The following is a 57,671-nucleotide window of genomic DNA, read 5'->3' as shown; positions in this document are numbered from 1 at the left end:
TTTTTGTCTTCTTCTGATAATATAAGTTTCATAAAAAGAGGAGCTTATGCATGGGAACCGCTTTTGAACAATATGAGTACAGAACGTTCTCAAGTTACGATTGACGGAATGCATGTTTTTGGAGCTTGTACGGATAAAATGGATCCGATTACCTCTTATGTAGAAAGCAATAATCTCGCGTCAATAGATATTAAATCTGGACAGGAGGGAAGCCTTCATGGAGCGACCGTTGCCGGAAGCATCGATTTAAAACGAAAAAGTACGTCTTTTAGTCCCGAACCAAAATGGAAGGGTGTTTATCAGACTGGTTTTGAGTTTAATAATAAACAGTTTTTCAATCTCGGAAATGTCTCTTATTCAACCCATAAATTTGTTGCCGATGGAAGTATTTCGTACCGAACTGCCGATAATTATTTTGATGGAAACAACGATGAGGTCAAACATTCGCAATATAATAAGTTCAATACTTCGTTGGGATTGGCTTACAAAACCACTGATTTGTCTTCTGTAAGAGTTGATGCGATTTTTGATGTGGCGAAAGATGTTGGTTTTCCGGCATTGCCGATGGATTTATGGCTTTCTCGTGCTTTGATTACATCGGCTTCTTATAAACAATTGTTTGAAGACGGATTGTTTAGAGTGGTGGATACCAAGATTTATTACAATGCCATTGAGCATTATATGGATGATACGACTCGTCCCGAAAACTTAGTTCATATGGATATGCCAGGATGGAGCACGACTTACGGATTGGTTTCTAAAGCTAATTTGAAAACAAATAGTTATTCTTCTGAAATTTCATTGAATGCTTACGATAATGTATCTATTGCAGAAATGCGAATGTATCCGCAAGATAGAAGTAACAGAACGATGTTTGCTTACAGCTGGCCTTGGGTTACGACTCGCTTTGCAGGGCTTGCGATGAACAATTCATGGGATGTTTCAGAGAAAAGTCAAATCAATTTGGGGGGTTCTTTAGGTGTCAATTACAACTATTCTAAATATGTCGAATTCAACTGGATTTTCCATCCAGGTGCTTCTCAGGAAAAAACGAGATTTCTACCAAGTCTTCATGCCAGTTACCAACTGAATATCGACCAGTTTAATTTTTCGGTTGGAACGGGTTACGGCCATAGAGCGCCTTCTGTTTCTGAAGGTTATGGATATTACATTTACAATAGTTTTGACCGTTACGATTATATCGGAAATCCAGATTTAAAAAATGAAATTTCGTATGAAGGAAATGCATCTGCGGGTTTTAAAAACGAAAGATTAAGCATTCAAGGAAAAATAAATTACTTCTACATCCAAAATTATATCATCGGAAGAATTTTAAGCATGGGAAGCCCTATGAATTACCAATCTGTTGGTGTTAAAGGCTATACTTCATTAGACTATGCTAGACTTTTGAATATGTCTATGAATGTCAGCTACGATATTTTGGAACATTTACATTGGAAAGGAATGCTTACCTACGCGCGAGGAACCGATAATAAAGACGGAAATCTGCCTTTTATTCGTCCGTTAAGTTATCTGACTTCGCTTCATTTTATGCATAAAAATTTCGGAATCCAGACTTCTGTAAATGGTGATTTCGAACAAATCAATTACAGTCCAGAATATGGAGAAGATTTAACTCCAGCTTATACCATTTGGAATCTTTCGGCTGATTATACTTTTAAAATCAATAAAGTACAAAGCACCGTTCAGGTTGGCGCAGAAAATTTATTAAATGAATATTACAGCACCTATGCCGATTGGGGAAATATTCCAAGAATGGGCCGTAATATTTTTACTTCATTAAAAGTAAGTTTTTAAGAAAATGAAAAGAGTTTTTAGTATCGCAATGACTATTCTGTTTCTGTTGGTTTCTTTCCAGCAGGGATTGATCATTGTACACTATAAACTCAATCAAAAGAATATCGAGCAAGAGTTTTGCGTCAATAAAGCAAAGCCAGAAATGCAGTGTCATGGCAAATGTCATTTAAATAAAGAATTACAGCAATCAGAAAAAAACAGTGATCTTGAATTAACCGGATTAGGAAAGAAGATTGATATGATTTTGATTTCGGAGATTGAATTTACCTGCAGTATTATAAAGGAAATAAATTCCAGAAAAGTATTGATATATAAAGAAATAGGTCAAACAGAACCTTGTCTCGAAATTTTTGTACCGCCACCTATTGGGTGATTAATTTCCTCAATTCTTTAACCGCAAATTACGCAAATTCCCACAAATTGGTTTGCGAAAATTTGTGCAATTTGTGGTTAAATCAAGCTTCATAATAGTTGTCAAAACTAGATGCTTAATTATTAGAATGATGAAGTATTTACATCTAATGGACTTAATTAAATACAAAAATTTAAATATCAAAAAATGCAAAATTTAAAAAAATACCTTTTATTGGCAGTTACTGCTTTAGCCTTTGTTTCTTGTTCAAGTGATGACGATAATCCAGCAGGAAACAATGTAACATTGGAATTCGATAATACCTTTAAAAACACAACCATCGTTTTAGGAGATGCCGCTTCGACTTCTGCCACAATGAATACTTCTGCTGCAGGACAAGTACACCATTTTTCTGAGCTAAAATACGTAATCAGCAATATTCGTCTGGTAAAAGATGACGGAAGCGAGGTTGCTTACAACATAAATGATTTAGACAAAGGAGCAACCGTTATTGATCAGTCTAAAACAGCTACATTGCGTTATGTTTTAAGCAATATACCAGCTTCAACTTATAAACAAATCAAATTTGGATTGGGTATAAAACCAGAGCAAAATACTTTAGACCAGGTTAGATTTCCGAACTTTTATGCTGCAGCTGGAGCAAATGACACGTCAATGATGTGGGAATGGGGATCAGGTTACCGTTTTACAAAAATTGAAGGTTTTTATGATACCGATAACAAAACAATGTCAATTCATACCGGAAGCACTGTTGAAGGAACTAAAGGAAACACAGCTACTTATACTCAGGGCGTAAATGCTTACAGAGACATTACTTTGAATCTGACAACCAATGCGATTGTTGGAAGTAACGCGCCTAAAATCAAAATCAAGGCCGATTTTGATAAAATGTTGAGTGGTAAAACGAATACCATTACGCTGTCAACCGGAACAGGCGGAAGCGATAATGCAACTCCAAATATTCATACAGCAGCCCAGATGGTTAAGTTTGTGGACAATTTTGGTGGAAATGGTACAAGCGATATTACAGGAATGTTCTCTGTGACTTCTGTAGAAAACTAAAATTATTTAGAGCTGTTTGAAAATTTTAGATTCAGACAGCTCTTTTAAAATTCATTTAAAAATGAAAAAAATAATTGGTTTTATATTTCTGATAGCGACAATCTCCTGTAGTAATGATGATGCTGAAATGATTTCTGTTGATAATCCCGAAATTGCCTTAAACATTCCTGCTGATTTTCCAGAAGTGAATAGTTTTGTGAGTTTAAACAAACCTACTAAATATGGCGTCGAATTGGGAGAAAAGCTTTTTTCAGATAAAAGATTCAGTGCCGATAATACCATTTCGTGTTCTAGTTGCCATATTAAGGCAAATGCTTTTGCAGATCTTAATCCGCAAGGAATTGGAATTGAAGGAAGGGTAGGACTTCGTAATACGCCTCCGATTCAGAATTTAATGTTTATGCAATTTTACAATTGGGACGGAAGCAAGCAACAACTCGAAAATCAGCCGTTGGTTCCTATTATAACTCATGAAGAAATGGATTCGTCTATTTTGGAAGTTATCGGTAAAATTGAAAATGATGTGGCTTATAAAGAATTGTTCAGAAAAGCATTTGGAGACGAAAATATTACGCCGGATAGAATTTACAGAAGTATCGCTCAGTTTGAATATACATTGGTTTCTGCAAACAGTAAATACGACAAAATAAAGCGTAAAGAAGGTGAAAGCTTTACGGTCGAGGAAGCAAAAGGCTATGAAACTTTTCTGCAAAAATGTGTAAGTTGTCACAGTACAGCATTATTTACAGATCAAAGTTTTAGAAACATAGGTTTTCCTCTAAACACAAATTCTAATGAAGCAGGAAGAGCCAGAGTTACTGGAATTCCTGCCGATTTTATGAGTTTTCGTGTACCGACTTTACGAAATATTGAATATACAGCACCTTACGGAAGTTTTGGTCAGTTTGCAACTCTGAGAGCAGTTTTGGATTATTTTGATAATGGAGTTTTGGAAGCCGATAATCTTGACCCGATTTTTAAAAAGAACGGCAATAGAATTCCACTTTCAGAAGAAGAAAAAACGAATCTTATTGCTTTTATGAAAACATTAAGTGATAAAGAGTTTGTGAAGTAAGCTGTTTTTTGAACTTTTAAAAAGCCTGTAAATTAATCTTTACAGGCTTTTTTTAATTGTCGTTTTTCGGTTTCATCCACCATGTTTTCTTGGTGATTTCAAGAGGGATTTTCTTTTTTCTTTTGAAATAAATCGTTATAAATAGTGCTATGAATATTGTTGAAAATCGGAAAATATTAGCATAAGTATCGCCTAGCGAATTGGTGCTGACATCAAAAATAAGCCAATACAGATTCATTAAGCAGTGTAAAAAAATAGCTGTCCATAAATTGAATTTGCATTCAACGTAAATCCATGCAAATAAAACAGAACCCAGAAACGTAAGCAGAAAGATTCCGATAAGCTCATCGATTTCGGTGCTTTGGTATAAATGTGCTATTCCAAACAAAAGAGAACCTAGAAAAATAGAAGGCACAAAACCTAATCGCGTAAATCGGTACAACATTCCGAAAAGAAATGCGCGATAGATGATTTCTTCAAAAAAAGCAGAAGAAATCGTATTGATCAAAATGGTGTCTAATGATAATTTAGTATTCAAACTAAAGTTTACCAAATAAGCAATCAGCATGGGTAATGTAGAGACAAAAGCAAAAATAAAACCGATAACGATGCCTTTTGACAGACCTAATTTCTCAGGAACACTACTAATGCTTTTATGCAAAAACATTACGGTAATAAATAAAGGGATTAAAGTTATGGTATAAGCAAGGACATGTCCTAGAATTTTAGAATGACTTGTTGCTGTTATTTCTTTCTGTAAGATGGAAAAAGTACTGGCATCGATAAAGAAATAAATCGCAAAACCGAAAATGAAAAGCAACGGAAATTTTAATTTGTTCATAGTTGTTTCTAGTGTTTCCGGCAAAAGTAGGAGGTAAAGAAACTAGAAATCAAATCAAAGTGGCGGTTGACAAAAGTTAGGGACGAATGGCAAAATTCTTTATAATTGGCATTGTTGAGTCAATATATTTCCTTGAAATGGCCAATTCTTTTTCGATTCTTTCTATCGAAATTTTATATCCAGAACTATTTCCTTTAAACTTTACAATCTTTTTTAGGTTGACAATAAAAGAACGATGGACTTGTTTTATGGCGTCTGTCTGAATTTGGTTTAACAATTTTGTTAGTGAAATTCGAATCATTTGCTTTTTAAGAGTTCCTTCCGAATAAAAATAAATGATACAATAATTATCAGCGGATTCTGCGAATAGAAAATCTTGTTCTAGCAATTCTAAACAAAAATGACCATAATCTGCAATGATAGATAATTTGGTATTTTTCTCATTTCCTTCAAGTTGATTTTCGTTTTCAACAAGAGATTTTACGAAAGATTGAACTTCATTTGCTGCGACATTATTTTTGTTGCTGAGGTAAATATATCGAGCCAGAATATAAGCCACAACAATCGGACCTCCCAGCGCTGTTGTGTAGGCGAACATATACAAGTAGTTTTCAAAAGAAAAACGTACTTCGCTTACAAATACTGTATTGTAGAAGTAAGACAAAGAAGAAATCAATAACAAAATCCAGAACGTCTTAAACAATTCAGAGCCGATTGTCCATTTTATCTTTCGTTTTGGAAGCAACAAATTGACGATGCAAAATGAAAACGCAGTAATAATTCCATAAGGAAATAACAGCAAATATTTATAGCTATGCTCAAACTGACTGGTTCCGAACGGCTGATAAATTATTAAGAGGAAATACAATAAAATTCCTGTAATGGAAGAAGTTAGGATGATTTCTTTATTGGTTTCGCTGTTTGGATACAGTGCTTGTAATATCATTTTGATTGTTTGATTGATGATGAGATGATGGCGATCTGGTGGATTGCGAGTTTTTGTTGATACGTGCTAATTTATGGAAATTACAGAAAGAACAGATGTATAATTATTTTTCTATATATTTTTCTGGATGCAATTCTCTTTTATGCCCATAATATCCTGGTTCTTTTCGTACATTATCTATTGTTCCTTTTATTAAATAAATGAATCCAGATTCAATTTTTCCATTAGTTTCATTTTTTCCTTTTGTATATAAAAGAATTAATTTGTCATTATAGCTTACTATATCATATTTTCTATGATCCCAAGTTAGTATGCTGTCTTTAGATACAGACCATTTTAGAGGAAACAATAAGACATCTCCAGCAGTTTCTCTGACGATAAATTTATTTTTTTCAATACTAACATTAACACTAGTTTTATTTTTGTTAAATTTTAAAAATGAAGGTCCATGATATGTTTCAGTATAGTACTGCCAATACTCATTTGGTTTGGTATAAAATGCTTCTTCAATAGGGTTTTGTTTTGTACAGCTCATCAGAGTAATAAAAATGAACAGTATGAAAACTTTAATTTTTATTGTGTCGCGTTGTGCATTTATTTTCATATTTAAATGTGTTTATAATTTTAGCAAATTTGTTGTTTATATTTGAATAAAAAATGTTTTTACTAAAAATATTCTTACTTTTAAAAGTACTGAGAAACAAACCGAATGAGTAAAAATTCTTATTTTTTTTAACTTTATAGAAATCGAAAAAGCGAAGGTGAAATTAGTAATTGGCGTAATGGAAGAAGTAAAGTTTTTCAACAACATTTAAGAATAAGTTTTTTAGGGCAACAATCTGTAAATATGTATAAATAGTTTATTTAGTTGAGGTAGTTTTTATGAGAATAGCAAAAATAAAATGTTCGGATTACAAAGAAATTCAGAGAATATATAACTATTATGTACAAAATACACTTTTTACTTTTTCTGATGAGTTAATGACAGATAATGAAGCTATTCAATTAACAAACGAGGGGATGCAATATACAGGATGCGTCGTTTTGAAAGATGAAATAGTTATAGGTTTTGGTATTGCGTATCCTTTTCGAGTAGAAAATATTTTTAATAAGACAATAAAATTGACATATTTTTTAAATCCAACTTATCTAAGAAAAGGATTAGGAACTAAAATTTTAAATTACCTTTTTGCAGAATTGAAAGAAAAAGGATTTAAAGAAATAATCGTTAATATATCTTCTTTAAACAAACCAAGCATTGACTTTCATGAAAAAATGGGGTTTGCAGAGTGTGGTTTTTTTCAAAATATAGGTAGAATTAAAGAATATGAAATTAGTATGATATGGATGCAAAAGAGAATATAGGGATGATGTAAAAATTAGCTGATAGTTTCATTAAAAATTCTATCTTATTATAGGAACAAAAGCTAAATAAAAGATTGGAAGAATTGGACATATGAAATTCTAATTGAAGAACGTTCAGATAGGAAGATATTTAAAAGAATCATTCATTTCCGGAATGAAAGACCTATAAAGATTAGTATCTACTTCTGTTGAATTTATATTTTATTGTGTTGATTTCTTAAGAGGATGAATAGCAGCCTGATTTTAGATGTAATTATTAAAAAAGCCTGTAAACAAATAGTTTACAGGCTTTTTTGTGGAGTCGCCGGGAATCGAACCCGGGTCCAAACAAGCAGCTAAAGAGCTTTCTACACGTTTATTTCCTGATTGAATTTTCGATGTTGAGCTAGGTCAGAAACAACCACCCAACACTTATCTTCTTAATTTTCGAAATCCACCCGAAGCTCATGAAAATCTAGGTTTATTTTTACGGTTCCCCTTGACAGAACGCCACAAACCAAGGCTTTCTAGGAGAATCCAGCTTCCCTACCTTGTAGGGACGTGGCTAATCGTACTATGATTCAGATTATGCAGCTAAAGCGTAATTATTTTCGCCGTTTAAAAGTGTGAAATCTTATATTTACGAGCAAGGTCTCAATGCTCGACGTGCTTACTTTCCAACTCGACTTGCTGTCAAAACCAGTCGACCCCAAAAATGAGTTTGCAAATTTAGACTTTTTGCAATTAGTTTATACTAAAATTTTCAGAAAATTTTGGTTATTCTTCGTCTTTAAAATTAAAAGGATAATCGCCAAAAATCGGAGCCAATTTACGAACTGCGTAAGTGTTTCGTGTCATTTTATTAGAAAGTGCGATTATCGTTACTTGTTCTTTCATTAAAGTAATGTAAGAAGAAGTATAGCCATGCCACCAACCATTATGGAAGTAAAAATTCTGTCCCGTTTCCCAGTTTATCATTCTGATTCCCAAGCCGTAGTTTTTGGTGCCTTTTCGCTCATTGCTATAACCCACATAAACTTGTTTTAACAATTCTGGTTTCAGAAAATCAGGAGAATTTCGAGCGCGGTCAAATTTCAGTAAATCTCGAGGTGTCGAAAATATATTCTTATCACCATAAACCGCATCCATATAATCAAGACCAATTTCTACGCCAGACCCTTTATAAGAAGGAACGATTGTTTTGCGGTCTTTTTCAAAATCAAAAACAAAAGTATGTGTCATTCCTAACGGCTTAAAAATCATTTTAGTCATTGCTTCTTTGTAGCTTAAACCCGTGATTTTTTCAATTATCAACGCAAGCATAGCGTAGTTGGTATTACAGTAAGCAAAACGAGTACCAGTTCTGGATTCCAAACCGATATCTTTTGTGGCCATAATTTCGAGAATATCCTTATTAGTCAATTGGTTGTGTCGGTCCCAAATCGTTTTGTCTCGGTCTGTAAAATAAGCATAATTACGCATTCCGCTTCGGTGATCTAATAACATTCTAATGGTACAATCTGGATATGGGAAAGTTTTTAGAATAGTATTTACTTTCTGATCGAGTTCTATTTTTCCGGCATTAGCCAATTTCAAAACCGCAGTAGCTGTTAGCACCTTGCTTACAGAAGCGATATGAAGCGGTGTATCTGCATTTATTTTTGTTCCATCATTTTTATCAGCAAAACCATTATATCTTTCAAAAATAATTTGACCATTTTTAGCGACCAAAAAGCCACCATTCATATTATTATTTGGCCAGTTTTTATTGTAAAAATGATTAATTCTGCCCGTTACAGAGTTTTTAAAGGCTTGAGAAATCTTTGTTTCTGCGCCTAAAGGTTTCATTTTGGGTAAAGTATCTTCGATTGCTGGTTTTTCAGCTGTTTGTATTTTTTTATCGTTTCCACAAGAACTTAAAACTAGGACAGAGAAAAGTATTTGTGGTATATTTGTTTTTTTAAGGAAAATCATTTGCATCGTTCTTTAAAAACAAATATATCGAATTCAATTTTGATGTTTTCGCATTTTAAAGGACTGTAGAAAGGGTATGTTAACAAATTTTTAACAATTTATTTTTTTAGTTGTTTGTTTATCAATACTTAACAGTTGTTAAACATTCTAAAATGTTTTTTTGAAAGAAAATTTTAACTAAATTTGTTATATTTGGAACAAATACGTATAAAAAAGTTATATAAATTAATATTTAAATCTGGTTTAAATGAAATTTGGAATACTAAAAGAAAGAAAAAATCCGCCTGACAGAAGAGTCGTATTTTCACCAGATGAACTGGCGAAATTGAAACAACTTTATCCTAAAGCTTCAGTTGAAGTGGAGCGTTCTGATATCAGGATTTTTTCAGATTCTGAGTATAAAAATATCGGGCTCAATGTAACCGACGATGTGTCGGATTGTGATGTTTTGTTTGGAGTGAAAGAGGTTCCAGTAGAAAATTTGATTCCGAATAAGTCGTATTTCTTTTTTTCGCACACCATCAAAAAGCAACCTCATAATAGAAAACTGCTTCAAGCTATTCTTGAAAAGAATATTGACCTTTATGACCATGAAACCATTGTCGATGAACACGACCGTCGTTTGATTGGTTTTGGAAAATATGCCGGAATGGTCGGAGTTTATAACGGAATTAGAGCTTTCGGAATAAAATTCGAATTGTTTAAACTGCCTAAAGCCGAAACGCTTTCTGGGAAAGAGGATTTGATAAAACATTTAAAACGTATTACGATGCCAGCCCTGAAATTTGTAGTTACAGGAACCGGCAAAGTTGGAAGTGGTGCAAAAGAAATTTTGGATGCAATCAAGATTAAGGAAATTACAATAGAAAATTATCTGACAAAGACTTACGCTCAGGCAGTATATGTTCAGCTTGATGTATTGGAATACAATAAACGTAAAGATGGTCAAGTTTTGGATTTTAGAGATTTTGTAACGCATCCGGAAGAATATGTTTCAGATTTTGAACGATTTACCAAAGTATCGGATATTTATTTTGCAGGACATTTTTATGCCAATAATGCTCCAATGATTTTGACGAAAGAAATGCTCAATGCAAGCGACTGCAAACTGAAAGTGGTTGCCGATATTTCATGCGATGTAAATGGACCAATTGCTTGCACAGTGCGCTCTTCTACCATTGAAGAACCGCTTTATGGCTATTATCCTTTAGAAGACAGAGAAGTAGATTTTTTTCATCCAGCTGCAGTTACAGTAATGGCGGTGGATAATCTGCCGTGCGAAATACCAAAAGACTCGAGTATAGGTTTTGGAGAACAATTTATGGAATATGTGATTCCAGCTTTCTTTAATGGAGATAAAGACGGAATCTTAAAACGTGCCAAAATAACCGAAAACGGAAAACTGACCGAAAGATTCAGCTATCTGCAGGATTATGTGGATGGGAAGTAGTTTTTTTGTTTCAAGTTTCAGGTTTCAAGTTAAAAAAAGGGAGAAAATTTTAAATTTTCTCCCTTTTTTGGTTACTGTTTTTATCTGTTCAGTATCTCAACCTGAAACTTGAAACCTGAAACTTGAAACAAGAAAACTAAACCATATCCTCAGCCTTAACCCAAGCATCAAAATCTTCAGGAGTTACATAGCCAAGGCGTACAGCTTCGTCTTTTAATGTTGTTCCGTTTTTATGCGCGGTTTGTGCGATTTCTGCAGCTTTGTAATATCCTATTTTTGTATTCAGGGCCGTTACCAGCATTAGAGAATTATCTACTAATTCTTTGATTCGTTTATGGTTTGGCTCGATTCCTTGCGCGCAATGTTCATCAAATGAAACGCATGCATCGCCTAATAATCTTGCTGATTGTAAAAAGTTGGCGGCCATTATCGGTTTAAAAACATTCAGTTCATAATGTCCTTGCATGCCTCCCACAGCTATCGCCATATCATTTCCGATAACTTGGGCACAAACCATGGTTAGCGCTTCACATTGCGTCGGATTTACTTTTCCAGGCATGATAGAAGAACCCGGTTCATTTTCAGGGATATGAATTTCGCCAATTCCTGATCTCGGACCAGAAGCCAGCATTCTAATATCGTTTGCAATTTTATTTAAAGAAACGGCTAATTGTTTTAGTGCGCCATGAGTTTCAACAATGGCATCGTGTGCGGCAAGTGCTTCAAATTTATTTTCCGCAGTTACAAAAGGATGATTGGTGAATTTTGCGATGTATTCTGCAACTTTTACGTCGTATCCTTTTGGAGTATTTAAGCCGGTTCCTACAGCAGTTCCTCCAAGAGCGATTTCAGATAAATGAGATAAAGTATTTTTTAAAGCTTTTAACCCGAAAGCTAATTGTGCGGCATATCCAGAAATTTCCTGACCAAGGGTAAGGGGAGTAGCATCCATTAAATGCGTACGTCCGATTTTTACAACATCTTTGAATTCGTTTGCTTTAGAAACTAAAGTAGCATGTAGTTTTTCAACTCCCGGAATCGTGGTTTCAACTACCATTTTATAAGCGGCAATATGCATTCCGGTCGGAAAAGTATCGTTAGACGATTGTGACTTGTTTACATCGTCATTCGCTTTTATGAATTGCTCGCCTTCGCCGATTTCAAAGCCTTTAAGAACTTGAGCGCGATTAGCAATTACTTCATTGACATTCATGTTGCTTTGTGTTCCTGAGCCGGTCTGCCAGATTACAAGCGGAAACTGATCGTCTAATTTTCCTTCTAATATCTCGTCGCAAACTGCCGCGATTGCATCTCTTTTCTCGGTTGATAAAACTCCTAGGTCACAGTTAGCATAAGCAGCTGCTTTTTTCAAGTAGGCAAATCCTTCGATTATTTCTGATGGCATAGAACCAGCTGCTCCGATTTTGAAATTATTTCTGGAACGTTCTGTTTGTGCACCCCAATATTTATCGGCTGGAACTTGAACTTCACCCATGGTGTCTTTTTCTATTCTGTATTTCATTGTATGTAAGGTTTGTTGTTTATTGTTATCGTTCTTTTGAAAATGAGTGCCTAGCCCTGATGGAAGCGGCATCTCCCGATTTAGAAAAACAAGGCTTTTTAGCCGTAGTTTTTGTTTATCGGGAATATAGCGTACAGCAGGTTTTTGCTTCATATAAAGATTTTGCATCTTTTAAAAGCCTTTATTTAAAAGGGATTCGCATTCAAAAAAAAGCTTATTTAAAATGAGTATAAATATACATATAAATGTTATTTCACGAAAATTGATTTAGATTTTATTGCTGAGAAAAAATATAAGGCTTACATTTGCCGTAACATTCAAAATTCCGGAAAACATGTTTGAATTTTCACAGTACTTAGGCTTTTTACTTTTCTTAACCATACTTACTATAGGGTTTTGGTTAATGTTTTTCTTAGTTGGTTTCGTATCTTATTGGGTTACGGGAGCTAGCTGGGAAATGTTCAAAGAAAAAAGAGCCAAAAAAAGACAAGAAGAACAATCAGTTAAAATCTAACTGATTTCAAAAAAAGAAAGGACCCGTTTTTACGAGTCCTTTTTTTTTTGAAATTCCAAAACATAAATTCCAAATTCCAATAAAAAAAATCCAAATTCCATGTTTAACTGGAATTTGGATTTTTTAATTATTGAATTCAAAATTGGAAATTGGATTTTCTTTATTGGAATTTTAATAAACTTTATCCAGGAAAATCTCCACCTTCTTCGCCACCATTTTTAGGTTGTGCGTTTTTATCTCTTTCGCCTTTTGGTTTGTTGAAACGGTAAGTGAATGATAAATTGAATTGACGTCTACGCCATTGCATTTCACCATAAGAAGTTTGGTTTAAGAAATAAGTATATGATTTCATAACTCTTGAGTTGAAAATGTCGCTGATATTGAAGGCAATAGTTCCTTTGTCTTTCATCACATCTTTGCTCAAAGAAGTATTCATTCCGAACTGACCTAGGTTTTTACCTTGAGCAGTTTTTTGCTCTCCATTGTACATACCCGTTAACTGCCAGTCAATTTTGTATGGCAAGGTAACTTTCGAGCTTACTCTTGCAAACCAAGAATTGGCCTTATTGTCAAGGTTTTGTGTGATAACTTCGCCAGTTACAAAATCAGTATAGCTGTTTTCTCCAGTTGAATTTACGTTGTAGAAGTTGAAATTACTGTTTAATTTCCACCATTTGTATGGAGTGTAGTTGAAAGTAAATTCAAAACCAAATTTCTGTTCTTTTCCTAAGTTGATCGGACGGCTTAAGATAACCGGAATTCCGTCTACCACTTCTCCCGTTGGAGTTCTTACAAAGCTGAAAACATCTTTTGTGTCTTCAAAATACGCAGAAGTGCTAAAAGTGACTTTTGTCCATCTTTTGATATAACCAACATCGTATTTGTCTGTTAAAGATGGGTCTAAGTCAGGATTTCCTTGAAAGATATTAATGTTACTAGCATAATTAACCGCAGGATTCATAAAACGTCCTCTTGGTCTTGATAAACGTTTACTGTAGCTTACGTTAAAATTACTCTGATCAGAGATTTCATAACTGATGAAGGCACTTGGGAATAAATTATTGTATTTTTTAGTGTTAAAGTCGTTAGAATCTAACAAGTTCACCTGAATATTTGTGTCTTCCCAACGTAGACCAAATAAATATGAAAATTTATTTACCTTAAAACCGTACTGCGTATAGATTGCATTAATGTTTTCTTTGTATTCTAAATTGTTAGAAAGATTGGTGTCTTTTGCGCCTTGTGCGTCAGTTACAAAATATTCGTTATTTAGATCGCCGAAACTTCCTTTGTAACCTGCTTCAAACTGTCCTGCTTTTCCTAACGGAAGAACATAATCTGCCTGAAATAAAACTTGTTTCTGAACTTGATCGTTTAAAGTTGAGTTTACGATTGTATTTGGTGATGTCGAAATCGCACTGTTGCTGTCATCAGTATTTCGTGAAATAGACAAATCTGCCGTAAGTTTGTGTCCTTTGTCGTTGAAATTTTTGATTAAGTTAGACGTAAATTCTACGTTTTCGCTTCCAGTATCTCCATTGTTTAAACGGTAAGTTGCTCCAGTGAAATTACGATTTGCATCAAAATTGTTATAATTGATAAGATCTCTATCTTCGCCGCTGTTTTTTTGGTAATTAATTGCGTTGGTCCAGAATGTGTTTGGAGCCACTGTCCATTCTACACCGCCTCTTGCATTAAAACCATTTCGCGTTCTTTTTGTGTCACGATCTTCGTCAAGGTAATTTTTTGTTGATCCGTCTGGATTAAAGTATTCAGAGTTAGTTAAGCCACGTCCTTCGTTGGTTCTGTAATTGTAACCAGCAGTAGTAAAGTAGTTTAGTTTTTCTGTTTTATAATTTAGGTTTCCACTTAAACCATAAGTTTCCGGAATTCCCGTAGAAGCTATAAAAGTTCCGTTGAAACCTTGATTTTTTCCTTTTTTAAGAATGATATTGATAATTCCAGAACCTCCTTCAGCATCGTAACGCGCAGATGGATTTGTGATTACTTCTACTTTGTCAATTGCATCTGCAGGAAGTTGTCGTAAAGCCTCAGCCATATTGATAGCATTTGAAGGTCTTCCGTCAATCAGAATTCGGATGTTGTCACTTCCTCTTAAGCTTACATTTCCTTCAGTATCAACAGAAACTGATGGTACATTGTCTAAAACATCGCTAACGCTTCCGCCTTTTACGATCATGTCTTGACCAACGTTGTAAACTTTTTTGTCCAGTTTAATGTCTACTGTCGATTTCTCGGCACGTACTACAACTTCATTTAACTGAGCGGCATCTTCGGATAAATTTACAACACCTAAATTGGTGTCGCCTTGAATGCTTTTCTGTTTTAATTCGGTCACTTTAAACGAAATAAATTCAATTTTGATATCGTAGGTACCCGGAGCTACCGCTACTTCAAATTCTCCTTTTGGATTGGTGATACCGCCGGCAATAACTTTGGTATCGTTTGGAGCCATAATCGAAATTGTAGCATATTCCAGAGGTTGTTTGGTAACTTTTTCTAAAACTTTTCCGGTAACCTTGACTTTGCTTTTCGGACCCGGGCCTTCTTGTGAATAGTTGTAAATGCTTGTAAATAAGAATACAAGCAATACAGCAAATTTAAATTGTTTCATTTTTTTGGTTTCTTTTTCTTTTAGACCGTAAAAGTAGCTTTTGGTTTAATTTAGAAAATCACAAAAAAATGTTAACATGATATTTTAGAGCTATTCTAAAAAGCCAGCAACTGCTTCTAAATCTCGTCCAATTATGGCTTTTCCGTTTTTTACAACGATTGGTCTTTCAATCAAAATTGGATTTTCGACCATTGCCTGCACAATTTCATCATCAGTTAGTGATTTGTCTTTGTAGTTTTCAATCCATATTTTTTCTTTGGTTCGAATTAATTGTAGTGGTTTTAAATCAAGCTGCTGCAATAAAGTTTGTAATTCGTCAAAAGAAGGATTTTGTGTTAGATACGGAATAACTTCAAATTCCTGCTTTGTGTTTTCAATAAAAGCCAAACAGTTTCTAGATTTTCCGCATCTCGGATTATGGTAAATTTGTATCATTTTGTTATATTTAAGAAATGGTAAAAACGCTAAGCTAAAAAAACGGTATTTTAGCATTGTCAAAAATAAGATTAACTTATAAAATTTGAACCCTCCTATTTAAAATTTTAAAATATGTTTTTAGAACAAGGAATAAAACCTGAAAATGATTTTTGGAAATACCTTTTAGGGTCTGTTTTTATCATTGCGGCATCATTTATAGGACAAATTCCGCTTTCTGCAGCGGTACTTTACAAGAGTTTTGTTGAAAACAAGCCTTTCCCCACAACTGATGAAGAGGTTATGAAGATGTTCGAGTCTAATATGACCTTGTTTCTCGTAATGATATCGTTTGTTTTTGCCTTTGTCGGAATTTATTTTGTTGTAAAATATATTCACCATCAGACCATATTGTCGATAACAACATCGCGTACAAAAGTTGACTGGAAAAGAATTTGGTTTTCATTTTTTTTGTGGTCTCTCTTTTCAATTGTTAGTTTTTTGTTTGTGTATTTAAAGTCTCCAGAACATTTTGTATTCAATTTTAATTTAATTCCTTTTTTAATTCTGATTGTGATTGCTTCGCTTCTGATTCCCATTCAGACCAGTACAGAAGAATATGTTTTTAGAGGATATTTAATGCAAGGATTTGCCAATCTTTCGTACAATAGATGGTTTCCGCTTCTTATGACGTCTGTAATTTTTGGCACGATGCATATTTTTAATCCAGAAGTTGCCAAAATGGGAAAAATCATAATGGTTTATTATATAGGAACAGGTTTGTTCTTGGGGATTATTACTTTAATGGATGAAGGAATGGAGCTGGCACTAGGTTTTCATGCGGCAAATAATCTTGTTGGAGCGTTATTAGTAACATCAGATTGGACTGTTTTTCAGACTCATTCAATTTTTATCGATCGTTCAGAACCGTCTGCCGGATTAGACGTAATTCTTCCGGTGTTAATCATTTATCCGATTTTGCTTTTTATTTTCAGCAGAAAATACGGCTGGAAAAATTGGAAAGAAAAACTTAGTGGAAATATTAATAAATTTGAAAATCATGTTAAATTTAAATCATAAAAACGTTCATAATTATTTTAAATTAAATGGATATCATTTAAATGCAAAAGATTTATGCCGTGTCGGATATAGTTTCATTAAAGAAGGAGATGCCTACGAACAGTCAATCGGCGAGTTTTTTCTGGATTGGTTTGATGAAAAAGAATATATCGAAATGACGACATCCGGCACTACCGGATTGCCGAAATTGGTGCGTTTAGAAAAAAAAGCCATGATTTATTCTGCTCTTGCAACGGGGGATTTTTTTGGATTAAGGCCAGGAAACAGAGCTTTATTATGTCTGCCGACGCAGTTTATTGCGGGAAAAATGATGCTGGTGCGTAGTTTGATTCTAGGTTTAGAATTGGATGTTGTTTCGCCAAGTCTGCATCCGCTAGAGCTCAATAAAACGGTTTACGATTTTGCAGCGATGGTTCCTTTACAGGTTCAGAACTCTATCGATAAATTAGGAGCTGTACGAAAATTGATTATTGGCGGTGCAAAACTTGATTCTTCTCTTGAAGAAAGGCTTTTGCCGCTTAAAACCGAAATTTATGAAACTTACGGAATGACCGAAACCATTACGCATATTGCGGCTAAACGTTTGGGAGATTCTGTTTTTTCTGTTCTGCCGAATGTAAAAATAGCTCAGGATGACCGTGAGTGTTTGGTAATAAATGTATCGACAATTTCTGATGGGCCAATTATAACAAATGATTTGGTTGAATTAAGAAATGACCATCAATTTGTATTTCTTGGACGAATAGACAACGTAATCAATAGTGGAGGAGTAAAGCTGATTCCAGAACAAATCGAAGCCAAATTGATTGGAAAAATAAACGATAGATTCTTTGTAACAGGACTTCCAGATACTACTTTGGGAGAGAAATTAGTTTTGGTTATTGAAGGAGAAAAACAGGATTTTCCTGCTGGCTTTTTTGATGTTTTGGGAAAATATGAAAAACCAAAAGAAATTATTTTTGTTTCTAAATTCAAAGAAAATGAAAATGGAAAACTACTCCGTAAACCAACTTTACAGTCGTAAATTCCAATATTTTAAATTCCGAATTCCAAACTTTGACAAAGTTGATGCGAAAGGGCAATAAAAATAAAAAATCCAAATTCCAAGTTTAAAATTGGAATTTGGATTTTTAGTATCGAGTCATTCCAAAACAAATTGGAATCTGGAATTTGAGTATTGGAATTTATTTCTTGCGTTCCATCAATGCCATATAGAACCCGTCAAAACCAGATTCTGAAGCCAGCATTTTGCGATCTTCGATAAAAGTAAATTGTTGTCCGATTTCTGTTTTTAAGAATTTCTCTACCTGCTCTTGATTTTCTGATGGCAATACAGAACAAGTTGCATAAACTAATTTACCACCTGGTTTTACAATTTTAGAATAACTCTCTAAAACTTCGCTTTGAACTTTACGGATATTATCGATAAATTCAGGCTGTAATTTCCATTTAGAATCTGGATTTCTTTTTAAAACTCCTAATCCGCTACAAGGTGCATCAATTAAAACACGATCCGCTTTTTCGTGTAGTTTTTTTATCACTTTTGTGCTGTCAATAATACGATATTCAATATTGAAAGCGCCGTTTCTTTTGGCTCTTAGTTTTAATTGCTTTAATTTACTTTCATACAAATCCATTGCAATCAACTGTCCTTTGTTTTCCATTAAAGAAGCCATGTGCAATGTTTTTCCACCAGCACCAGCACAAGTATCCACTACGCGCATTCCTGGTTTTACGTCCAGAAATCCTGCAACTAATTGTGAGTTGGCATCTTGAACTTCAAAAAGACCTTGTTTAAAAGCATCAGTTAAAAATACATTCGCTCTTTCTTTTAAGACAAGAGCTTCTGGCTGGTCTTTTAAATATTCTGTTTCAATATTCAAATCCATTAAAGTGTTTCGAAGGCTTTCTTTAGTTCCTTTTAAAGTGTTAGTTCTTAAGATAACTTTTGCCGGCTGATTCTGAGCAGCAATTTCTTTTGACCAAACTTTTTCACCTAATTCTTTTAAGCCCAATTCGTCCATCCAGTCTGGAATAGATTCTTTTAGCGCTCTATTTTTAGATAATTCGTCAAAACGGCCTTTTATTTTTCTTTCTGGAGTTCCTTCCAATTGTCTCCAATCTGGAATTGGATAACCGCGAAGAACAGCCCAAACGGCAAACATTCTCCATAAATTATCTCTGTCATAAGGTTCCTTAACTTCTGCAATTTCAGCGTATAATCGTTTCCATCGAACAATCTCATATATGGTTTCAGCAACAAATTTACGGTCAGAACTTCCCCAACGTTTGTCTTTTTTTAATGCTCTAGCTACAACTTTGTCTGCATATTCTCCTTCATTGAAAATAGCATTCAAAGAATCAATTGTCGTATAAACTAAATTTCTGTGTAATCTCATTTTATTAATTTGAAGTGCAAAGGTAGTATTAATTGATTGAAAGTTAAATTTTTAATACTGAATCTTATTTTTGATTCTCATTAAAAGAAAAAACACTCTAATAAAGAGTGTTTTTTTTGAAATATTTTGGAAGCTTTTATTCTTTAGAAACTATACGCGTTAATCCAATATTTTCTGGAGCATGAAGCACCATTGGGAATTTCTCTACTTTAACAGAACTGCTGTCTAAGCCAAAAGCTCTTTCCTCAGACAAACTCAGTTTTTTGATAAAGAAATAAGAGTTCATGATGATGTTTTCGTGCCATCTTAAATCGTTATCATTCGAAAGGAATTTCTCAGACAATACAAATTTGAAGTCTCCGATAATATTGTTTTTGTTTAAAGACTCATAACGGCTAGTAATATCAACTTCGCCGCGTTTTACCATGTCTTTGATTACTTCTCTAAACATCAAATTGATTTTGGTTGGTTCTCTAAAACCTAAATTGAAATCAATTCTGTAGATGTCATCCTTAGCGATTTCTGTAACTTTATATTGTGTTTTATAAGGTTCGGTCAAAATGTTAACGTGAACAAACCAATAGATATCGGCTCTTTTCGGACGTTTTTGAAGGATAGAGTAGATGATTTTTTCCTCCAGTTCATCTACACGATTTGCATTTGTCATGTAAACCAAATGTGTCGCGTATTTTGGAATTGATAAATCTTGACTTAATTCTACTAAAACTTGTTTGTAATCGTCAATCTTAACTACTTTAGTGTAATTCTTGTTGATTTTCTTAGCCAAATACCAGATTGTCATTACCGAAATCAATAAGCTGGCAATAATCAAAGTTACATAACCTCCTTCGGCAAATTTGGTGATATTGGCGAAAAGGAAACTAAATTCGATTACTAAGTAAATGGTAATCAGCGGTACCATAAAGTACAGTTTTACACGCTTCATAATCAAATAATAATTCAAAAGAATCGTGGTCATAATCATACAAAGAATAATGGCCAAACCGTAAGCATGTTCCATATTTCCTGATTTTTCGAAGTGTAAAACAATTCCAACACAACCAAAAAATAATAACCAGTTAATTGAAGGAATGTACAATTGACCTTTTACTTCTGTAGGATATTTGATTTTTACTTTAGGCCAGAAATTCAAACGCATTGCCTCGTTGATCAAAGTAAACGAACCGCTAATCAATGCCTGAGATGCTATTACAGCAGCTAAAGTTGCTACTACAATTCCGAATGGTAAAAACCAATGCGGCATTATTAAATAAAACGGATTGCCATTTTCTCCACCCAATTGTTGTAAAGTACTTCCTTCGTGATGAATTAAGTAAGCTGCTTGTCCGAAATAATTCAAAACAAGAGTTGTCTTAACAAAAATCCAGCTGATTCTGATGTTTTTTCTGCCACAGTGTCCCATGTCAGAATAAAGAGCTTCGGCTCCAGTTGTACATAAAAATACAAATCCAAGAACAAAGAAGCCATCAGGATGAATAGAAAGTAAATGATAAGCATAATAAGGATTTATGGCCTTGATAACTTCAGGGAAATTGATAATCTGAATAGCTCCTAGTGTTCCCAGCATCGCAAACCAAATCATCATCATTGGAGCAAAAAACTTACCTACAAGTTTAGTTCCAAATTGCTGAATGGTAAATAAGACAAATAAAATGCTAATTACAATATAAACAATGGTTTGGGTTTTCATGGTTGGATAAAACGCCCTAATTCCTTCAACTGCAGAAGAAATCGAGATTGGAGGTGTAATGATACCATCCGCGAGAAGTGCGCTTCCTCCAATAATTGCTGGCACTATGAGCCATTGAATCTTTGTCTTTTTAACTAGTGCGTACAAGGCAAAAATTCCTCCTTCGCCATGGTTGTCAGCACTTAAGGTAATAAGTACATATTTTAGTGTAGTTTGTAAAGTCAAGGTCCAGAAAACACACGATATACCTCCTAAAACAATATCTGCATTTATGCTGTGTTCGCCAAGAATGGCCTTCATTACGTACAATGGAGAAGTTCCTATGTCTCCGTATATTATCCCTAATGTAATCAATAAACCCCCTATAGTCAACTTACTATGTAAGTTTTTATGCGATGCGCTCATGTGTGTTTTTATAAAAGACGGTTGCAAATTTACTGTTTTAAAACAAATTAGCGTCAATTATAATTAAAAAGATAAAAAAAAGCACAATCCTAAAAATTGTGCTTTTAATTTTACTAAATATTGTTAACCTCTTCTGCCGCCACCGCCTCTAGAATTAGAGCTATTATCTCTCTGCGGCTGTCCGCCACCTCTAGATTCTGGGCTTACTCTAGGAGATTCTGAACGCTGCATTGTTTGCTGCGGTCTTGCAGAGTTTGATCTGCTTTCATTTGAAGATCTACTTTCAGAATAACCTCTTGATGGCTCAGATTTTTGATTGTTTGAAGCTCGCTGTGAATTCATTCTGTTTTCGTTTGAACCATTTGTTCGCGATTCTGTTCTCGTTTCTGTTCTTGGAGCACTTTCAACTCTTGGCGTATTTGATCTGTTTTCAGAATAACTTCTATTGTCATTTCTAGATTTAGTTCTCGGACTGTTTTCAACGCGAACAGGATTATTTGGTTTTGCTGTATTGTCTCTGTTTACAGTCGGACGGTTCGAATTGTAGTTTCTATCGCCAGAAGTTCTAGAAGAATTGTTTCTGTTATCAGCATACGTTCTGTTATTGTTTCTGTTTTCGTACGAATTTGATCTAGAAGAATTGTTTCTGTTTGTGTTATAGCTGTTTCTGTTGCTTTCTCTGTTTGCAACTCGTCTTTGATCTAGTTCATATCTGTTGTTTATATTCGAATGTCTTTGAGCAAAACTATAGTTCGGACGAATTTTTTCGTAACCATAAGAACGTCTTGTTTCATAAATTACAGGAGCTCTGTAGCTTCTTCTAACATTTACATAATTGTAATGGTTGTTTACGTTGATACAGATATTGATGTTGTTTCTGTATCTATAAACTGGGTAAGGTCTCCATGTGGTGTAATACGTTGGATAGTATCCCCAATACCAAGTTGAATAATAAGGTCTGTAATTGGTAACCCAGAAAGAGGTGTAAATTACAGGAGCCACATTGTAAACAGGCTCATAAATATAGTTGGCACCATATAAATAAGAGTTCCCAACTACCTGAACACTTACTTTGTTGTAATTGTCTCTTTCGACATCTATAGTGGCAACATCTTGATATACATCACGGTCAAGTACAGCCTGAATAATTACAACATGAGTTCTGTCTTCTACACTCTCGATTACTCGAAGATAATCTACTTCATCGTCACCATTTAAGTCAAGGTTTGATAACTGATATTTCGGATCATTTAATCGTCTTTCGAAATCTTGAAGATTTGCTGATTCTCCAAAAATAGAGGCAACGGCTCTTAAATCTAAATTATCACTAATATCTGAATTCTTTGCGTATACAGTAGTTTGGCTTTGCAATTTTGATGAGCTAAAACCTAAAGTAAGCAGGGCTAAAAAAAGTAATTTGGCTTTCATGGCAAATCATATTAAAGTTTAATATTGTGGAATATTCAATTACTGTGCCAGAAAAAAACATAAAATAAATTTTAGATGTTGTAAATAATTGTATTTTAGCAAAACCCTAAATTTTTTATTTATTATGAAAAAAATAATACTATGTTTTGGCGCTTTCGCTTTGTTGATGTCTTTTAAATCTCCTGTCTGTAAAGATTTGGTGAAGTTTAATAATTGGTTTTCAGTTGTTGAAGTTGATACATTGATTAAGGACAGAATCAGCATTCGTGCCATTTCAATTGATAAAAACAGAGTTTGGTATGGCGCTGATAATTCTCGTTTCGGCTATTACGACCTCGATAAAAACCAAAAATTCGAAGAACATATCTATCGCGATACGCTTAAATTGGAGTTTAGAAGTATTGCTCAAACTCAAAAAAGCGTTTTTTTATTAAGTATCGGTAATCCAGCTTTATTATATCAAGTAGACAAAAAAACGCAAAAAGTAAAATTGGTTTATAAAGAAGTAAATTCGAAAGTGTTTTATGATAGTATGCAGTTTTGGAATGAAAAAGAAGGAATTGCTGTAGGAGATCCTACAGAAGATACTTTTTCGGTTATCATAACCCGTGATGGCGGAGAAACTTGGACTAAACTTTTATCAGATAAACTTCCTACTAACGCTCAGGGAGAAGCCGCTTTTGCATCTAGTAATACCAATATCGTAGTTAAAGGAAATGACACCTGGCTGGTTTCTGGAGGAAAAAAATCAAGAGTGTTTTATTCTCCAGACAAAGGAAAAACGTGGAAGGCAATAGATACGCCAATCGTTCAAGGTCAACAAATGACCGGTATTTTTACTGCAGACTTTTTTGATGAAAAACAAGGATTTATTGCTGGAGGAAATTTTGACGAACCTGAAAAAAACTCAGACAATAAAGCGTTCACCAAAGATGGCGGAAAAACTTGGGAATTAATCGGGCAGGGACAAGGTTTTGGATATTCTTCTTGTATACAGTATGTTCCTGGCGGAAACGGTCAAGAACTCGTATCTGTAGGGTCAACAGGAATTTACTACACAACAGATGGTGGCGCGAGCTGGGTTCAGTTATCTCCAACTACAAGATTTTTCAGTATTCGTTTTATCAATAAGAATACGGCAATTGCTTCAGGCTATAATATTTTAGCAAGACTTCGTTTTAAATAATTAAAATAGTTTCTACTAAAAATAATAAGAACCCTAAATAATAAAGTAAGTATTATTATATAGGGTTCTTATCGCTGTTGTTATTGTAAAAGATTTAATCTTTTGCTGCTTTATCGCGGTATTGCTGCAGTAATTTTCGATTAAAATCGTCTTCTGATTTTTTAAGCTTAAGTATTTTTTTTGCCGAAAGCACCTTTTTTAGATTTGACATGTATTTTTCTTTTAACTGAAAAAGTTCTTTGTCTGTGATTTCCATTTGTGAAAGCAATGCAACAGATTCTTTTTCTGTCATTGAACTGAGATTGTCATCATCTAGTTTGTTAAGGTATGTTTTCATCTTTAAATGCCTTAATTCGAATTGTCTATCGTCATAAGCATTGTAAATTGGCCAAAATTTTTCGGCCTCTGTTGGAGTCAGCTCTAATTCAGTTGTCAAAAATGAAACTTTGAAAGCTTTAATTTTCTCTCGTTTCTCGTCTGTTTTGTTGTTTTGTGCAAAAAAAGAAAAACTTGTCAGAAAGAGCAGTAACGTTACTGTATTTTTAATTTTCATCGTTTAAGCTTTGTTTATTCAGAAATTAAGTGTTCTATATTCGGATTAGAAGATAAAATATCTTCTAGCGTTTCTTCTTCCAGAGCGACATTACTGTCCAGTTTTTGAATGTCTTTATCATCAAGTCTCTGAATTAAATCGTATTGATTGATGTTTGACTGATATGAAATATAATTTTCCAGTGTAGTTTCATCCAAATCATTTGAAGCAGATTTGTAATGGTTGACAATCGGAATCATCAAAGCAAAAACAACCGCAGCAGCTGCAAGCGTGGTTAAAACTTTTTTACGTCTGTAAAGCGGTATTACCTTAACCTGCTTCTGATTAATTTCTTCTAAAACCTTTGCCGAAAAATCATCAAAATAATGGTCCGGCGTGCTAAATCCGGATTTTATTTTCGGTTCGTTCTCTAGTTTAAATGTTTTCATAATACCAGTTAGATATATTTTGTTACAAAAGGTTTAATTTGACGTAACATATAATTCAATTTTTTTTACTGCATGATGATACGAGGCTTTTAGTGCACCGACAGAAGTGCCTAAAATTTCTGCTATTTCTTCGTATTTTAATTCTTCGAAATATTTCATTTTAAAAACCAGCTGTTGTTTTTCAGGCAACGTTACGATTGCTTTCTGCAATTTGATTTGTATTTCATCACCATCAAAATAACTGTCTGCCTTTAGATTATCGATGGTTTTATTTTGCAGATCTTCGGCGGTAATGCCGTTTAATTTCGCTTTTTGATTTAAGAATGTAAGAGCTTCGTTTGTTGCAATGCGATACATCCAGGAAAAAAGCTTGCTCTCTCCTTTAAAATTTTTAAGATACTGAAATACTTTTACAAAAGTGTTTTGCAAAACATCATCGGCATCATCATGATTCAAAACAATATTTCGTATATGATAATATAGAGGCTTCTGGTAATCTGACAAGAGCTTTTGAAACGCGGTATTCTGCGTTTTAGGATCTAATAATTGTTGTATAAATTCCTTCTCGTCTATCAAACCATTTGTTTTATAAACCTTTACTGTTAGTTAGACTGATTTAAAAACAAAAGGTTTAATGAATATGTTTTAGAATTCTGATTGCTCTTCTTCAGTAGTAGTTTTTGCTGGTTTTGGAGCAACAGGTTTTGGTTGAGCCTGTTGAGCTGGCTGCGTCTCTTGAGCCGGTTGTGTTGTTTGAGTTTCTGGCTCATAAACAGGAGCTTTTACAACAGGAACGATTTTTGGTTTGGTCGGAAAATAAATTTCAGTCATTAATTTAGACGAACCTTTAACGTCTAATTTGCTGATTGAAAGTATTTCAAGGTGTGACCAACTTAAATCAGGAGTGATTTTTTCGCTGTTGATAAAAGCAGTCGTCTTTTTGATTGCCTCGTCTCTATGAGAATAATCGCCTTTTAAGGTCGTTTTTACAGCTTCAAAACTATCTAGTTTTCCAGACGAAATATCACTTCCGGCACTAATTGAAATTTCTTTATTGATTGGAAGGCAGATTGAAATTTTCGCAAGTCCGTTTGCTGTGTCATAAGTATGGTAGATAATAAAAGGCTTACCGTTTGAAGACAAATTATTTGTTTCACTGAAATGAATCAGTTTCGGAATTACAATACGGGCATTCTTGTTTATTTTCGAAATTTCGCTTGTAAAAGTTTGTCGTATATAAGGTGTTGCAGTTTTTTTGACAAGACCGTTTACTTTTATAGCATAAGTTTTGGTTTCGTAATCTAGATTTTTGTCAATGTTTACAAGGCTTTTTTCGTAAATTGTTCCAATAACTTTGTCTGACCCGCCATGAAGTGCGGCATAAATCTTAAATAAAAAACTCATTGTGCCTTTACCTTTCCAAGTAACTTTTGTTTTTCCGTTTAAGGTATCTTTAAGTGTCCAGCTTACTGCTGCATCAGTGCCTTCGTATTTCATTTTTTGTTCAATGCTTTCTCCTTCTTTTGTATTTAAAGTGATTGCATTTCCTTTTCCTTCAGATCCTTCCCAATAAAATGAAGCGCCGTTTCCGGTCGTTTTATTCGGATAAGTCATTTTCATCGAAGGGTCTTCAACAGACCAAGATTCAAAATCTTCATAATTTCTAAAATCATTAAGGTAGCTGTAAACTGACGTTCTTGACGAATTGATGACTTTACTTCTTTCAACAGTAAAATCTCCCTTTTGGGTAGCGACAAAAACAGTAAGTGCAACAAGGCTTAATAATGATAGTAGGAACAAATATTTAAGAATCTTCATTGGTAGGTTTGTTTATTGTCGTAAAGTTATAAATTTTATCGCGAGTCTTACCTTTATAACAAATATATAATAAGTTTTATTTCTTAAACAGTGTTCTTTTTTTTAAATCAATAATTCTTAATAGAAATTATCTCTTAAAAAAGATTTTGATTGCAAATAAAGTAGCTATAAAAAGAAGAAAGACAAGCAATACTTTGTAATTTCCTTTGTAAAACACTTTGTGTAGTGCCAAATCTTTTCGATATGCAAATATCATTATGATTACAAAAACCGCAAAAAAGCAGGCACCAAATATTAACTGACCTTGACTAAACATAATTTGAATTTATTTTCGACAAATTTAAAGAATTGTAGATAAACTTCGGTTGTCTTAATGCGGTACTTATGAAATAAAACGCTTATTAGTTTTTATTGAATTGAGTAAAATGCGTACTTTTAGAAATTCAAAAAACAAAAGAATATGAAAAAACAACTCGATGCTGTTACCGAATTCCATACTGCTTTTAGAATTGGGCACAGTACGACTCCAACAACAAACTTAAGCGCAGAAAAAAAGTTGCTTCGTTATAATTTAATGAAAGAAGAAAATGAAGAATATCTTGAGGCTGTGCAAAACGATGATTTGGTAGAGATTGCAGATGCTCTGGGAGATATGATGTATATTTTATGCGGAACAATTATCGAACACGGACTTCAGGATAAGATTGAGGCGGTATTTGACGAAATTCAGCGTAGCAATATGAGTAAATTAGGCGAAGACGGCCAACCTATTTACCGTGAAGACGGTAAAGTAATGAAAGGTCCAAATTATTTTAAGCCTGATTTTTCTAAACTTTTCTAAAATACAAAACCCGATAAATATGAATTTATCGGGTTTTTTTATTGCTATTTTTTTTGATTACTGAACTTTAACTGTCCATCCAAAAGTATCTTCAGATAATTTGTTCTGTAAGCTTGTTAATTTCTCTTTTAAGAATGAAGCGTATGAATTTTCAATTGGAGTCATTTCATAATATTCTTCTTTATATGAAAAACCTTTGATTACGCTGATAACAGCAGCTGTTCCTGCTCCAAAAATTTCTTTTAGAGATCCGTTTTTTGCAGCTTCAACCAATTCAGATACAATAACAGGGCGAACTTCTACATTTAAGCCCTCTTTTTTAGCCATCTCAATCAAACTTTTTCTGGTAATACCATCCAAAATTCTTTCACTGGTTGGAGCAGTCAATAAAGTATCATTGATTCTAAAGAATACGTTCATTGTTCCAGCTTCTTCAAGTTTGGTATGCGTAGCATCATCTGTCCAGATTACTTGTTGGAAACCATCTTTATTGGCAAGGTTTGTTGGATAAAACTGTGCGGCGTAATTTCCGGCAGCCTTTGCAGCTCCAATACCGCCATTAGCGGCACGGCTGTAATGTTCTGCAATGATTACTTTTACTTCGCCTCCATAATATGCTTTTGCAGGAGAAAGTAATATCATGAATTTATATTCATCAGACGGATTTGCAATAACTCCAGGGCCTGTAGCAATCATAAAAGGACGAATGTACATACTAGCTCCGTTTCCTCTCTGGATCCAGTCTTTGTCTAGTTTTAATAATTCATTCAAACCATCCATAAATACAGATTCTGGAACTTCTGGCATTGCCATTCTTACTGCAGAATTGTTGAATCTTTTGTAGTTTTCATCAGGTCTAAACAACCAAACATCATTATTGTCATCTTTGTAAGCTTTCATTCCTTCAAAAATTGCCTGTCCGTAGTGGAAGACTTTTGAAGAAGGATCCATCAAAATGGGAGCATAAGGCTTAATGACCGGATTCTGCCATTGCCCGTCTTTAAAATCACATTCAAATAAATGGTCTGTAAAAACAGCACCAAAGCTCAGGTTATCAAAGTCTACCTCATTTATTTTTGTAGTAGCCGATTTGATGATTTCAATTTTGCTGGTTTGAGTCGTACTCATAATTATGTAAGGTTTTTATAAAATTTTCATCACTGGATAAAAATATAAAGTGATGATTTAATGTTAAATAGATTTTATTGAATGCAAAATTAAATAAAAATATATAATTTGCTTAGTAAAAGTGCATTAATTACGGGCTTTAATTGAGATTTATTTATCTTATAATAAACTCAAATATTTGCTTGTATTTTATAAAGAATTTATGAAAAAAAAGCACATTTTTAGGGCTTTACGCATTTGTTTTGATTAAATTTGACTGATAAATAGCTCAAAATGCCTTTGTGGCGAGTTGTAAATTTCTAAAAACAATGAAAAGAGAAATCATTAAGACCCTCGATGGGTCTACTACTATATTTTTGAAAGATTGGGATGAGTTTTATCATTCTAAACATGGCGCCATTCAAGAAGCAAAGCACGTATTTATAAAAAACGGTCTTGATTTGTTTGAAGATAAACCAGTAAGTATTTTAGAAATTGGTTTTGGAACGGGGTTGAATGCTTTTATTACTTTTTTGGAATCGATTAAAAAAAAGCAACATGTTGATTATGTTGGAGTAGAGGCGTTTCCTGTTGCTCCAGAAGAAGTTGTAGGAATGAATTATGTTCAAGAATTGGGAGCGGAGGAGTACAGGTCGATTTTTGAAAAAATGCATCAATATGATTGGAATGTAAAGAATACTGTAACTTCTGATTTTTCGTTAACTAAAAGAAAACAATTTTTTCACGAAATTGACGATCATGAGATTTTTGATTTGATTTACTTTGATGCCTTTGGATATCGTGTCCAGCCGGAACTTTGGAGTACGTTAATTTTTCAGAAAATGTACAATAGTCTAAAGCCTGGTGGCGTTTTAGTTACTTATGCAGCTAGAGGAGTTGTTAAAAGAAGTATGACCGAAGTCGGTTTTACAGTAGAAAAATTGGCAGGGCCTCCAGGAAAACGAGAAATGTTCAGGGCTGTTAAAAAGGTTTAAATGAGTTATTTAGAATTGTTCTATATTGATTTATATATTTTAAGAAAACGGTTTCGTTGCTAAAGTTTTTAAAAAAAATAGTTAAAATAGGATTTTATATGGGTTATTTGTTTAAATTTGGTGCGAGTTTAAAAATATAGATAACCCCAAAAATCTTATTTTATTATGTCAAAAATGATGTTTGATTACACGAAATCAATACTTGAAAGAGTTAGTTTCGATCCGGTACTTTTCTGCAAAGAGTTAGAAAAAGCTATCAAAACACTGTTACCATACGAAATGGAACAATTGCAAGAATGGTTACTAAGTTTTGTAGTCGGAAAACCAGAATTAAAACCAAGTCTACAGCTAATTAAAGTATAAAAGAAAGGAGCCTCATCGGCTCCTTTTTTATTGCGCTTTCTTTTGTAGCGGACTAATGATCTGTACATTCTGAAAAACAATTGCTCCTTTTACAACACCGGCAATTGTAGATCTGATGGCATCAATGATTTGCATTTTTAATTCGCTCTTTGGGTAAATCAAACTTACCTCTCGGGCTGGTTTTGGTTCTTTAAAGTTTCGTAGTTTCAGTTTATCTGAATCTTTTAAGTCTAAGGTATGCAGATACGGAAGTAATGTAGTGCCCAAGCCTTCGTCGGCTAATTTTATCAAAGTTTCAAAGCTTCCGCTTTGAATCTGGAAATTATTCTGGTCGATATCAGAGCCGTTTTTGCATAAATTCAAAATTCCGTCTCTAAAACAATGACCATCCTGTAAAAGCAGTATTTCATTCAAATTCAAATCAGAAACCTCAATTTCTTCTTTCTGAAAACTGCTGTGGCTTTCTGGAATATAAGCTACAAATGGTTCAAAGTATAAAACTATTTCTTTGATTTTTTCATCTTCAAGCGGTGTTGCGGCAATTGCAGCATCAAGATGTCCGTTTTTTAGCTTGGTAATGATTTCTTCTGTATTTAATTCTTCGATCAAAAGTTTGACTTTAGGATATTTTTTGATGAAATTATTCAAAAACATTGGCAGAAGAGTAGGCATGATGGTCGGAATTATTCCCAATCGAAATTCGCCACCAATAAAACCTTTTTGCTGTTCTACGATATCCTTAATTCGATCTGCTTCATTTACAATATTTTTAGCCTGATTGACGATTTTTTGGCCAATATCGGTTAGTTGAATAGGTTTTTTGCTTCGATCGAAAATCAAAATATTTAATTCTTCTTCGATTTTCTGAATTTGCATACTTAAAGTAGGCTGTGTAACAAAACATTTTTCGGCTGCAAGTGTGAAGTTTTTATGTTCGGCAACAGCTAGTACATATTGCAATTGAGTTATAGTCATTTTGATAGTAATTTTTGATGCAAAAATAAGTAAATATAATTTTTTATTATATATAAACTATAGGAGATGCTTTAAATTTGTAGTAAATTAGAAATAAAAAATGATATTATGAAGACAAATATTTTAGGATTACCAGTAAAAGAGTCAGAGTTGCTGGTTCAGGAATTAAATATATTATTATCAAATTTCCAGGTTTACTATCAGAATTTGCGAGGTATTCATTGGAACATCCGCGGTAAGCGTTTTTTTGATTTACATGTTAAATTTGAAGAATTATACACAGATGCACAGCTAAAAATTGATTTGATAGCCGAAAGAGTTTTGACAATTGGAGGAACGCCGTTGCATACTTTTGAGGATTATGTGAAGAATAATAAATTAACAGTTGGGAAGAATATTTCTAACGATGAAAAAGCCGTGCAATTAATTGTAAATTCATTGTCTGATCTTCTGAAAATTGAGAGAGGAATATTAAACAAATCAGGCGAAATCAACGATGAAGGAACCAATTCTATGATGAGTGATTTTATTGCAGAGCAGGAAAAAACAATCTGGATGATGAATGCATGGTTGGAAGAAACGCTTTAAGAGTTTGTAAATTAAATATTTAATAGCAGAATGGAATGAAAATTGCATTCTGCTTTTTTATTATTGTTAAATTTCTATAAAAATCTCTTTGATTTTATTTGTTTAACGTTATTTTTGTCTTGATGAAAATACTTGCACGCATATTATTATTCATATTTATTGCCTTCTTATCGACCCCGACTATTGTTCAGGCGTTAAAGAAAAGCAATAGTGCGGCTGTATCTTTTAGTATTGCTGAAGAAGAAGTTCATAAAGAACTTAAAAATGTAATGCATCCTTCAATTCTAGAACATGACGTTTTAATTCCGGTTTATATCGAGAAAAAAACCATCATTTCTGAAAATATTGTAAAACTAGACAATATTTCTCCGAGCATATTTGCTCCACCTCCCAATTTAGTATAATACTTCCGATTATTTGACCCCTAACCGCATTGCATAAATGTGGCAAATCTTTAATGAATAATTTTTTAGTATTGTATTATGACAAAAAAAATCAATCTTTTTGCCAACCTTAAATCTGATTTTGCTTCAGGTTTAGTGGTTTTCTTGGTGGCTCTTCCGTTGTGTTTAGGTATTGCAATGGCTTCTGGAGCCCCTTTGTTTTCCGGAATTATCGCTGGTGTAGTAGGTGGTATTGTTGTTGGATATTTAAGCCAGTCGCACATAAGTGTTTCAGGCCCAGCGGCTGGACTAACAGCTATTATTTTGACTGCAATTACTGATCTGGGAGCTTTCGATGTGTTTTTAATGTCTGTATTTATTGCTGGAGTAATTCAATTAGCCTTAGGATTTTTAAAAGCCGGAAGTATTTCAAATTATTTTCCAACTAATGTAATCGAAGGAATGTTAGCGGGTATTGGTGTTATTATCATCTTAAAACAACTTCCGCATGCATTTGGTTACGATGCCGATTTTGAAGGTGATCAGGCTTTTATTCAGAGCGACGGAAGCAATTCGTTTTCATTTCTATTTGACGTTTTAAATCATATTCATTTAGGAGCTGTTGCAGTTTCGGCAGTTTCATTAGTAATACTGCTTTCATGGGAAAAAGTTCCTTTTTTAAAAAGGCTAAAATTAGTTCCTGGTGCACTTGTGGCGGTTATTGCTGGTGTGGTTCTAAACGAAATTTTCTTGTCTTCTGGCAGTTCGTTAGCAATTGCAAAACAACATTTGGTTTCGCTTCCAGTTCCGAAGTCGTTTGATGATTTCAAGTCAATTATAATAATGCCTGATTTTACAGCGGTAGCAAATCCAAAAGTTTGGGTTGTTGGAATCACAATAGCTATTGTAGCTTCTATTGAGACTTTGTTATGTATTGAAGCTTCAGATAGAATGGATGTTCAAAAACGTTATACCAATACAAACGTTGAGCTTAAAGCACAAGGATTTGGTAATATTGTGAGTTCTCTTTTAGGAGGTCTTCCTATGACATCTGTAGTTGTGCGTTCGTCTGCCAATAATAATGCGGGTGCGAAGTCTAAAATGTCGACAATAATACATGGCTTTTTGCTATTAATCAGTGTATTATCTATACCAGTAGTTTTAAATAGAATACCACTTGCAACTTTGGCAACGGTTTTAATTTTAGTTGGATACAAATTAGCTAAGCCAGCTACGTTTAAACATTTCTGGGAAAAAGGAAAGTATCAGTTTGCTCCTTTTATTGCGACTTTAGTGGCAGTAGTTACGACAGATTTACTGAAAGGGGTTGCATTGGGAATCATCATCAGTATAATTTTTGTTCTTAGAGGAAACTTAAAACGAGCTTATAGCCTTAATAAAGAAGAATATGAGGACGGCGATGTAATTCATATTGATCTTGCACAGGAAGTTTCGTTTTTAAACAAAGCAGCCATTAAAACGACCTTAAATGATATTCCTGAAAATTCGCGCGTTGTCATCAATGCCGAAGATACAGAGTATATTGCTCATGATGTCCTGGATTTGATTCGCGAGTTTAAAGAGACCCGTGCTGTAGACGAAAATATAAAAGTAAAACTGAAAGGTTTTAAGAAAGCCTATGAACTTGAAAATTCCCCCGATCTAAACAATCATGTTACGATTGAGCATTATTACGATGTTGCCAAAAGAACAATGGTGCAGAAAGAAGTTGTAAAAGAAGGATTTAAATAAAAAGAGTAATTAAATAGTTGTTTTTGCATTTAGATAAATATCAAAATTAGATAACTTTACAAAAGTTCTCTTTTTGAGAAACCAAATAGCAGGATACTTTAAAAAAAATAAAAGAAATGAGAAAATTTTATGAGCAGTTACTAGAGAATAATAAAAAGTGGGTTGAAACTTCATTAGCAAAAGATCCTAATTATTTTGCTGATTTGGCAAAAGGACAACAGCCACCATTATTATGGATTGGATGTTCGGACAGTCGCGTTCCTGCAAACGAAATTGTTGGAGCAAAGCCTGGAGAAGTTTTTGTACACAGAAACATTGCTAATATGGTGGTTCACTCTGATATGAACATGCTAAGTGTACTGGATTATGCAGTAAATGTTTTGAAAATAAAACACATTATTGTTTGCGGACATTATGGTTGCGGTGGTGTAAAAGCGGCAATGGGAAATCAGTCTGTTGGAATTATTGATAACTGGTTGCGTCATATTAAAGATGAATACCGTTTGCATGATAAATATCTAAATTCGATTGAAGACGAAACAGAACGTTTTAATGCTTTTGTAGAAATTAATGCGAAAGAGCAAGTTTATAACTTAGCAAAAACTTCGATTGTGCAGGGAGCTTGGAAGAATGGCCAAGATTTAATGCTGCATGGATGGGTTTACGGATTAAATTCTGGTTTTGTAACCGATTTGAATGTAACCATTAGTTCTAACGAAGAATTGGATTCAGTTTATCAATTGGATCTTTAATATATAGATAAAAAAATCGCCCTCTTGAAAGGGCGATTTTTTTTATTCGTTTTCGTCTAAGTTTTCGTTAAATGCAGAAGGCAACATCGTCGGGATAAACTTGATTAATATCGGTAGTAATAAACTTCCGCCTGGAAGTAAAAATATAGTGAGCGACGGAATGGTTTTGCAAATATCCAAAAGCTGTTTTTTTACTTTCTTTTTCTCTTTAGGATCCAAATCACGAGTAGTGGAGTGGGCCAATAAAACCATTAATTCTTTACTCTGAACGATTTCCTTAATCAGTCTGTTTTTGTTTCTTACGATTAATTTCATAACGCTGTGCGTCATCTGGTCGTAAAAATGCTTTACAGGGTTTGAATAGTTAAAATATGGAATTTTCTGCTTGTGAGTCGTAATAAAATTATTCGTTGTCTCGATGCTTTTAGTAACAAAATCATCTGAAACTCCCATTGTTGACCCTAAGGAATATAAGAAATACGATTCTTCGTTTTCTACAACACCATCGCTCCATAAAGCCATTCCGGCCATATCGATTAAGTAATATTGCTCCAGTTTGTTCTGAAAATAATCAAGCTGTAGTGTTTCGAGAGTCTCAACAGTAACTTTGGAGAATTTCGAATAACGTATTGAAGCTTCAAAAAGTTTGATCAGTAAATCGTCATGCTGTGATTTAACAGTTTTAGTTTTTAATGCCAATCCCACAATTCCAAGCACGGTTTCCTCTATTCTTTTTAAGTATTTTTCTGGAATTTCTCCTAATTCAAGATATTTTCGAAATGCCAGAACATCAATAAATAAAAGTGCATTAGTTACCAGATGCGAAAAGTTTTTACTGATGATGCTGTCATTGGTCTGAACTCTTTCGTCAATGATATTTTCTAAGGATAAGGAAGGAGTATCTTTTGGTAATAAAATTTTAAATAAATTAAATCCCTCTGGACTCATTTCTTTGTAAAATTTTAAAACTTCAGAAATAAAATTATTAGGCTCAGAATTTCTTTTTTCCAGACAAAATACATGATACAGCGTATTTAAAAGGGCAACTTTGGAAATTTCGGTTTTAAACCAGCCTTTTATCGGAATAGGAACCTGAGAATCAATTGCAATGATGTGTCCGTAAATAAAGCCTGTTTCTCTTACTTTATAGTAAAAGAAATCTGGAGTCTCAAAAGGAATGGCTTCTGAAAACTTCTGTTCACTAAAGAATTTATCGATCCAGCCGTGTGCTGATGGATTAATCATTGACTTAATTTTGCTGATGCAAAGCTATATCTTTTTCTTGTTTCTGAATTAATTTTAAATGAAATAACCACTACTTTTTGTTAAAAATAGTGGTTATGTTTTTTTTTAGTCAAATATTTCTACTTAATTAATCCTGCACAAGCAACTCTGCCTCCTGCATTTCCTGTAGGTTGCGTAGTAAAGTCATCTGTTCCAGAATGTACAATTAAGCCTTTTCCTAATACATCTTTGCTGGCATCTCCACATCCTACACACCATTCATCTGTAGTAAGAGTAATAGTTCCGTTTCCTTTTGCATCTGCTGTAAAGTTTCCGATGTCACCTTTGTGATACTCTGCAGAACCCCATTTTCCGTGCTTTTTAAAAGTTGGATTCCAGTGTCCTCCCGCAGAACTTCCATCGGCAGCGCTACAATCGGCTTTTTCATGAATATGGATGGCATGAACTCCAGGTTCTAACCCAGTTATTTTTGCCGTAAAAGTTACTTTGCCATTTTTTTCGGTAAAAACTGCAGTGCCACCAACTGTACTGTTGCTTTTTGGCTCTAATGCTACAGTTAATACTTTGGCATCGTTTGATTTTGTACTGGTCTTACAGCCAATAATTAAGGCTGTAAGTATAGCGAATGAGACGATTATTTTTTTCATATATAAAGGCTTTAAATTAAAGATTAAGTAAATTTAACATAAAATAACGGAATTAATTAACTCTAAAAGTTAAAAAAAAGTCAAACTAGATGCAGAAAATTAAGTCGGATAGAGCTCAAAAAAACAGAAAATAATCCTTAAATTAGATGTGGTTAAGTGTGATGGTTAAAAAAAAAAAAATTCGTAATTTATTTATAATCAATTTTTTAATGATATGATTAAAAATGTTTTAACTCTAGTTTTCCTTTCTACAGTTTTATTTTCATGCAATTGTGCAAAAAACAAAAATGGCGATGCAGTTTCTAAACTTGAAGGGAATTGGGAACTGAATTATATAACAGGACCTAGAATAGCTTTTGAAGGATTATATCCAAATAAGAAACCAACTATAAGCTTTGATTTGAAAGAAAACAGAGTTTCGGGAAACAGCAGTTGTAATTCTTATACAGGAAAACTTGTTGTAGAAGGAAATAAAATTGATTTTACTCAGCCAATGGCAATGACCAAAATGATGTGTCTGGACGGACAGGGGGAGCAGGTTTATATGAGTACGTTGCAAAAAGTAACTTCTTACGATATAACTGATGACGGAAAAACTTTGAATCTTATTTCAGGAGATATTGCAACAATGCGCTTTGCAAAAAAATAAAAAATGAACTCAAAACAACTATGATTATGAAAAGGAAAATTGCGATTATTTTATTTTTATTATTGATTGTGAATAATGTGACAAATGCTCAGGAAAAATCTAAAAAAGAACTGAAAGCGGAACGAGAGCAACAGCAAAAACAAAAAATAAAGAGTTTAATAGATTCAAAGAGTTTTGTTTTTGAAGCACAACAACTAACACCGCAGGGAGGCAGACTTATACAGTTGGATTATAATACTTATTTTTTAAAGTTTAATACTGAGAAAACCATTTGTGATTTACCTTTTTTTGGACGAGGATTTAATGTAGGCTATGGAAATGAAGGAGGAATCAAGTTTGAGGGAAAACCCGAGGAATTAAAAGTTAACGAGAGAAAAAACGGTTGGAATCTTAAAGCGGTAGTAAAAGGCACAAATGATGTTTATAATCTCACATTTTCAATTTTTACTAATGGAAGAGCTTCATTAACTGTTATTAGTAACAATCGCGCCTCTATTTCTTACGATGGCGAAATAAGTGCTCCGAAAACTGAGTCAAATAATTGAAAAACAATTGTTTAATCTAAAATGCGTTCTATGGATTTGTGTTTATTTTCTTAGTTTTTATGATATTGATTTATTGTAAATCAGTATATTTGATATTGTATATTTATGAACAAACAAATTCTTGCACTATGAAAAAACTAAGTCTTATTCTTATTTTGGCGGTAGCCACATTTTCATCTTATGCGCAGTCTTCTTTTAAAGAAGATGTAGAAGTGGTTCAGAGCGTTTATGGTAAAACTAAAAGTGAACTCGTAAAACAATACATGAATTTATCTGATGCACAGTCAGCGACTTTTACTAAAGTTTATGATAATTATGAAACAGAAAGAAAAGCTCTAGGACAGATTAAATTTCAATTAATTAATGATTATGCGGCTAATTATGAAACGCTTACTGATGCCAAAGCTGACGAATTAGCAAAAGGAACTCTCAAAAATCATATTGCATATGAGAAACTTTACGCTAAGACTTATAATCAGGCCAAAAAGGCAATTGGTGCTATAAATGCGGCAAAATTTATTCAGCTTGAAGTTTATCTACAGACCATTATTCGAAGCGAAATTTTAGAAGCGATTCCGTTTATCGGAGAATTAGACAAATCAAAAGTGCAATAGATTTTTTTATTCAGTATAAAAAGAAACGACAGTTATCTATCCGACAGCTGTCGTTTTTTGTTTCTTTTTCAGATTACTTATCAATTTGTTTTAGATGAATATCTTGTTGCGGAAAAGGAATTTCGATGTTGTTTTCCCTAAAAACTTTATCAATAGTAATAATTAAGTCACTTTTTACATCATTAGCAAAATTGATGTGATTTACCCAAAATTTAATTACAATGTCAATTGAACTTGCTCCAAATTGTGTAACCCAAATAATAGGTGCTGGATTTTGTAATACTAAAGCATGATTTTTTAGTATTTCGTTTACTAAGTCTTTAGCATCTTGTAAATTAGTTCCATAAGCAACTCCAATTGCAATATCAGTTCGTTTTTTATTATTAGACAAGGTCCAGTTGGTTAAATGCTGGCTTAATAAATCTCCGTTAGGTATAATAACATCAGCACCATCAAAAGTAGCCACAACACTGCTTCGAATCCCAATAGATTTCATTTTTACAGTTTGACCTCCAATGTCAATGGTGTCATTTATATTGACAGGTTTCTCAAAAGCAATAATAAGTCCGCTGACGAGATTGTTTACTAAAGTCTGAAGACCAAATCCAATTCCGACACCGAGTGCACTAATTATAATGGTTAAACGGTCAACTGGAATTCCAGATGAAATAAAGGCAAGACTAATTCCGATGCTGAAAATGGCAATTTGAATCAATAACAGCCAGCTTCCGAATTTATTGTCTTTATTTCCAGACGAGCTTCGAGTTGAACCGCTTGTTAAAAAAGAAACAATCTTAGCAATTAGGATAGATGTTGTGATTATGAAAAAGAAAACCAGAATACTTTGATACGAATAATTGATGTCTCCAATAGTTCGCTGTTTGTTAAAGTAGTCAATAATTGGATCTAAGATGGCATGAAAAAAGTACGAGTTCTTTCCAATAGAAATCAGCCAGCCGATAAGGAACAATATATTTGTATTATTATTAAAATTAACTTTTTCTAATTCGTTTATTTCAAGCTGTTTTTCTTCATTAGTTTCTCTTAAGAAATTAGAATAATTGATAATGTCCACAACTAAACGATAAGTGTTTGTAAATAGATAATACATTAAAATCGTTATTACGCCATTTACCATAAGGAGTTTTCCTAAATTATAATTTTTGTCTATTAAAATAAAGAAAACGGAAATTACCTCAAATGCGATTACAATGTAAAGACTGTATTTGAACAGTGATCCGGTTATTTGTTTGTTTTTTAATAGATTATAAGCACTAAACGCAATAGTTGCTAAGGCTAAAAACAAGATTAAATAAACTTCTTTTACAGAGTGTATCAAGATGTTGTTATCGTATAAAGTTAAAAGGATGATTAAAACATAAATCTTCCAGATAAATTTATCTTTTGAAGTAAAGTATTCTTTGTTTACGATTGTTAATGCAATTATCGAAATAAGCCAAATTAAAGCTGTAAAGGCAAATGGAGGATAAATAAAGAAAAAATTAAATAAAGTAAAAGAGATTAAAATCGCACAGGCAATGGGGTGTTTGAATATTTGTTTTGAAAACTCTATTTGATGATAGATTCCTTCTTTTTTGTATTTGTTTTTAAGAAATAAAAGATAAATAACTAAAGCCGTAGCCAGCAGCAACATTAAAATGATGGTATTAAAATGATTGCTGATAAAAAAGACTAGAATAATCAGTTCTTTGGTAAGGGAATAAATAAAAGTTTCTTCAAACCCCATTTTATTAGCTCCTCTTTCAAAAATTTTACCATCCGAATCGAACAAGTTTTTAAATTCGTCTTTTCTTATATTTTCGGTTTCAATAATATCGTTTTGAAGATTGTATTTAAAATTGTTTGCGGTGATTTGTAATTTGGTAATACTGTCCAATGCATTTTTGAACCTTTTGTTTAAAGACATGACATCAGCATTCATTTGCGAGTATCGTTCATAATACAATGATTTTCGCAAAGAATCTTTTGGTGGAATAAAAAGAGATTTCTTTATGGTTAAAGAATCTATTTTAGTTTGCATTTCACTCAATTCAAGATTGTTTTTTGTGATTTTAGAAAGCTGAATGTCTAATCTTGTTTGCAGCTCTTTCAGCATTATTGAAGTTACAGTAATGTTTCTAAGCGTTTGAAAATCATTTTTATTTTTGATTATACCGTCTATTGCGGTTTTTTTTAGCTTGATAATATTGTTGAGTTCAGATGTAAAACCTTTATAGTCAATTCCTGTTTTTAAAGTAAGGTCTGCAATTTGAATATTTTTAGAGATAGCATCGAACAATAAAGAACGTTCTCTGCTAATTTTGTTCTCTTTAAAAAGGGCGTTGCTTTTCTCTTCGTTATTTTTTAATAGATTTTCTATTTTATTGTTGGTCGAATCTAAAACCTTTTTTGAAGAGGTATTTTGAGAATAAGAAATCGATATTTTGAAAGAGAAAAAAAGTATAAAAACAACTCTTAAAGCTGTTTTTGTGAATTTGGCATTTCTATAAAGAATAAAACTGTTGTTTAAATTATAAAAAACCATAGTGATTTATTTTTGGGTGGTGTATCAAAAATACTACAAAAAAAAATAACCTAAAAAAATACTTTTTTAGGTTACTTATCTGAATCAATTTATTTGTTTTTTACTTCATAAATGGCATTTACCATTCCGTCTTTCGGACTATCCAAGGTAAGCTCCCAGAACATAATACCGCCCAGTTTTTTTGACTTTGCATATTCTGTTTTTGCTTTTATTGATTTTATATCATCAGATGTTGCAAAAGTTTTGGTTTTAGCATTGTACCAGTAAGGCGCTTGTGCTTTTTTATCCCAGAAATATTTCCATCCGTTTGCTTCTGTATACGTTTTGGCGTAATCTTTAAAATTAACGCCTTCAACATGTTTTCCAGCCTGATATAATCCGTTATTGATGTTTTCTACATTAATCCACGTTCTAGTATAAAAAGCGCCTCCAATAACTAATTTTTCAGCTGGAACTCCTTGTTTTAATAAATACGTTACAGCGCGGTCTGTAGATTCTTCATTTGGATTTGTGCCGTACAAGGGTGTGTGATGACCCGTAACTTGAGAATAACCATTAACCAAATCGTAACTCATGATGTTGATGCGGTTAACCAATGGCGTTATCGCTTTCCAGTCTATAGATTCATCAAGGTATTTCTGGAAACCTCCTGCAGCAAAACTCAACTCGTATTTTTTCCCTAATGTAGAACGAAGTATTTTAACTAATTCTGTAAAGTTTGGTTTGTCAACAGCTTGGTATAAATGACCAGGAAGTCCTTCGATTGCAGGATATTCCCAATCTAAATCTAAACCGTCAACTTTAAAATAATCACTTACTTCTTTAACAGATTTAGCAAAAGTTAATCTGCCTTCGGCTGTAGAAAAGGCAGAAGAACAAGGCTCGCAACCGCCCCAGCCTCCAAGGGAAAGTACAACTTTAAGTTGTGGATTTTTAGCTTTTAAAGAAACAAGTTTCTTTATCGTAACAGAATCTTTAGAAGAATCAACGCTTAGTTTTCCATCTTTTAAATGACAAAAGCTGAAAATGATTTGATTCAATTTATTGACCTCGTATTGGTCAATTAAGTTAGCATCGCCTGTATAATAAGCGATAATGTCGATTTTTTTATTTTTCTGCGCAAATGTACTTGAAGTTAAAACGCTGAAAAATAAAATTACAAATAGGTTAATTTGTTTCATTTTTTGTTTTTTGAAGTTTTTAGAATGCTAAAATTAAAACATTAGATTCGATATTTGGCAATAATATGAGTTCTACAATATTATTTTAACGAATTTTTTGCAAATTGATGCAAAAATATTGCAAATACAAATTAATAACTGCAGCTAAATTTCTACAGTTTTTTTGAAAATGATATTCCAAAAATAAACCCGCACAGTTTCGGACTTGCGCGGGTTTAAACAAATTAAAAGCTAAAAACTATTTTATATTAGAAGCAGTATGAATTTTCTGCTACTAATTTTTCTGCAATTTTTTCTCTAAGTGCCACAACATTTGGCAGGTTAGTATATTTAGTGAAACGTTTAAGTCCCATTAACATCATACGTTGTTCGTCACCTTCAGCGAAAGATGCGATTCCTTCTTTTCCTCTTAAGTTTACGATATCTACAGCTTTGTACAAGTATAATTTTGCCATTGCAATTTGCTCTTGAACTTTATCTTCACCTTGAGCTTTTGCTAACTTTTCAGTTCTCAAAATTGTACTTTCAGCCATGTAGATTTCGATTAAGATATCTGAAGCTGCCATTAATAATTGTTGGTGAGCATCTAATTCTGGACCATATTTTTGAACAGCACTTCCAGCAACCATTAAGAAAACTTTTTTCAAGTTAGCGATGATTCCTTTTTCTTCTGCAAATAATTCAGAGAAATCTGGAGTATCAAAAGATGGAATTCCCATTAATTCTTCTTGAACTTTCATTGCTGGTCCAAGTAAATCAACGTGTCCTTTCATTGCTTTTTTAATCAACATACCTACAGAAAGCATTCTGTTGATTTCGTTTGTTCCTTCGTAAATACGAGCGATACGAGCATCTCTCCAAGCACTTTCCATTGGAGTATCTTCAGAGAATCCCATTCCACCAAAAATCTGAATTCCTTCATCAGAACAAGATTGAACGTCTTCAGAAACTGCTACTTTCAAGATTGAACACTCGATAGCATATTCTTCAACACCTTTTAATTCTGCTTCTTGGTGAGAAGTTCCTTCTGCTTCACGAGCGGCGATTCTGTCTTCGATGTCTTTTGCAGCACGGTAAGAAGCACTTTCTCCAGCATAAGCATTAGTTGCCATTTCAGCTAATTTAGCGCGAATCGCTCCAAAAGATGAGATAGAAGTATTAAACTGAATTCTTTCGTTAGCATATTTTACAGCTCCAGAAGTAACTCTTCTTTGAGCATCTAAACAAGCAGCAGCCAATTTAATACGGCCAACATTCAAAGCATTCATAGCGATTTTGAAACCGTTTCCTCTTTCAGACAACATGTTTTCAACCGGAACTTTTGTTTCGTTGAAGAAAACCTGACGAGTCGAGGAAGCACGGATTCCTAATTTATGCTCTTCTTCATTCATAGAAATTCCATTCGAAGGATCGTTTTCTACGATGAAACCTGTAATATTTTTATCATCCCCAATACGAGCAAAAACTATGAAAACGCTGCAGAAACCTGCATTCGAAATCCACATTTTTTGACCTGTGATAGAGTAGTATTTTCCGTCTTCAGATAAAACAGCTTTAGTTTTTCCTGAGTTCGCATCAGATCCTGCGCCTGGTTCCGTTAAGCAATAAGCTCCAAACCATTCTCCAGAAGCCAATTTCGGAACGTATTTTTTCTTTTGTTCTTCAGTACCGTAAAGAGTGATTGGCATAGTACCAATTCCTGTGTGTGCACCAAAAGCAGTTGAGAAAGAACCTGTTGCTCCAGAAATGTAGTCACAAACCAACATTGTAGAAACAAATCCCATTCCTAATCCGCCGTATTCTTCTGGAACAGCAACTCCAAGAAGTCCAAGTTCACCAGCTTTACGCATAGATGATTCTGTGTACGCGTAATCTTTTTTCTCAAAACGATCTTTGTGCGCCCATAATTCTTTGTCAACGAACTCTTTTACAGAGTCACGCATCATTAACTGCTCTTCAGAGAAATCTTCTGGTGTAAAGATGTCCTCGCATTTTGTTTCTTTAACTAAAAACTGACCGCCACGAGTCACGTTTTTTTCGATTGTATCTGCCATGATTATGTTTTTTTTATTTTTTATTTATGCTCAATCTTGTCATTTCGACGAAGGAGAAATCGCACTAGAAGCTCCGCCGCTTAATGTGCCAATCTCTGTCGATTCCTGTGTGTGATTTCTCCTTCGTCGAAATGACAAATAGGAGATAATACTTTTTATAATACCTCGTAAATCCCTGCAGAACCTTGACCAGTTCCCACACACATCGAAACGATTCCGTATTTGTTACCTCTGCGTTTCATCTCATCAAATAACTGAACAGAAAGTTTAGCTCCTGTACATCCTAGAGGGTGTCCTAACGAAATTGCTCCACCGTTTACGTTTACGATTTCTGGGTTAATGTTCAACTCACGAGTTACAGCTAAAGCTTGTGACGCAAAAGCCTCGTTTAATTCGATTAACTCAATATCGTTTAATGTTAATCCCGCTTGTTTCAAAGCTTTCGGAATTGCTTTTACAGGTCCGATACCCATAATTCTTGGTTCAACACCAGAAGAAGCAAAGTTTACTAATCTGGCGATTGGCTCAAGGTTTAATTCTTTAACCATGTCCTCACTCATGATTAAAACGAATGCTGCACCGTCGCTCATTTGAGAAGAGTTACCCGCAGTTACACTTCCGTCAGCAGCGAAAACTGGTCTTAAACCTGCTAAAGCTTCTTTAGAAGTTCCTGCTCTTGGTCCTTCGTCTTTGTTTACAACGTATGATTTTGTTTCTTTTTTACCATTTTCATTGATGAAAGTCTGCTCAACAGTAATCGGAACGATTTGTTTGTCGAATTTTCCTTCTGCCTGCGCTTTCAACGCTTTCATGTGAGAGTTGTAAGCAAACTCATCTTGGTCTTCTCTTGAGATTTTGTATTGGTTTGCCACCGCTTCAGCAGTTAATCCCATTCCCCAGTAGTAATCTTCGTGACCAGCGGCAGCAACTTTATAATCTGGAGTTGGTTTGTAACCTCCCATCGGAATAAAACTCATGCTTTCTGCACCACCAGCAATGATACAATCTGCCATTCCTGATTGGATTTTAGCAGTCGCCATTCCGATAGTTTCTAATCCAGATGCGCAGTAACGGTTTACGGTAACACCAGGAACGTCTTCCACTTTTAATCCCATTAAAGAGATCAAACGCCCAACGTTAAGACCTTGTTCCGCTTCCGGCATGGCATTTCCTACCATAACGTCGTCGATACGTTTTTTATCGAAATTAGGCAACTCGTCCATCATAAACTGAATGGTTTCTGCAGCTAATTCATCAGGTCTTTTAAATCTAAAAACACCTTTTGGAGCTTTTCCAACTGCTGTTCTATATGCTTTTACTATATATGCTGTTTTCATATTAGCCCCCTAGCCCCCGAAGGGGGAATTCCTATTAGGGGTAAATAGGATTTTAAATTATTTTTTTGACACAATCCGCCAGTTCCCCCTTTGGGGGTTAGGGGGCTTTTAGTTTCTAAGAGGTTTTCCTTTAGTCAACATGTACTGGATTCTTTCTAACGTCTTACGTTCTGTACATAAACTCAAGAAAGCTTCACGTTCGATATCTAATAAATATTGTTCAGATACTAAAGTCGCTTCAGATAAATCACCTCCGGCCATTACGTAAGCCAGTTTGTTAGCGATTTTCTTATCGTGCTCAGAAATGTATTTTCCAGCTTCCATTTGATCTGTTCCAACTAAGAACATACCTAAAGCTTGTTTTCCTAATACTTTAACATCTGTTCTTCTGATAGGTTGTGTATAACCAGCTTCAGCCATTAACAAAGCATGTTTTTTAGCTTCAGCAATCTGACAATCTTTGTTTGCTACGATAACATCTTTTCCATGTTGAAGAAGTCCAGTATCAAAAGCTTCATATCCAGAAGTCGAAACTTTAGCCATAGCGATAGTCAAGAAATACTCTTGAAGAACGTTCAATTCCACGTCGTTTTTGCGGAATAAATCTGAAGCTCTCAAAGCCATTTCTTTAGATCCACCTCCACCAGGAAGTACACCAACACCAAATTCAACTAATCCCATATAGGTTTCTGCAGCAGCAACCACTTTATCAGCGTGTAAGCTCATTTCGCATCCACCTCCAAAAGTCATTCCGTGAGGCGCCACTACAACTGGAATAGAAGAATAACGAACACGCATCATTGTATCTTGGAACAATTTAATTGCCATGTTCAATTCGTCGTATTCCTGCTCAACTGCCATCATGAAAATCATTCCGATATTAGCACCAACAGAGAAATTCGCTGCTTGGTTTCCAATAACTAAACCTTGAAATTCTTTTTCAGATAAGTCGATTGCTTTATTGATGGCCTGAAGTACATCGCCACCAATTGTATTCATTTTAGATTGGAATTCTAAGTTCAAAATTCCGTCTCCTAAATCCTGAATGATTGCACCACTGTTGCTCCAAACTTTTTTGCTTTCGCGAATGTTGTTTAGGATAATGAATGAATCCTGTCCAGGAACTTTTACTTGTGATTTTGTTGGAATGTTATAGAAATATGTTGCTCCTTCTTTTACAGAATAGAAACTTTCGCTTCCCGAAGCCAACATTTCAGTAACCCATGCAGCAGGCTCTAAACCTTCCGCTTTCATGATTTCAATTCCTTTTGCAACGCCGATAGCATCCCAGATTTCGAATGGACCATTTTCCCATCCAAAACCAGCTTTCATGGCATCGTCAATTTTGTATAATTCGTCTGAGATTTCAGGAATTCTGTTTGACACATAAGCAAACATTCCAGCGAAACTCTTACGGTAGAATTCTCCCGCTTTGTCTGTTCCTTTTACTAAAACTTTAAAACGATTGATTGGTTTATCAATAGTTTTTGTTAGTTCAAGTGTTGCAAAATTTGCTTTTTTCGCAGCGCGGTATTCTAGTGTATTTAAATCTAAAGAAAGAATATCTTTATCTACTTTTTTATAAAAACCTTGTCCAGTTTTGCTTCCTAACCAATTGTTTTCCATCATTTTGTTGATGAAATCAGGAAGTTTAAACAATTCATGTTGTTCGTCGTTCGGGCAGTTTTCGTAAATACCATTGGCAACGTGTACCAAAGTATCTAAACCAACAACGTCAACCGTACGGAAAGTAGCCGATTTTGGACGACCAATTACCGGGCCAGTCAATTTATCAACTTCTTCAATCGTTAATCCCATTTCTTTAACTAAGTGGAATAAACTTTGGATTCCGTAAATACCAATTCTGTTTCCAATAAACGCTGGAGTATCTTTAGCAACAACCGAAGTTTTTCCTAAGAATTTAGAACCGTATTCGTTTAAGAAATCCAATACTTCAGTTGAAGTTTTTGGACCAGGAATAATTTCAAATAATTTTAAGTAACGCGCAGGGTTAAAAAAGTGTGTTCCGCAGAAGTGTTGTTGAAAATCTTCGCTTCTTCCTTCACTCATAAAATGAATTGGAATACCAGAAGTGTTAGAAGTAACCAAAGTTCCCGGTTTACGGAATTTCTCGATTTGTTCAAAAACCAATTTTTTGATATCCAAACGCTCTACAACAACCTCGATAATCCAATCAACATTAGCAATTTTTGCCATGTCATCTGTTGTATTTCCAGTAGTGATTCGGTTTGCGAATTTTTGGCTGTAAATAGGAGATGGTTTTGATTTTAATGAATTCGCTAAGTGCTCATTTACAACTCTGTTGCGAACAGCTTTGCTTTCAAGAGTTAAACCTTTTTTAGCTTCAGCGTCGGTCAGTTCGCGAGGTACGATGTCAAGAAGTAAAACTTCAACACCAATGTTAGCAAAATGACAAGCTATACCTGAACCCATAATTCCGGACCCAATTACAGCAACTTTTTTAATTGTGCGTTTCATATTTGTTAATTTTATTTTCTATTAGTCAAATATGTTATCACCTTTTTATTAATTGGAAAAAACTTTATTGTTGGCGATTTCATAATTGTTATTATTTGTTTGTAGGAGAAAATAAATGTCTTTTAAGGACTATTTATTTTCTGTGTTTTCTGTTGAATTAAATATGTTTTTATCGTGAATCAATTCATTAATGATTTCAGAAACTTCGATAAAATGATTTAGTTTTTCTTCTGAAACATGTTTTCTAACGCTTTCATTAAACTTTAGAACTGTATTTTTAGATAAATCTCTTTTTTCTTTTCCAAATTCGGTCAGGTAAATCAAAACGCCTCTTCCGTCGCTTGGATTTTTCTTGCGAACAATTAAACCTTTTTCTTCCATAGATTTTAAGGTTCTTGTCAAGCTAGTGGCCTCCATTCCCATTCTTGGCCCAAGAGCTGTTGATGGAGTTCCTTCTTCCTTGTCCATACTTAAAAGAGCAAATCCTGTCGCCATTGTTGCATCGTACTTAGCCGCTTCTTCATTATACATTCTTGAAACGGCCTGCCATGTTGCTCTCAAAATATAATCTATCGTTTTGTCTTTCATAGGTAACTATATCGATTTCAAATATAATCAAAAAATACTATGCACGCATATTATTTTATCATAAATTTTTGGTTAGTTTAAAATTTTCTCTGATTTAGAGGGGTTTGTGGTTTTTTAATTTGAAATATACTATTCTTTTTTTGGATTTTAACATTTTTAATGCTGTAAAATTTTCTTTTTGGTTTTTAAATTGGTTTTAATTCTGCATTCTGTAAAAAATCACGAATTTAATTCAGTTTTGTTTTCAGATTCGTAACGTAAAAGCGCTTCTTTAAGTACCTTTTTCATACGATTTCTCAGACCTTCTGGTCTCAAAATTTCAAGGCAGCTTCCGAAACCTAATAGGAGACGTTCCATTTCATAATTCGGAATTACGAATAAATGCACAATGACACTTCCGTCTTCATTTTCCTTAATTAAACGCTGTGAAGTATGCAAAGGTTTTGTGAGCACATAAGGCGCATTCGAAGCATCGACCCATAATTCAATGCGTCTGGGCTGTAAACCCGAATTAACCGTAACGCCAATTATATCCTTATAATAGGCTTCGGCATCAAAATGTTCTTCTAAATAAGGATGATTAAAATCGTAATCAATAGAAATAATTCTGTCCAAAGCTAAATTGGTAATGGGCTGTGATGCTTTTTTCTTGCCAATCAAAAACCAGCGGTTATTGAATTCCTTTAATATAAAAGGATGAAAATGGAATTTGCTTTCTTCTCTAGATTTGAATGATTTATAAGTAACCACCAGAACCATCTTTTTGATAATTGCCTGATATATTTCATCCAGATAATGCAGTCCTTTTAGCTTCTCGTTTTTATCGAGATAGATTACAGGATTGGTATTGGACTTTTCTGAATAGATTTTATCTTCCAGTCGCTGTAGAATATCCGATACATCATTAAATAGAGAGAAGTCCTTAAACTGTTTCAGCATCGAAACCGTTTCTGTCAAAACATTCATATCGGTTTCTGTTAGCGGAATATCAGTTATCGTAAAATCTTCGTCTTCATATTTATAATACTTTTTATCATAGACGACAATTGGCGCATTATAGCCGAGTTTTTCACTTCGCATCAGCTGAATATCCATTTGAATGGTTCGCTTGCTGATTGGGTTTTGACGGCCTTCGTATTCAAATAAAGCTTCAGAGCAACATTCGATTAAATCTTCGAGTGTCCATTGTCGGTATTTATTTTGCAGGCATTTGTCGATTGTCTTGTATCGAATTAAGGCGTTTTTGTTTTGTGACATTGGTTTTGTTGGTTTTGCCACAAAGGCGCGAGGTCACAAAGTTTTTATTTTTAGCCACAGATTAAAGGATTAAAATGATTTCCCTCATTTTATGTCATTTCGACGTAAGGAGAAATCTCCACAAGTAACTCCGCAACGAGAATCCAATCTTTGTAGAGCTTCTCGCGAAGATTTCTCCTTCGTCGAAATGACAAACTGTGCGTTTAATTAATACTTTAAATAGAAACTTTGCGACTTCGCGTCTTTGCGAGATTATTTTTTGCTTTCTAAAATACTTATCTCTTTTTCAATATTAGCCCGAGCTTTTTCCTCATACAAACTCCTAAATTCATCCGTTTGAAAAATATATTCGTTTTCCAGAAAATGTTTCAAAGCTTTCGCGCGTCCGGGTTTGTATAGAAAATCAGGATAAATGCGGTATTCTTTCCGAATTTGTTCGAAATAGATTTTATAATCTTCCCAATCTTTAGCGAGGATTTTCAAGTCAAAATCGATTAACCAATTAATATCTTTAATTGTATTGTGTGCGTGAAGTTGCGTTGCACAAATCGCATCAAAGACTAATTGTTTATTTAGACTGACATTTTCCGGTAAAATCGACAAAGCAAATTCAGCACTTTTGAGTTCGTTGTCTTTTTTGGATGCCGAATACACAAAATCATGATAGAAAATAGAAAACAATACTTCGTTTGGGTTTTCAAGTTTGTCTCGATAGACTTCAAAACTGGTAATCATTTCTTTTAAATGTGTGAGATTATGATAATGTCTTGATTTCGTTGAATATGCCTTTTCTAAATCCAGCCAGTTTTGCTGCATTTCATTTGCTGAAAAGCCAATATTCGAAAGCAAATCAGAATAAATTTCTTTTAAATTCATCTTGTTTTTTACTCAAATTTAAAATTCTTTTTTTACTGCGCAAAATAATTGCGTAGTAGTTTTGAAATCTTTGCTCAAGAAATAAAACAAATAGTATTTCTAAAAAATGAACAAAATTTTACTACGCAAAATAACTGCGCATTAGTTTAGGAATCTTTGTTAAGAAATAAAAAAACGTTCATAGAAATAGAAAAAGAATAAAACAGGTCAAGTTTGAGTTACTCCGAAAAACACTTTCCAATGTACACACTTACACCATTACCTTTTTATTCTATTATGATAGGAAGCAATAGCTCAGCGGATAGAGCACTAGAGTAATAGTTTTGAAATTATCTAATAAGGGTCAATTAAAACTTACTTCTTTCAGGGGTCTAGGGGTCGTGGGTTCGAATCCCATTTGCTTCACAAAATGGTTAGATAAACCATAATAAAAAGAAACTTCATTACTACGCAAAATAACTGCGCATTAGTTTTAAAATCTTTGTTCAGAAATAAAAACAAACGTTCATAGAAATAAAAAAGAATAAAAAGGTCAAGTTTGAGTTACTCCGAAAACACTTTCCAATGTACACACTTACACCATTACCTTTTTATTTTTAAAATCATTATTGGGGCAGTAGCTCAGAGGGTAGAGCAGGTAATTTTGAAATTATCAATTAAGGTCAATCAAAATTTACTTCTTACGCTTTTAACGTCCAGGTCGTGGGTTCGAATCCCACCTGCTCCACAATTAATGGTCAATTAAAACTTACTTCTTAGGTTCGAATCCTAACTCCCTCAGTGGGGGTTGCTGGTTATAAAAGTTTTAAAATTACCATTGATTAAAAAAAATGAGGGTCAAAATTAGCTTACTTCTTGGGGAAACCCACCAAACTCTTAATTTGTATCAGCTAATTCATTACACTCAAAATTAAGGTCAAGTGTTTCTTACTTCAAAACTCTTTTAGGTAGAACCCAGAAACACGATTATCTAATTTTTAAAAAATTAAAAAATGAAAACAAAAGAATTATTAAAAATCAGTTTACGTCAAAATGCTATTTTCATTCCGTCAGAAATGATTACGAACGACGTTAAAAATTTATCAGGAACAACATCAGTTTTGTTAGCCAATGTTTCAAAACTTGGATTTACTTTTTCTGAATCATTGCTTCACGCTTTAAACAATGTGAGCCCAACTTATAAAATCGAGGTTTTGGAAGTTTTGAGAGCAATTTTAGGAACTGATAAAAACTGGACACCATTGGTAAAAGAATGGAATATCCCAACAGGAGAATCTGTTGTAGATCATATTATTACGTATTTCGGGAATGTTTTTAAAACCAAAAACGGGACCACTTTACAATGCGGACATATTATTCCAGATAATACTTTTCCATTAGAAAGATACAACGGTTGTCCGTTCTGTGGAACTCCGTTTGAATTCGGTAAACTGGAAAATATCGGACAAGGAAGCAAATTGAAAATGCTTGAATTATGGTCAGAAAAAGACCTAAATGATTTCTATATCTCGTTATTGCAATCTAAAACCGCTTTAGACGCTACTCAGGTAGATAGTTTAAAAATGGCTATGAAATATTTGCCTTTGCCAAAAACTGAAATTGCAATGAAGGAAACTTTAATGCTAGTGATTGATCTTTTGATTGAAAACGGTAAAGAAGATTTAGCTTCTCAATTTTTGAAAACACCAACAGATATTTTACGTTATTTATGGTTTAAAAATACTGGAATGTTGCAGATTATCGAACCAAAAACGATTATTAAAAGAGCGACTAAAAACGGTCAGCATTTTCATAGTTCGTTAGATACAAGTGCGCAGGCTAAAATTGCTTCTCAAAAAGATTTGAAACTAAAATATTCTCGAAAAGAATGTTTAATGGTGGCAAACTGGTTGAACAATATGAATATGGATGTGGAAGCAATGTGCGAAACGATGCATCCAAAAAGAGGAATGTGGGTTCGTTTTATCCGAGCGTTGCGTTTGGCAGAATACAGCAAAAGAAAAGGGTTTGAGAAATTGAATTTTTTAATGGATGTATTCTACAACCAAGTGTATGATGTTTGGCAAAGCAAAGTGAACTCGTCAAGATTGAAATTTGATGCCGATAAGACATTTGCCTTATTGAAACAGCGTCCTGGATTATTTGCACGTTCGTTATTTTCGAACATGCTGTGGTTTGGAGCAGAAGAAACTGTTGCCCATTTTGAAGAAATCATCGATAAAGTTCCGGCTCGATTGGTGTTTACATTAAATATGTATGCTCAAAATTATTTTGATAAAAACATGCAGAGAAGTGTAAAACCTTTGGGTGGAACAAACAAACGAATTGGTGCAAATCAGTTGTTAGGATTATATGAAGATTTTCAGTTGGAAGAGATGAAAATTCAAATCGAGAAATTATGTCTTTTGGCTATGAAAAAACGATTTGCTTCAGTTGCAAATACCAACAAAACGATCTATATCGATCCACAATTGTTTAACATTCCGGTTTCTATTGGAGACCGAAGCGATACAGTTCAGGATTTGCCAGTTGCTTTAATGGGAACACGTTTCCCAATTGAAGGAAACGAAGTACGATTGTTTTTGCAGTGGGGTAAAGATTTGCCAGCGCAACATTTAGATATGGATTTGAGTTGTCATATTGCCTACGAAAACCGTTCAGATATTTGTTCTTTCAGCCGATTGACGACTACAGGTTGTCAGCATAGTGGGGATATCCGAAGCATTCCGAATAAAATTGGAACTGCCGAATATATCAACATCAACATCGACGAATTGGCGAAAGCCAAAGCAAAATTTGTAACTTTTACTTGCAACGCGTACAGCAACGGAAGTATTACGCCTAATTTGGTTGTAGGTTGGATGAACAGTAAATATCCGATGAAAATTTCGGAGAAAACGGGTGTAGCATACGATCCGTCGTGTGTAGATCATCAGGTTCGTGTAACGCAGAATGTTGCCAAAGGTCTGGTTTTTGGAGTGTTGGATGTAGCCAAAAGAGAAATCGTTTGGTTAGAGATGACTTTCGGAGGTCAGGTGGTACAAGGTTTGGATTTCAAAGGAGTTCAGGCACTATTGGCAAAACTAAACAGCAAATTGAATATTGGTAATTTATTACAGCTAAAAGCGGAAGCTCAAGGTTTAACAATTTCCGAAAATGAAATTGCTGATGAGGTTTATACTGCTCAATGGGCAATGAACCCAGCGGTTGTGACGCAATTATTGGTGGATTAAGTTGCAAAGGTTTGTAGAGGCGCACTGCAGTGCGTCTCCGCAAAGTTTGGTAAATTTAAATCTCGCAAAGTCGCAGAGGTGCAAAGTTTTTTTTGCCACAGATTATGAGGATTAAAAGGATTATTAAAAATCTGCTGAATCTGCGTGAAAAAAATCTTTGAGGCTATAGTAACCATGCAGTTTGTCATTTCAACCGAATGGAGAAATTACACACGGAATTCGACAAAGATTGGAGACGTTCTATGCAGAGTTTCTAGTGTGATTTCTCCCCACGTCGAAATGACAAAAATTGAGAAAAACTTAGAAATAAATTAATCTGCAGTAAACAACTGCGTAGCAGTATAAAACCTTTGCACCTATGAAACTCTGCAACTTTGTCCCTTTGAAAAAAATGAAACCACCAATCTATCAAATATTCGGTTCTGAAAACTCGCTCGACGTCGATTTGGTTTTCTTTATTGAAAAAATGCCCGAAACGATACTAGAAAAACTGGCTTTATCAAAACAGTTAAGCCAGTCAATCATATCCTTTTTTCCTGAAAAAGAAATCAATGCGAATCTTGCTGTTAGCCAAAATGGTCATTTGATTGAGGTTTACAAAGGAACAACAGACGAATTGAATAATGCACTTTTTTATACCTACGATTTCCATTCTCAAAAACAAGAAAATCAAATTGCAAAACTTCTGATACGTGATGTAGATTTGAAATTTTTAAGAAGCACCCGCATGATTTTATCTTTTGCAAGTAAAACCGAATATCGGGTTTTGGTAAAAGATGCTTTAAAAGGAAATCTATCTGAAAAAATGAATGTTCTGCAAAATCTGGATTTAACTAAAAATATTTCTTTCGGAAAAGGAAAAAATAACCATGACATTATAAAGTCAATCGCTTTTCAGTTAGGACAATGCATGGCGCTTCAAGACAACAAAGAACTTTATACTAAAAATCAAATTGCAGATTGTTTTCCTGAATTGCGAAAGTATCTTTTTAGAGAAGAAAATGTCAATTTGAACGATTTACAAAAAGGACTTTTACATTTCGTTGAATTGCTGAAAATAAGAAGCTTAAATATGAGAAATACGTCTGAATATAAATATGAAGACGAAAATGATTTTGTCTACGCAAAATAATTGCGCAGTAACTTTTGAATCTTTGTTCAAAGAAAAGAACTAATGAATACAACGCTTTTAAAAGAAATGATTTCGGCAAACTATGTAAGGGTAAACAAACATCCTGAACAGGATTTGTATATTTATAACTATACTCAAAATGCACAATTTGAGAGAGTTTGGAACGAAATTACCATTGCTTGTCGTGGTCTTATTTTAGATAAAGATTTGAATGTTGTGGCTAGACCTTTTCCTAAGTTTTTCAATTTAGGTGAAATGGAAAATGAAATTCTGCCAGAAACTTCTTTTGAGGTGTATGACAAAATGGATGGTTCATTAGGGATTTTATATTGGATAAACGACCAGCCTTTTATAGCAAGCCGTGGTTCTTTTTCGAGTGAACAATCCGATAAGGCTAATGAAATGCTTCATGGAAAATACAAAGATTCATGGTCGCTTTTGGATAAAAATAAAACCTATTTGTTTGAAATTATTTACCCTGAAAACCGTATTGTTTTAGATTACGGCGCATCAGAAGAGTTGGTTTTGCTTGCTGTCATTGATACGCACTCAGGAAACGAATTTCCTTTGGAAGATATTGGATTTCCTTTGGTGGAGAAATTTGACGGAATCAAAGATATTCAGATTTTAAAAGAAATGGAGCTTGCCAATAAAGAAGGTTTTATTATTAAGTACGAAAACAATTTTCGAATAAAAATTAAATTTGACGAATACCTTCGTTTACACCGAATTATTACTCAGGTTTCTAATGTCAATATTTGGGAATATTTAAAAACAAACCAATCATTGGAGGAAATTTTAGAGCGTGTTCCTGATGAGTTTTTCAGTTGGGTTAAACAGACAAAAGCCGATTTAGAAAAAGAATTTAAAGCTATTGAAGAAGAATGTAAATTGGATTTCAAAGTTTTAGAATCCCGAAAAGAAACCGCTTTTTATTTCCTAACCTGTCAATATCCAAATGTTTTATTTGGAATGCTGGACGAGAGAGATTATTCAGAAACCATCTGGAGAATGGTTCGTCCAAAGTTTGAAAAACCTTTTAATAGAGAAGAAGAATAAAAAAATATGACTGTTGTCTAAACAGACTAAAAATTGGACGCGGATAAAACGGATTTACTTCGTAAAAACGCAGATTTAAACGGATTTTCTGTTTAAATTTTAAAAAATCCGTCTCAATCCGCGTCTGATTAAACGGACTTTCTGGAATATCAATATAAAAATTTGCACATTGTGTGCGTTTTTAAAAATTAATTTTAAACTGCGCAAAATAACTGCGCAGTGGCAAAACTATATTTGTCAAACAAAACAAAATGCCATGATTATTAAACTTAAATCAGATAATAAAAACTTTTTAGATATTCTTCATAAAAACCCAAATACTGACCAGGGACTTTATTTAAAGGAATTGAAAAACGGAATTGTAATTGGAAACGTAATCGCTGAAAACGAATATCATTGTGTCTTTTTAGATGGCAAAAACAGTTACCTGCCAGAAGAAGGAAATCAAATTGATTTTCAAAGTTATTGCAGTCCGTTGTTGGCATTGAATATGGTGACGGAATTTTTTAATCATCTGTATAAAGAAAATAAAGTTTTAGACGAAACAATGATTTCGTGGTTAGAGAAAAGCTATGATGCGATTGATACAGAAAAATGTACCATTGAAGTTCCGACGTTTTTTATAGACTCAAATTGGTATAAAAATGGAAAATACCTTTTGTCAAAATATATTGATGGAATTACGTTGGTTCATAAAATAGGAAACAATTTCGAATTAAAAATCGAAGCCGCTACGGTAAGAGAGGCAATGCAGAAGTTTTCGCTGGTAGTATTATTTACTCATTTTACGAATAGATATGCGGTGTACACTTTTATTGATGATTATTTTATCCAAAAGCATATCACGATGTTTACGAATCTTATTGGTGTTCCGTATTTTGTGTTTTATCTTTTTATCAAAAGAATTATGCGTTCTCCAGTGCAGTTTGAGAAATTTAAACCACAATTAGAAGCCTATTTTGATAACCAAGTTCAGTTTGGATTTACAGATACACATCAGTCCAGAAAAGAATTTATTTGTGGTAAAATTAATCTTGATGAATCGGTTTTAGATTTTGGCTGTGGCGAATTACAGTATTACAAATTGCTCAACAAAAAAGGATTTACAGCGGATTATTATGCATACGATGAAGTTGATTTTAAACATATTGCCGATAAAATCCAGGAATCTGACAGAACAGATAATTTAATATGGACCCAAAATCTGGACGAACTTAAAGGTTTTGAAGGACAGATTATTTTAAGCGAAGTGATTGAACATAATTCCCTTAAAGACGCAAAAGAATTGCTAATTTGGATTAGAGACAATACAAAGTTTACCCAATTATTTGTCACAACGCCAGACAAGGATTTTAATGTAAATTATGAATTGACAGAAGAGTTCAGACACGATGACCATGATTTCGAATTATCAAACGCCGAGTTTGCAACACTTATAAACGAAATTTTTCCAAACCCAAAAACATTTCATGGAGTAG

Annotated in this window: 52 protein-coding genes, 2 tRNA genes and 1 other RNA gene (2 of these 55 only partly in view); 27 read left to right on the top strand and 28 right to left on the bottom strand. The window is 33.8% G+C overall.

Features of this window, described 5'->3' with window-relative positions; translation table 11 throughout:
- The 4 genes from ACFFLS_RS25690 to ACFFLS_RS25675 form a co-directional block, all read left to right on the top strand.
- Positions 1-1,818: the 3' portion of a TonB-dependent receptor plug domain-containing protein gene (locus ACFFLS_RS25690; RefSeq protein WP_379682812.1), read on the top strand. It extends 162 nt beyond the left edge of the window; 1,818 of the gene's 1,980 nt are visible here — the last part of the coding sequence; the start codon falls outside the window, past its left edge; its stop codon occupies positions 1,816-1,818.
- A 4-nt stretch (positions 1,819-1,822) separates the two neighbouring features.
- Positions 1,823-2,191: a hypothetical protein gene (locus ACFFLS_RS25685; RefSeq protein ID WP_379682811.1), complete on the top strand. Its 369-nt coding sequence runs from the start codon at positions 1,823-1,825 to the stop codon at positions 2,189-2,191.
- 186 nt (positions 2,192-2,377) lie between these two features.
- Positions 2,378-3,253, top strand: coding sequence for an MbnP family protein (locus tag ACFFLS_RS25680; protein WP_379682810.1), 876 nt, complete (start codon positions 2,378-2,380; stop codon positions 3,251-3,253).
- A 61-nt stretch (positions 3,254-3,314) separates the two neighbouring features.
- Positions 3,315-4,328, top strand: a complete 1,014-nt coding sequence (locus tag ACFFLS_RS25675) for a cytochrome-c peroxidase (protein WP_379682809.1) — start codon at positions 3,315-3,317, stop codon at positions 4,326-4,328.
- 52 nt (positions 4,329-4,380) lie between these two features.
- Here the strand turns inward: ACFFLS_RS25675 and ACFFLS_RS25670 are convergent, their stop codons facing one another.
- From ACFFLS_RS25670 to ACFFLS_RS25660, 3 genes are all read right to left on the bottom strand, one after another.
- Entirely contained in the window at positions 4,381-5,169 is a 789-nt protein-coding gene (locus ACFFLS_RS25670) for a CPBP family intramembrane glutamic endopeptidase (protein WP_379682808.1), read from the bottom strand.
- A 76-nt stretch (positions 5,170-5,245) separates the two neighbouring features.
- Positions 5,246-6,115, bottom strand: coding sequence for a LytTR family transcriptional regulator DNA-binding domain-containing protein (locus ACFFLS_RS25665; RefSeq protein WP_379682807.1), 870 nt, complete (start codon positions 6,113-6,115; stop codon positions 5,246-5,248).
- Between the two features lie 103 nt (positions 6,116-6,218).
- Complete coding sequence (locus ACFFLS_RS25660; RefSeq protein ID WP_379682806.1) at positions 6,219-6,719, bottom strand: hypothetical protein; 501 nt, start codon at positions 6,717-6,719, stop codon at positions 6,219-6,221.
- Positions 6,720-6,997: 278 nt separating this feature from the next.
- Between ACFFLS_RS25660 and ACFFLS_RS25655 the strand changes: the two genes are divergently transcribed.
- Positions 6,998-7,480 (top strand): GNAT family N-acetyltransferase, encoded by a 483-nt coding sequence (locus ACFFLS_RS25655; RefSeq protein ID WP_379682805.1) that lies wholly within the window; start codon positions 6,998-7,000, stop codon positions 7,478-7,480.
- 293 nt (positions 7,481-7,773) lie between these two features.
- Here the strand turns inward: ACFFLS_RS25655 and ssrA are convergent.
- Both ssrA and ACFFLS_RS25645 read right to left on the bottom strand, forming a co-directional pair.
- Positions 7,774-8,170: a transfer-messenger RNA gene (gene ssrA / locus ACFFLS_RS25650) on the bottom strand.
- Between the two features lie 66 nt (positions 8,171-8,236).
- The gene (locus ACFFLS_RS25645) at positions 8,237-9,439 is read right to left on the bottom strand and encodes a serine hydrolase domain-containing protein (protein ID WP_379682804.1); all 1,203 of its coding nucleotides are present in this window, start codon (positions 9,437-9,439) and stop codon (positions 8,237-8,239) included.
- 241 nt (positions 9,440-9,680) lie between these two features.
- Here ACFFLS_RS25645 and ACFFLS_RS25640 point away from each other — a divergent pair, with 241 nt between their 5' ends.
- Positions 9,681-10,883 carry an NAD(P)-dependent oxidoreductase gene (locus tag ACFFLS_RS25640; RefSeq protein WP_379682803.1) on the top strand — a complete coding sequence of 401 codons (1,203 nt, stop codon included), beginning with the start codon at positions 9,681-9,683 and terminating at the stop codon, positions 10,881-10,883.
- A 136-nt stretch (positions 10,884-11,019) separates the two neighbouring features.
- Here the strand turns inward: ACFFLS_RS25640 and fumC are convergent, their stop codons facing one another.
- The gene (gene fumC / locus ACFFLS_RS25635) at positions 11,020-12,405 is read right to left on the bottom strand and encodes a class II fumarate hydratase (protein WP_379682802.1); all 1,386 of its coding nucleotides are present in this window, start codon (positions 12,403-12,405) and stop codon (positions 11,020-11,022) included.
- On the opposite strand from fumC, the gene ACFFLS_RS25630 reads away from it, so the two are divergent.
- Positions 12,405-12,632, top strand: coding sequence for a hypothetical protein (locus ACFFLS_RS25630; protein WP_379682801.1), 228 nt, complete (start codon positions 12,405-12,407; stop codon positions 12,630-12,632). The genes fumC and ACFFLS_RS25630 overlap by 1 nt on opposite strands.
- A gap of 107 nt (positions 12,633-12,739) precedes the next feature.
- On the top strand, positions 12,740-12,919 hold the full coding sequence (locus tag ACFFLS_RS25625) for a hypothetical protein (protein WP_379682800.1): 180 nt from the start codon (positions 12,740-12,742) through the stop codon (positions 12,917-12,919).
- 181 nt (positions 12,920-13,100) lie between these two features.
- On the opposite strand, the gene ACFFLS_RS25620 is transcribed toward ACFFLS_RS25625, so the two are convergent.
- Together ACFFLS_RS25620 and arsC are read right to left on the bottom strand one after the other, a co-directional pair.
- Positions 13,101-15,554: a TonB-dependent receptor gene (locus ACFFLS_RS25620; RefSeq protein WP_379682799.1), complete on the bottom strand. Its 2,454-nt coding sequence runs from the start codon at positions 15,552-15,554 to the stop codon at positions 13,101-13,103.
- Positions 15,555-15,644: 90 nt separating this feature from the next.
- Positions 15,645-15,989 (bottom strand): arsenate reductase (glutaredoxin), encoded by a 345-nt coding sequence (arsC, locus tag ACFFLS_RS25615; protein ID WP_379682798.1) that lies wholly within the window; start codon positions 15,987-15,989, stop codon positions 15,645-15,647.
- A 114-nt stretch (positions 15,990-16,103) separates the two neighbouring features.
- On the opposite strand from arsC, the gene ACFFLS_RS25610 reads away from it, so the two are divergent.
- Both ACFFLS_RS25610 and ACFFLS_RS25605 read left to right on the top strand, forming a co-directional pair.
- A complete protein-coding gene (locus ACFFLS_RS25610) occupies positions 16,104-17,048 on the top strand; it encodes a CPBP family intramembrane glutamic endopeptidase (RefSeq protein WP_379682797.1) in 945 nt (314 codons plus the stop codon).
- A complete protein-coding gene (locus ACFFLS_RS25605) occupies positions 17,029-18,072 on the top strand; it encodes an AMP-binding protein (RefSeq protein WP_379682796.1) in 1,044 nt (347 codons plus the stop codon). The genes ACFFLS_RS25610 and ACFFLS_RS25605 overlap by 20 nt, the downstream gene beginning before the upstream one ends.
- A gap of 160 nt (positions 18,073-18,232) precedes the next feature.
- On the opposite strand, the gene ACFFLS_RS25600 is transcribed toward ACFFLS_RS25605, so the two are convergent.
- From ACFFLS_RS25600 to ACFFLS_RS25590, 3 genes are all read right to left on the bottom strand, one after another.
- Entirely contained in the window at positions 18,233-19,447 is a 1,215-nt protein-coding gene (locus ACFFLS_RS25600) for an RsmB/NOP family class I SAM-dependent RNA methyltransferase (RefSeq protein WP_379682795.1), read from the bottom strand.
- Positions 19,448-19,583: 136 nt separating this feature from the next.
- Positions 19,584-21,563, bottom strand: coding sequence for a KUP/HAK/KT family potassium transporter (locus ACFFLS_RS25595; protein ID WP_379682794.1), 1,980 nt, complete (start codon positions 21,561-21,563; stop codon positions 19,584-19,586).
- Positions 21,564-21,686: 123 nt separating this feature from the next.
- A complete protein-coding gene (locus tag ACFFLS_RS25590) occupies positions 21,687-22,991 on the bottom strand; it encodes a hypothetical protein (RefSeq protein WP_379682793.1) in 1,305 nt (434 codons plus the stop codon).
- A 124-nt stretch (positions 22,992-23,115) separates the two neighbouring features.
- Here ACFFLS_RS25590 and ACFFLS_RS25585 point away from each other — a divergent pair, with 124 nt between their 5' ends.
- On the top strand, positions 23,116-24,177 hold the full coding sequence (locus ACFFLS_RS25585; protein WP_379682792.1) for a WD40/YVTN/BNR-like repeat-containing protein: 1,062 nt from the start codon (positions 23,116-23,118) through the stop codon (positions 24,175-24,177).
- A 94-nt stretch (positions 24,178-24,271) separates the two neighbouring features.
- Here ACFFLS_RS25585 and ACFFLS_RS25580 read toward each other — a convergent pair whose 3' ends face one another.
- The 5 genes from ACFFLS_RS25580 to ACFFLS_RS25560 form a co-directional block, all read right to left on the bottom strand.
- Positions 24,272-24,730 carry a sensor of ECF-type sigma factor gene (locus tag ACFFLS_RS25580; RefSeq protein WP_379682791.1) on the bottom strand — a complete coding sequence of 153 codons (459 nt, stop codon included), beginning with the start codon at positions 24,728-24,730 and terminating at the stop codon, positions 24,272-24,274.
- A 14-nt stretch (positions 24,731-24,744) separates the two neighbouring features.
- Positions 24,745-25,158 (bottom strand): hypothetical protein, encoded by a 414-nt coding sequence (locus tag ACFFLS_RS25575; protein WP_379682790.1) that lies wholly within the window; start codon positions 25,156-25,158, stop codon positions 24,745-24,747.
- Positions 25,159-25,191: 33 nt separating this feature from the next.
- The gene (locus tag ACFFLS_RS25570; RefSeq protein ID WP_379682789.1) at positions 25,192-25,734 is read right to left on the bottom strand and encodes an RNA polymerase sigma factor; all 543 of its coding nucleotides are present in this window, start codon (positions 25,732-25,734) and stop codon (positions 25,192-25,194) included.
- 69 nt (positions 25,735-25,803) lie between these two features.
- Entirely contained in the window at positions 25,804-26,976 is a 1,173-nt protein-coding gene (locus ACFFLS_RS25565; RefSeq protein ID WP_379682788.1) for an SRPBCC family protein, read from the bottom strand.
- Between the two features lie 127 nt (positions 26,977-27,103).
- A complete protein-coding gene (locus ACFFLS_RS25560) occupies positions 27,104-27,292 on the bottom strand; it encodes a hypothetical protein (RefSeq protein ID WP_379682787.1) in 189 nt (62 codons plus the stop codon).
- Between the two features lie 144 nt (positions 27,293-27,436).
- Here ACFFLS_RS25560 and ACFFLS_RS25555 point away from each other — a divergent pair, with 144 nt between their 5' ends.
- A complete protein-coding gene (locus ACFFLS_RS25555) occupies positions 27,437-27,817 on the top strand; it encodes a pyrophosphohydrolase domain-containing protein (protein ID WP_379682786.1) in 381 nt (126 codons plus the stop codon).
- Between the two features lie 57 nt (positions 27,818-27,874).
- Here ACFFLS_RS25555 and ACFFLS_RS25550 read toward each other — a convergent pair whose 3' ends face one another.
- Positions 27,875-28,945 (bottom strand): branched-chain amino acid aminotransferase, encoded by a 1,071-nt coding sequence (locus ACFFLS_RS25550; RefSeq protein ID WP_379682785.1) that lies wholly within the window; start codon positions 28,943-28,945, stop codon positions 27,875-27,877.
- Between the two features lie 308 nt (positions 28,946-29,253).
- Here ACFFLS_RS25550 and mnmC2 point away from each other — a divergent pair, with 308 nt between their 5' ends.
- Together mnmC2 and ACFFLS_RS25540 are read left to right on the top strand one after the other, a co-directional pair.
- The gene (gene mnmC2, locus ACFFLS_RS25545; RefSeq protein ID WP_379682784.1) at positions 29,254-29,919 is read left to right on the top strand and encodes a tRNA (5-methylaminomethyl-2-thiouridine)(34)-methyltransferase MnmC2; all 666 of its coding nucleotides are present in this window, start codon (positions 29,254-29,256) and stop codon (positions 29,917-29,919) included.
- A gap of 165 nt (positions 29,920-30,084) precedes the next feature.
- Positions 30,085-30,282: a hypothetical protein gene (locus ACFFLS_RS25540; protein ID WP_379682783.1), complete on the top strand. Its 198-nt coding sequence runs from the start codon at positions 30,085-30,087 to the stop codon at positions 30,280-30,282.
- Positions 30,283-30,309: 27 nt separating this feature from the next.
- On the opposite strand, the gene ACFFLS_RS25535 is transcribed toward ACFFLS_RS25540, so the two are convergent.
- Positions 30,310-31,257 carry a LysR substrate-binding domain-containing protein gene (locus ACFFLS_RS25535; protein WP_379682782.1) on the bottom strand — a complete coding sequence of 316 codons (948 nt, stop codon included), beginning with the start codon at positions 31,255-31,257 and terminating at the stop codon, positions 30,310-30,312.
- A 108-nt stretch (positions 31,258-31,365) separates the two neighbouring features.
- Between ACFFLS_RS25535 and ACFFLS_RS25530 the strand changes: the two genes are divergently transcribed.
- From ACFFLS_RS25530 to can, 4 genes are all read left to right on the top strand, one after another.
- On the top strand, positions 31,366-31,845 hold the full coding sequence (locus ACFFLS_RS25530; RefSeq protein WP_379682781.1) for a Dps family protein: 480 nt from the start codon (positions 31,366-31,368) through the stop codon (positions 31,843-31,845).
- A gap of 122 nt (positions 31,846-31,967) precedes the next feature.
- Positions 31,968-32,249, top strand: coding sequence for a hypothetical protein (locus ACFFLS_RS25525; RefSeq protein WP_379683388.1), 282 nt, complete (start codon positions 31,968-31,970; stop codon positions 32,247-32,249).
- Between the two features lie 78 nt (positions 32,250-32,327).
- Complete coding sequence (locus ACFFLS_RS25520; RefSeq protein ID WP_379682780.1) at positions 32,328-33,980, top strand: SulP family inorganic anion transporter; 1,653 nt, start codon at positions 32,328-32,330, stop codon at positions 33,978-33,980.
- Between the two features lie 116 nt (positions 33,981-34,096).
- Positions 34,097-34,732 (top strand): carbonate dehydratase, encoded by a 636-nt coding sequence (gene can, locus ACFFLS_RS25515; RefSeq protein WP_379682779.1) that lies wholly within the window; start codon positions 34,097-34,099, stop codon positions 34,730-34,732.
- A gap of 42 nt (positions 34,733-34,774) precedes the next feature.
- On the opposite strand, the gene ACFFLS_RS25510 is transcribed toward can, so the two are convergent.
- A complete protein-coding gene (locus tag ACFFLS_RS25510) occupies positions 34,775-35,977 on the bottom strand; it encodes an LETM1-related biofilm-associated protein (RefSeq protein ID WP_379682778.1) in 1,203 nt (400 codons plus the stop codon).
- Between the two features lie 119 nt (positions 35,978-36,096).
- The gene (locus tag ACFFLS_RS25505) at positions 36,097-36,624 is read right to left on the bottom strand and encodes a superoxide dismutase family protein (RefSeq protein WP_379682777.1); all 528 of its coding nucleotides are present in this window, start codon (positions 36,622-36,624) and stop codon (positions 36,097-36,099) included.
- Between the two features lie 214 nt (positions 36,625-36,838).
- Between ACFFLS_RS25505 and ACFFLS_RS25500 the strand changes: the two genes are divergently transcribed.
- The 3 genes from ACFFLS_RS25500 to ACFFLS_RS25490 all read left to right on the top strand — a co-directional run bounded on the left by ACFFLS_RS25500 (position 36,839) and on the right by ACFFLS_RS25490 (position 38,432).
- On the top strand, positions 36,839-37,273 hold the full coding sequence (locus ACFFLS_RS25500) for an META domain-containing protein (RefSeq protein ID WP_379682776.1): 435 nt from the start codon (positions 36,839-36,841) through the stop codon (positions 37,271-37,273).
- 26 nt (positions 37,274-37,299) lie between these two features.
- Positions 37,300-37,818, top strand: coding sequence for a DUF4251 domain-containing protein (locus ACFFLS_RS25495; RefSeq protein ID WP_379682775.1), 519 nt, complete (start codon positions 37,300-37,302; stop codon positions 37,816-37,818).
- 128 nt (positions 37,819-37,946) lie between these two features.
- The gene (locus tag ACFFLS_RS25490; RefSeq protein WP_379682774.1) at positions 37,947-38,432 is read left to right on the top strand and encodes a hypothetical protein; all 486 of its coding nucleotides are present in this window, start codon (positions 37,947-37,949) and stop codon (positions 38,430-38,432) included.
- Positions 38,433-38,505: 73 nt separating this feature from the next.
- Here the strand turns inward: ACFFLS_RS25490 and ACFFLS_RS25485 are convergent, their stop codons facing one another.
- From ACFFLS_RS25485 to ACFFLS_RS25450, 8 genes are all read right to left on the bottom strand, one after another.
- Entirely contained in the window at positions 38,506-40,977 is a 2,472-nt protein-coding gene (locus tag ACFFLS_RS25485; protein ID WP_379682773.1) for a mechanosensitive ion channel family protein, read from the bottom strand.
- Between the two features lie 89 nt (positions 40,978-41,066).
- On the bottom strand, positions 41,067-42,158 hold the full coding sequence (locus ACFFLS_RS25480; protein WP_379682772.1) for a glycoside hydrolase family 18 protein: 1,092 nt from the start codon (positions 42,156-42,158) through the stop codon (positions 41,067-41,069).
- Between the two features lie 248 nt (positions 42,159-42,406).
- Positions 42,407-44,212 carry an acyl-CoA dehydrogenase FadE gene (locus tag ACFFLS_RS25475; RefSeq protein ID WP_379682771.1) on the bottom strand — a complete coding sequence of 602 codons (1,806 nt, stop codon included), beginning with the start codon at positions 44,210-44,212 and terminating at the stop codon, positions 42,407-42,409.
- 155 nt (positions 44,213-44,367) lie between these two features.
- Positions 44,368-45,549, bottom strand: coding sequence for a thiolase family protein (locus ACFFLS_RS25470; RefSeq protein ID WP_379682770.1), 1,182 nt, complete (start codon positions 45,547-45,549; stop codon positions 44,368-44,370).
- Between the two features lie 108 nt (positions 45,550-45,657).
- Positions 45,658-48,048 (bottom strand): 3-hydroxyacyl-CoA dehydrogenase/enoyl-CoA hydratase family protein, encoded by a 2,391-nt coding sequence (locus tag ACFFLS_RS25465; protein ID WP_379682769.1) that lies wholly within the window; start codon positions 48,046-48,048, stop codon positions 45,658-45,660.
- 129 nt (positions 48,049-48,177) lie between these two features.
- Entirely contained in the window at positions 48,178-48,636 is a 459-nt protein-coding gene (locus tag ACFFLS_RS25460; protein ID WP_379682768.1) for a MarR family winged helix-turn-helix transcriptional regulator, read from the bottom strand.
- A gap of 219 nt (positions 48,637-48,855) precedes the next feature.
- Positions 48,856-49,893, bottom strand: coding sequence for a helix-turn-helix transcriptional regulator (locus ACFFLS_RS25455; RefSeq protein ID WP_379682767.1), 1,038 nt, complete (start codon positions 49,891-49,893; stop codon positions 48,856-48,858).
- A 252-nt stretch (positions 49,894-50,145) separates the two neighbouring features.
- A complete protein-coding gene (locus ACFFLS_RS25450; protein ID WP_379682766.1) occupies positions 50,146-50,769 on the bottom strand; it encodes an HD domain-containing protein in 624 nt (207 codons plus the stop codon).
- Positions 50,770-51,052: 283 nt separating this feature from the next.
- Between ACFFLS_RS25450 and ACFFLS_RS25445 the strand changes: the two genes are divergently transcribed.
- The 6 genes from ACFFLS_RS25445 to ACFFLS_RS25420 form a co-directional block, all read left to right on the top strand.
- Positions 51,053-51,174: transfer RNA gene (locus ACFFLS_RS25445), tRNA-OTHER, on the top strand.
- A gap of 205 nt (positions 51,175-51,379) precedes the next feature.
- Positions 51,380-51,496 (top strand) — tRNA-OTHER (locus tag ACFFLS_RS25440).
- 265 nt (positions 51,497-51,761) lie between these two features.
- Positions 51,762-54,002, top strand: coding sequence for a hypothetical protein (locus ACFFLS_RS25435; RefSeq protein ID WP_379682765.1), 2,241 nt, complete (start codon positions 51,762-51,764; stop codon positions 54,000-54,002).
- Between the two features lie 391 nt (positions 54,003-54,393).
- Entirely contained in the window at positions 54,394-55,134 is a 741-nt protein-coding gene (locus ACFFLS_RS25430; RefSeq protein WP_379682764.1) for a hypothetical protein, read from the top strand.
- 42 nt (positions 55,135-55,176) lie between these two features.
- On the top strand, positions 55,177-56,193 hold the full coding sequence (locus ACFFLS_RS25425) for a T4 RnlA family RNA ligase (protein ID WP_379682763.1): 1,017 nt from the start codon (positions 55,177-55,179) through the stop codon (positions 56,191-56,193).
- Positions 56,194-56,449: 256 nt separating this feature from the next.
- Positions 56,450-57,671: the 5' portion of a class I SAM-dependent methyltransferase gene (locus ACFFLS_RS25420; RefSeq protein ID WP_379682762.1), read on the top strand. 74 nt of this gene lie beyond the right edge of the window; 1,222 of the gene's 1,296 nt are visible here — the first part of the coding sequence; it begins with the start codon at positions 56,450-56,452; the stop codon falls past the right edge of the window.

The sequence above is a fragment of the Flavobacterium procerum genome, from assembly GCF_042431625.1.
Classification (GTDB): domain Bacteria; phylum Bacteroidota; class Bacteroidia; order Flavobacteriales; family Flavobacteriaceae; genus Flavobacterium; species Flavobacterium procerum.
This window is presented reverse-complemented; position numbering and strand designations above follow the sequence as displayed.

What these genes read in the sequence shown, in the direction of transcription:
- ACFFLS_RS25685 (WP_379682811.1), top strand. Translation starts at nt 1,823, where the DNA reads ATGAAAAGAGTTTTTAGTATCGCAATGACTATTCTGTTTCTGTTGGTT.
- ACFFLS_RS25680 (WP_379682810.1), top strand. Translation starts at nt 2,378, where the DNA reads ATGCAAAATTTAAAAAAATACCTTTTATTGGCAGTTACTGCTTTAGCC.
- ACFFLS_RS25675 (WP_379682809.1), top strand. Translation starts at nt 3,315, where the DNA reads ATGAAAAAAATAATTGGTTTTATATTTCTGATAGCGACAATCTCCTGT.
- ACFFLS_RS25670 (WP_379682808.1), bottom strand. Translation starts at nt 5,169, where the DNA reads ATGAACAAATTAAAATTTCCGTTGCTTTTCATTTTCGGTTTTGCGATT.
- ACFFLS_RS25665 (WP_379682807.1), bottom strand. Translation starts at nt 6,115, where the DNA reads ATGATATTACAAGCACTGTATCCAAACAGCGAAACCAATAAAGAAATC.
- ACFFLS_RS25660 (WP_379682806.1), bottom strand. Translation starts at nt 6,719, where the DNA reads ATGAAAATAAATGCACAACGCGACACAATAAAAATTAAAGTTTTCATA.
- ACFFLS_RS25655 (WP_379682805.1), top strand. Translation starts at nt 6,998, where the DNA reads ATGAGAATAGCAAAAATAAAATGTTCGGATTACAAAGAAATTCAGAGA.
- ACFFLS_RS25645 (WP_379682804.1), bottom strand. Translation starts at nt 9,439, where the DNA reads ATGCAAATGATTTTCCTTAAAAAAACAAATATACCACAAATACTTTTC.
- ACFFLS_RS25640 (WP_379682803.1), top strand. Translation starts at nt 9,681, where the DNA reads ATGAAATTTGGAATACTAAAAGAAAGAAAAAATCCGCCTGACAGAAGA.
- fumC (WP_379682802.1), bottom strand. Translation starts at nt 12,405, where the DNA reads ATGAAATACAGAATAGAAAAAGACACCATGGGTGAAGTTCAAGTTCCA.
- ACFFLS_RS25625 (WP_379682800.1), top strand. Translation starts at nt 12,740, where the DNA reads ATGTTTGAATTTTCACAGTACTTAGGCTTTTTACTTTTCTTAACCATA.
- ACFFLS_RS25620 (WP_379682799.1), bottom strand. Translation starts at nt 15,554, where the DNA reads ATGAAACAATTTAAATTTGCTGTATTGCTTGTATTCTTATTTACAAGC.
- arsC (WP_379682798.1), bottom strand. Translation starts at nt 15,989, where the DNA reads ATGATACAAATTTACCATAATCCGAGATGCGGAAAATCTAGAAACTGT.
- ACFFLS_RS25610 (WP_379682797.1), top strand. Translation starts at nt 16,104, where the DNA reads ATGTTTTTAGAACAAGGAATAAAACCTGAAAATGATTTTTGGAAATAC.
- ACFFLS_RS25605 (WP_379682796.1), top strand. Translation starts at nt 17,029, where the DNA reads ATGTTAAATTTAAATCATAAAAACGTTCATAATTATTTTAAATTAAAT.
- ACFFLS_RS25600 (WP_379682795.1), bottom strand. Translation starts at nt 19,447, where the DNA reads ATGAGATTACACAGAAATTTAGTTTATACGACAATTGATTCTTTGAAT.
- ACFFLS_RS25595 (WP_379682794.1), bottom strand. Translation starts at nt 21,563, where the DNA reads ATGAGCGCATCGCATAAAAACTTACATAGTAAGTTGACTATAGGGGGT.
- ACFFLS_RS25590 (WP_379682793.1), bottom strand. Translation starts at nt 22,991, where the DNA reads ATGAAAGCCAAATTACTTTTTTTAGCCCTGCTTACTTTAGGTTTTAGC.
- ACFFLS_RS25585 (WP_379682792.1), top strand. Translation starts at nt 23,116, where the DNA reads ATGAAAAAAATAATACTATGTTTTGGCGCTTTCGCTTTGTTGATGTCT.
- ACFFLS_RS25580 (WP_379682791.1), bottom strand. Translation starts at nt 24,730, where the DNA reads ATGAAAATTAAAAATACAGTAACGTTACTGCTCTTTCTGACAAGTTTT.
- ACFFLS_RS25575 (WP_379682790.1), bottom strand. Translation starts at nt 25,158, where the DNA reads ATGAAAACATTTAAACTAGAGAACGAACCGAAAATAAAATCCGGATTT.
- ACFFLS_RS25565 (WP_379682788.1), bottom strand. Translation starts at nt 26,976, where the DNA reads ATGAAGATTCTTAAATATTTGTTCCTACTATCATTATTAAGCCTTGTT.
- ACFFLS_RS25560 (WP_379682787.1), bottom strand. Translation starts at nt 27,292, where the DNA reads ATGTTTAGTCAAGGTCAGTTAATATTTGGTGCCTGCTTTTTTGCGGTT.
- ACFFLS_RS25555 (WP_379682786.1), top strand. Translation starts at nt 27,437, where the DNA reads ATGAAAAAACAACTCGATGCTGTTACCGAATTCCATACTGCTTTTAGA.
- ACFFLS_RS25550 (WP_379682785.1), bottom strand. Translation starts at nt 28,945, where the DNA reads ATGAGTACGACTCAAACCAGCAAAATTGAAATCATCAAATCGGCTACT.
- mnmC2 (WP_379682784.1), top strand. Translation starts at nt 29,254, where the DNA reads ATGAAAAGAGAAATCATTAAGACCCTCGATGGGTCTACTACTATATTT.
- ACFFLS_RS25540 (WP_379682783.1), top strand. Translation starts at nt 30,085, where the DNA reads ATGTCAAAAATGATGTTTGATTACACGAAATCAATACTTGAAAGAGTT.
- ACFFLS_RS25535 (WP_379682782.1), bottom strand. Translation starts at nt 31,257, where the DNA reads ATGACTATAACTCAATTGCAATATGTACTAGCTGTTGCCGAACATAAA.
- ACFFLS_RS25530 (WP_379682781.1), top strand. Translation starts at nt 31,366, where the DNA reads ATGAAGACAAATATTTTAGGATTACCAGTAAAAGAGTCAGAGTTGCTG.
- ACFFLS_RS25525 (WP_379683388.1), top strand. Translation starts at nt 31,968, where the DNA reads ATGAAAATACTTGCACGCATATTATTATTCATATTTATTGCCTTCTTA.
- ACFFLS_RS25520 (WP_379682780.1), top strand. Translation starts at nt 32,328, where the DNA reads ATGACAAAAAAAATCAATCTTTTTGCCAACCTTAAATCTGATTTTGCT.
- can (WP_379682779.1), top strand. Translation starts at nt 34,097, where the DNA reads ATGAGAAAATTTTATGAGCAGTTACTAGAGAATAATAAAAAGTGGGTT.
- ACFFLS_RS25510 (WP_379682778.1), bottom strand. Translation starts at nt 35,977, where the DNA reads ATGATTAATCCATCAGCACACGGCTGGATCGATAAATTCTTTAGTGAA.
- ACFFLS_RS25505 (WP_379682777.1), bottom strand. Translation starts at nt 36,624, where the DNA reads ATGAAAAAAATAATCGTCTCATTCGCTATACTTACAGCCTTAATTATT.
- ACFFLS_RS25500 (WP_379682776.1), top strand. Translation starts at nt 36,839, where the DNA reads ATGATTAAAAATGTTTTAACTCTAGTTTTCCTTTCTACAGTTTTATTT.
- ACFFLS_RS25495 (WP_379682775.1), top strand. Translation starts at nt 37,300, where the DNA reads ATGAAAAGGAAAATTGCGATTATTTTATTTTTATTATTGATTGTGAAT.
- ACFFLS_RS25490 (WP_379682774.1), top strand. Translation starts at nt 37,947, where the DNA reads ATGAAAAAACTAAGTCTTATTCTTATTTTGGCGGTAGCCACATTTTCA.
- ACFFLS_RS25485 (WP_379682773.1), bottom strand. Translation starts at nt 40,977, where the DNA reads ATGGTTTTTTATAATTTAAACAACAGTTTTATTCTTTATAGAAATGCC.
- ACFFLS_RS25480 (WP_379682772.1), bottom strand. Translation starts at nt 42,158, where the DNA reads ATGAAACAAATTAACCTATTTGTAATTTTATTTTTCAGCGTTTTAACT.
- ACFFLS_RS25475 (WP_379682771.1), bottom strand. Translation starts at nt 44,212, where the DNA reads ATGGCAGATACAATCGAAAAAAACGTGACTCGTGGCGGTCAGTTTTTA.
- ACFFLS_RS25470 (WP_379682770.1), bottom strand. Translation starts at nt 45,549, where the DNA reads ATGAAAACAGCATATATAGTAAAAGCATATAGAACAGCAGTTGGAAAA.
- ACFFLS_RS25465 (WP_379682769.1), bottom strand. Translation starts at nt 48,048, where the DNA reads ATGAAACGCACAATTAAAAAAGTTGCTGTAATTGGGTCCGGAATTATG.
- ACFFLS_RS25460 (WP_379682768.1), bottom strand. Translation starts at nt 48,636, where the DNA reads ATGAAAGACAAAACGATAGATTATATTTTGAGAGCAACATGGCAGGCC.
- ACFFLS_RS25455 (WP_379682767.1), bottom strand. Translation starts at nt 49,893, where the DNA reads ATGTCACAAAACAAAAACGCCTTAATTCGATACAAGACAATCGACAAA.
- ACFFLS_RS25450 (WP_379682766.1), bottom strand. Translation starts at nt 50,769, where the DNA reads ATGAATTTAAAAGAAATTTATTCTGATTTGCTTTCGAATATTGGCTTT.
- ACFFLS_RS25435 (WP_379682765.1), top strand. Translation starts at nt 51,762, where the DNA reads ATGAAAACAAAAGAATTATTAAAAATCAGTTTACGTCAAAATGCTATT.
- ACFFLS_RS25430 (WP_379682764.1), top strand. Translation starts at nt 54,394, where the DNA reads ATGAAACCACCAATCTATCAAATATTCGGTTCTGAAAACTCGCTCGAC.
- ACFFLS_RS25425 (WP_379682763.1), top strand. Translation starts at nt 55,177, where the DNA reads ATGAATACAACGCTTTTAAAAGAAATGATTTCGGCAAACTATGTAAGG.